Source organism: Amphritea atlantica (assembly GCA_024397875.1).
Taxonomy (GTDB): domain Bacteria; phylum Pseudomonadota; class Gammaproteobacteria; order Pseudomonadales; family Balneatricaceae; genus Amphritea; species Amphritea atlantica_B.
This window is the reverse complement of sequence record CP073344.1, coordinates 346029-403699: the sequence shown is the minus strand read 5'-3', so window position 1 is coordinate 403699 and position 57671 is coordinate 346029. Positions and strand designations below refer to the sequence as shown.

Genomic DNA, 57671 nt, shown 5'->3' with positions numbered 1-57671 from the left:
CTACCTGCTGAGTAATATCTGCGCGAATGCCCAGCATCCGCCCGGTTAACTGGTCTGTAACCTTAAAGGTGTTCAGCTCCAGATCTCGCCCTACGCCAACAAGCAGGGAATCCAGGTGCTCGATCAGAGGAGTCATCACCAACTCATAACCCCAGGTATCATACAGATCCAGCAGACGCCGCCGTGCCGCTTCCACCTTCTGTGCCCGAGGCGGCAGCACCTCTTTGACGCCGTCTGGTAACAACCAGCGTTCTGCCAATGACATGTAACTCTCCGAAATACAGTGGATCAGTTAAATATATAAAGCAGGATGACGCCAGTCATCATACTTACAAAACCTGTTATACGCAGCCCCCGGTTACTCACCAACGCCAGTTGATGAACCAGGTTACGCCAGCGCTGCGGATAGAGAAAAGGCAGAATTCCTTCCATCACCAGCATCAGACAAAAGCCGATCAGTAACGGGTGCCAGAGCTCAGAATTCATTACCCACCTCAACACAACGGCACAGCCGCCACATAAAAAAACCGGGTCAAAACCCGGTTGAGGAATTCTACCACGGAACAGGCTATTTAGTGCAGCCTATTCCGTGGATTTTTTATACAACAATCGGCGTATTGCGATCACTTACCTTTGGAATTTCCCAGATAACGGAAGAAATCACTGTCAGGCTTGAGCACCATAATATCGCCCTGCTGATTAAACGCTTCTTTATACGCATTCAGACTGCGATAAAAGGCATAAAACTCAGGATCTTTATTGTAAGCCTGGGCATAAATATTGGCTGCCATAGCATCGCCTTCACCACGAACCTCCTGAGCATCACGGTAGGCATTCGCCTCAATAACCGCTTTCTGACGATCGGCATCCGCCTGGATACCTTCGGCAAGCTCTTTACCACGAGAGCGCAGTTCACGGGCTTCCCGCTCACGCTCGGTACGCATCCGCTCGTATACAGAGGCGGATACTTCCTGCGGCAGATCGATCTTCTTGACCCGAATATCGACCATCTCAATACCCAGCTCTTCCTTGGTCTGAACACTCAACGCGTTCACCAGCTCAACCATCAGTTCGTCACGCTCACCGGAGACCACTTCGGTCAGGGTTCGCTCACCAAACTGATTTCGAAGGCCCGCATCAACGTTCGGGAACAGCAGCTCTGCCGCTTTATACTCATCACCCGAAGTCGCGGTGTAGTATTTCTGCGGATCGATTACACGCCACTTAATAAACGAGTCTACGATCAGTCGTTTCTTTTCAACAGTCAGGTATGACTGAGGCTGCGCATCCAGCGTCTGCACCCGACCATCGAATTTACGAACCTTGTTGATAACCGGCCAGCGAACATGCAAGCCTGGCTTGATATCCGGGTTAACGATCTCACCGAACTTCAGCAGCACCGCCCGGTCAGTCTCTTTGATGATATACAGGGAGTTATAGCCGACCACGAGAAGAAACAGCGCGATCATTAATCCCGTCATAGATTTACCTGACATTAGCGTACCTCCCGTGATGTCGATTGCTGACGCTGACGAAGCTGTTCGATAACCTGATTAGTCACATCCCGCAGATCAGAACTATTTAAACGGCTGGCGCTACTACCGGTTGCCGCCCGGGGCCGGTTCTCGGTGAGCTTATCCAGTGGCAGATACATCATATTGTTGCCACCCTCAACATCGACCAACACCTTAGCGTTGCCCGCATACACTGCTTCCATCGCATCAAGATAGAGACGCTCACGGGTCACTTCAGGGGCTTTCTGATATTCAGTCAGCAGTGAGACAAAACGTTTTGCGTCACCCTCTGCCTGAGCCACAACCCGCTCACGATAACCGTTCGCTTCTTCCTTCATCCGCTGAGCATTACCCCGCGCTTCTGGAACAATACCATTACGGTAAGACTCAGACTGGTTGATAGAGCGCTGCTCATCCTCACGGGCCTTGATTACGTCATCAAACGCATCCTGAACCTGAGAAGGTGCTTTCGCTTCTTTAATATTGATCTGAGTAATCCGCAAACCGGTCTGATAACCATCCATATAGCTCTGCAGTCGCTCCTTCACATCACTACCCAGAATCTCACGACCCGCAGTCAGAATAGAGTTCATCTCAGAGGAGCCAACGGTATGACGCAGGGCAGATTCAGAGGCGTGCTGCAGGCTGGACTTAGGATCTCGAACCTTAAGTACATACTTAACCGGATCAGAGATAACATACTGAACCGTCATGCTCACATCAACGATGTTCTCGTCCTCAGTCAGCATCAGCGAACGGTGTTCGTAGGCGCTTACCCGGGTGACATTTTCAGTGGTAACATTATCAATCATCGGCGGATTCCACTGCAGACCCGGCATCACGGTTTCGTGATATTTACCAAGACGCAGTACAACACCACGCTCCTGCTGATCCACGGTATAGAAACCCATTACCGCCCAGCCAACCAGCAACACGACGGCAACAACCATCAGTAAACCGGCCGAAGAGCCCGCTGACGGACCGGAGCCGGAACCACCGCCACCTTTACTGCCGCCGCCTTTGCCAAAGATACCGTTCAGCTTTTCCTGCAGTTTCTGCAAGGCTTCATCAAGATCAGGCGGTCCCTGATCCTTTTTACCACCGCCGCGACGATCACCACCGTTATTCCAGGGGTCCTGATTATTCCCGTTACCACCAGGCTCATTCCAAGCCATACTGTACTCCGTTATAGAACTGTTTAAAGCATTAAAAAAATTGTAAGCAGCATAACTTAACTATGCAACCACTCGGGTTTGTTTACATTAACGCCAAGGTAGCGTTCCGGTGCAATATTCATACGACTTAATAGCTGCAGCAGATCTTTTTTCTGGATACGAACTTCCAGATCGATAACGCCCTGATCATCCACCACCTCATTCAGAACAGCCCCCTGGGCATAAAGCTGGGCACGCAAGCCCCCCTCTTCCGGCCTCAGGCTCAGCTGCTCATGAAAAATATCTCCGACCAGCAACTCAGTAATCGCCTGAAACAGCAGATCGATACCTTCACCCGATACTGCAGACAACCAGACCCGCACAGGCTTACCTTCATCGTTACGGTCGATGCGGGCGTCAGCCCGCTCAAGCATATCGATCTTATTGTAGACTTCGAGGGTCAGCACCTCATCAGCACCGATCTCTTTCAACACGGAATGCACTTCATCCATATGCGACTGACGATCTTCATCGTAGGCATCGATAACATGCAGCAGCAGGTCAGCCTCCGTGGTCTCCTGCAGAGTAGCACGGAACGCTTCGACAAGCTTGTGAGGAAGATGGCGTATAAAGCCCACCGTATCCGCCAGAATCGCAGGGCCCACGTCAGCCAGATCGATCCGCCGCAGGGTCGGATCCAGTGTTGCAAACAACTGATCTGCAGCATACACCTCGGCATCTGTGATGCGGTTAAACAACGTTGATTTACCGGCGTTGGTATAACCGACCAATGAGATAGTCGGCACCTCTGAACGACTGCGGGCACGACGACCCTGTTCACGCTGTTTACGCACCTTCTCCAGTCGCTTGAGAATACTTTTGATCCGCGCCCGCAGCAGTCGACGGTCAGTTTCCAGCTGGGTTTCACCCGGACCACGCAAACCAATACCACCCTTCTGTCGCTCCAGGTGGGTCCAGCCGCGCACCAGGCGGGTCGACATATGCTCAAGCTGCGCCAGTTCGACCTGAAGTTTACCTTCATGGGTGCGGGCACGCTGGGCAAATATATCCAGGATAAGTCCGGTACGGTCGAGTACGCGGCATTCGATCTCAAGTTCAATATTGCGTTCCTGGCCGGGGCTTAAACTGTGATTAAAAATCACCAGTTCAGCTTCATGCAGGCGCACAAGATCCTTCAGCTCTTCTACCTTACCAGAGCCGATAAACGTTTTGGGGTTTGGGAGACTGCGAGAGCCGGTTAGAAAGGCAACCGGATCTGCACCAGCAGACAAAGCGAGCTCTTCGAGCTCTTTGGGACTTTCGCGGTCCACTTCATCTGCCATATCGATATGAACAAGAATGGCGCATTCGCCAGACTCAGGGCGCTCAAAGAACAATGAATACCTCAGTCAGTCGATTCATCACCCTGCGGTAGTTTTACCGGACGGGCTGGAACCACAGTAGAAATAGCATGCTTGTAAACCATCTGGCTGACCGTATTTTTCAGCAAAATAACAAACTGATCAAATGACTCGATCTGCCCTTGAAGTTTAATACCGTTTACAAGAAAAATCGAAACAGGTACGCGCTCTTTACGCAGTACGTTCAGATAAGGGTCTTGTAGTGATTGCCCTTTTGACATTGGAAGCTCCTTCCCATGAGTAAGTGGTGCACCGCTTTAGGGGTATAATTTTATCCCGCGATACATAATGCTGTCTCAAAAAAGCCGGACAGCCCAAAAATATTTTTTCAGTACTGCATTATATAATGATCCCATCCAACAATTTCAAGGCATTCTTGGTTAAATTAGGGTCTGCTGAATCAAAATTATTCAGATTGTCCCAACTACGCAGCCAGGTAACCTGTCGTTTGGCCAATTGTCGCGTAGCGATGACACTTTTTTCGATCATTGTCGGGTAATCCCAGCGCCCCTCAAAGTACTCCCACATCTGCCGGTAGCCGACACAGCGAACCGAGGGCATCTGCAGATTCAGATCCCCCCGCTCCCAGAGCGCCCGGACCTCTGCCTCAAATCCCTGTCCGAGCATAATATGAAAGCGCTTTTCAATCCGCTCATGCAGGGTTTTCCGCTCACCGGGCATGACGCAGAGCTGAGCGACATTATAGGGCAGTCGTTGTGACTCTTGCTCCTGCCACATCTCCGTCATTGACCGGCCGGTCAGTTCGTAAACCTCCAGTGCCCGCTGCATCCGCTGTGGATCATTGGGGTGAATCCGCTGTGCCGCGACAGGGTCAACCCGCTGCAAGCGCTGATGCAGGTACTCCCAGCCATGCTCGGCGGCCTCCTGCAACAGCCGCTCACGAATGGTCTGATCCGCCTGAGGCAGGGTCGCCAGCCCTTTCAGCAGCGCCTGATAATAGAGCATGGTTCCGCCCACCAGCAGCGGGATTCGGCCTGCGGCACTGATCTGAGCCATCTCACGCAGCGCATCGGCCCTGAAATCAGCCGCCGAATAACTCTCGGCCGGATCCAGAATATCCACCAGCCGGTGCGGATAGCGGGACAAAAACTCCGCATCAGGCGTGGCGGTGCCGATATTCATATCCCGGTAGATCATTGCCGAATCGACACTGATGATGTCACAGGGCAAATGATCACACAGGGCCATCGCCAGATCGGTTTTGCCCGAGGCGGTTGGCCCCATCAAGAAAATCGCGGGCGGTAATGTCGGATCACTCAAATTACTGTCCCCGCATAAACAGGCTATCGAGATCATGCATCGACATCTGCGTCCAGGTCGGACGTCCGTGGTTACACTGCCCGCTCCGCTCGGTACGCTCCATATCCCGCAACAATGCGTTCATTTCAGGAAGCGTCAGTTGCCGGTTGGCCCGCACCGAACCATGGCAAGCCATGGTCGCCAGCAACTCATTGGTATGCTGCTGAATTTTCTGGCTGGTGCCGAACTGCACCATATCGCCCAGCACATCGAGAATCAGCTTACTGATATCAGCACTGGCCAGCGTCACCGGAACTTGCCGCACCACCAGGGTTTCTTCTCCCATCCGGGCGATCTCAAAGCCCAGTTTCGAAAACACCTCAACATGTTCTTCTGCACAATCCGCTTCCATAGAACTGACCGCCATACTCACCGGCACCAGCAACGGCTGACTGCGCACCCCTTCCGCTTCATAAGCCAGCTTCATCCGTTCGTAAACGACCCGTTCGTGGGCTGCGTGCATATCGACCACCACCAGCCCGGCATCATTCTGCGCCAGCACAAAAACACCGTGCAGCTGCGCAATGGCGTACCCCAGCGGTGGACACTCTGTATCATCGGACTGAGCCATCGGCGCTGCTGTCAGAGGCCCCGAAATATCCTGCTGAGGATGCAGCGCGCCATAACCGGAGATCTGCTCGCGTATCTGACCCGCCGTAGGACGATCAGTCTGATAACTGCCAGCGGCGGCGAAACCGGAGCCTGATGAGCGCTCCGAATCCCGCTGCAACTGATGCAGCGGCATGCGACTCTGCTCAAAACTCTGTGGCGACAGCGACTGGCCCGGAACCGCACTTAACAAAGCACTCGCCGCCGCACCTGAGATAGCCGGCTCAGCGCCCTGCTCCGGTCGTATATCAGCGATGACCCGGTGAGTGGTACGGAAGATAAAATCATGCACCAGACGGGTCTCACGAAAGCGCACCTCATGCTTGGTAGGATGCACATTCACATCCACCAGCTTCGGATCCAGCTCCATATAAAGCACATAGGCAGGGTGACGCCCATGATAGAGCACATCCTGATAGGCCTGACGCAACGCATGGGCAACGACTTTATCGCGAATAATCCGGCCATTAACAAAGAAATACTGCAGATCAGCCTGGCTGCGGGAGAATGTTGGCAACGCCACCCAGCCCCACAAGCGGAGTCCGGACGCTTCCGCACTGACATCCACCTTCATAGAGTTTTCAATAAACGCCGGGGACAGCAGGGTAGAGATACGCCGTTCCTGCTCAGTTTCGCTGACAGCCGGGCGCAGTTGATGGATCACTTTCTGGTTATGGCGCAACGTAAAACCGACATCAAACCGGCTCAGCGCCAGCCGCTTGACCACCTCTTCCAGGTGTTTAAATTCAGTTTTTTCGGTTTTGAGAAACTTGCGACGCGCCGGAGTATTAAAAAACAGATCCCGCACTTCAACGGTTGAACCCTGGGGATGTGCCGCAGGCGAGACTTCGGCGGTCATATCCCGCCCCTCGGCCTGCACCTGCCAGCCAGCCTCCTGGCCGGCCGTACGTGAAGTCAGCGTCAGACGGGATACCGAACTGACCGAAGCCAGCGCCTCGCCACGAAACCCGAGACTTTGCACCGCTTCAAGATCATCCAGATTGAGTATTTTACTGGTCGCGTGACGACTCAGCGCCAGTGGCAGATCATCTTTCTCGATCCCCTGCCCGTCATCACGCAGGCGGATCAGTTTGACGCCACCCTGCTCGATATCCAGCTCAACCCGGCCAGCCCCCGCATCAAGACTATTTTCCAGTATCTCTTTAACAACAGAAGCGGGACGTTCAACAACTTCACCGGCGGCGATCTGGTTCGCCAGCCGGGGAGTCAGCAAGTGTATTCGGGACATATTACAGATTACAAATAGTTGATTAACTGGCCGGGATCTTCAATACTTGGCCAACCAGGATATGATCAGCACTGCGAAGCCCGTTTGCCTTGCGTAAAGCAGACAACGATACACCGTTCCTGCTGGCAATAACAGAGAGGGTATCCCCCCGCACCACCTTGTAGCTGAAGGGCACCCCCTTGCTTGTCCCCCCGCCCTCTTTCTGCCAGGCGAGCCAGGTCAGCGCCGGAGGTTTAGCCGAGAAATGGGCTTTAATTCCGGCAAAAATAGCCCGCGCCATCTTCTGCTGATAAGCCCTGGATTTCAGCTTGGCCGCCTCATCATGATTGGTAATAAAGCCGGTCTCAACCAGAATTGAGGGAATATCCGGAGACTTCAGCACCACGAACCCCGCCTGCTCAACCTGCTTTTTATGCATTTTGGCAAACATACTCATATTCTTATGAATACTACGGGCGATATCCCGGCTATCGCTGCGACTGGCCGTCATCGACATATCCAGCAACACCTTGGCCAGCACATCATCTTTATCTTCCAGGCTGACACTGCCGACACCGCCGATCAGATCAGCACTGTTTTCCTTCTGCGCCAGCCAGCGCCCCATTTCACTACTGGCTCCGCGGGGAGACAGCACCCAGACCGAAGCCCCCCGGGCCCGGTGATCCCGAAAGCCATCCGCATGAATCGAAACAAACATATCCGCATTCATCTTGCGGGCCCGCTCAGTCCGGCTGCGCAGGCTGATATAGTAGTCACCATCGCGGGTCAGTTTTGGCTGAAATCCCCGTTCCCTTTCCAGCAACGCATTGAGCTCCCGGGCAATCCCCAGAACGACGGTTTTCTCCTTTACCCGTCCCGGACCGACAGCACCCGGATCTTCTCCTCCGTGTCCGGCGTCGATAGCAATCACGATATCCCGCAATGTTGTCGGATCGTTCGCAGACGCTACCGCAGTTTTCTGTAGTGCCTCCGGCGCCACCTCACGATAGAGGTCGAGCACCAGACGGTGCCCATACTGATCATTGGGCTTCAGGGCAAAACTTTTAGGCCTGACATGCTCTTTGAGGTCCAGCACAAGGCGCAGATCTTTACCACCATTACGGGATCCGGAACGGATCAGTGACACCGGACTATTGGACAGATCAAGCCCTTCAAGGCTGGATAACAGCGTCGAATCCGACACATCCAGAACAATACGATCAGGCTTTTTCAGGGTAAACAGCTTATGCTGCACCGCCGCAGAAAGATCAAACACCATACGCGCATGGTCCGGAGCGATCCACACCCGCACGTTATGAACTTCAGCCGCATAGCTTACGGGGGCTCCCAGCCAGCAGCTCAGAAGCAATACTATCAATCCTGCCCGTCGTATCATTCTGTTTCTCATCGCACTGTTACAACCCAAGCCCTTAAAGTTCAGCCCCTTAAAAGCCTGCTCCATTACAATATACCTACCGACAGCGTCAGCTTATTATCAGCTTATCGGCCAGTTGCCGGCCTTTTTCAGTCTGAGCCTGCCAGTTTATCCGACGCCCCCGCTGCTCTACCGTGATATTCAGCAGTAAATCGGCCGGCGGCAGTACCCCCTCACCCCGTTCGGGCCACTCAATCAGGCAGATACTCTGATCCGTAAAATAGTCCCTGATCCCCAGATACTCGAGTTCCTCCGGATCTCCCAGCCGGTACAGATCAAAATGAAACACCGTCACCTCACCCAGCTCATAGGGTTCAACCAGTGTATAGGTAGGACTCTTAACCGAACCTTGATGACCAAACCCCTTCAGAACGCCCCGACTGAGAGTGGTTTTCCCCATACCCAGATCACCATTGAGAAAGATCACCTCTCCACCACTTGTCGCGTGGGCGATCTGCTGCCCAAACATCACCATCGCCGCTTCATCAGCAACGAACACACTGCAATCAGATTTCTGCGGCACTCTGCCCGTCCTTACAAACCATTAACCAATAACCGTAATTGTGCCAACAGATCGGTCGCTTGCATACCTCGGGCACCATAAAGTGTCGCACTGCGATCAGCCGCAGCGCCATGCAACCAGGCCCCCAGCCGGGTCGCATCCGCAGCAGACAACCCCTGAGCGATCAGTGCACCGATTACGCCACTCAGCACATCCCCCATGCCACCACTGGCCATCCCCGGATTTCCGGTAGGATTCAAATGTAGCGCGTCGCCATCAAAACTCAGGCTACCCGCGCCCTTCAGCAGCGCCACCCCGCCAAATGCAGTCTGCAGTTCGACAACTGCGGCGAACCGGTCCGCCTGCAGCTCAGCAACACTACAGCCGAGCAGTCGCGCGGCTTCTCCCGGATGCGGAGTGATCACCCAGCGTTCGCCATTGAGCCGACCAAACTCTCTGCGAAGCGTCAGCAGATTCAGTGCGTCAGCATCCAGTACCAGCGGTTTATTACAACCGATCGCCTTCATCAGTAGCTGTTCACCCCAGGCATTTTGCCCCAGCCCCGGCCCCACCACCAGTACATCCGCCCGTTCAATAAAGGGTTCAAGCTCGGTGCCGGACCTGACACCAACCGCCATCGCTTCCGGATAGCGGCTCAGCACTGCAGACAGATGCTCAGTCCGGGTCGCCACGGTCACCAATCCGGCGCCACAGCGTCCGGCCGCCTGGGCCGCCATAATCGCTGCGCCCCCCATGCCGGTGTCGCCGCCAATCACCAGCACATGCCCACAGTGACCTTTATGGGCGGTCTTATCACGGGGCGGCAACAGATGACTGACATCATCTGCGCCGGTAATAAACCCGGCGACATCCACCGATTCATAGACATCATCACTGACACGCAGACCATCAAACAGCAGTTCTCCGGTACACGCCGGTCCCTGATGGGTCAGCAAACCCCGCTTCACACCGATAAAGGTCACCGTCATATCGGCCTTTACAGCAACGCCCAGAACAGCACCGCTATCACTGCATAATCCCGATGGGATATCCAGCGCGACAACCGGCAACCCCGCCCGGTTTATCTGTTTAATCGCGGCCCGGAAAGGGTCACGCACCTCACCGGAAATCCCGGTACCCAACAAACCGTCAATAATAAGTTCGCCAGTAAACGGCTGCTCGCGGTAAAGCTGCCAGCTAACTGACTCGCGCTGTAACCATTCCCAGGCCTCCAGCGCCTCACCGGATAACCGTTCAGCAAAATCATCGCCCCCGACACAAAGGAGCTGTACCTGCATCCCCAGACGGTGCGCCAGCACAGCCACAACAAAGCCATCGCCACCGTTATTGCCACCACCACACAATAACGTCAGCTTTCGCACCTCGGGCCAGCGCTGCCGCAACCGGTCAAATGCCGCATGTCCGGCGCGCTGCATCAGTTTAAAACCGGGCACACCGGAATTTATCGCGGTGCGATCAAGAGCACGGGTCTGTTCCGCTGTGTATAATGATGCCGGCAAGTCAGAATGTGACATAACATATTCTCTGGAAGGCTTTTTCTAACTTTATTATATAGCGCCGATGACTCAATACGACCCTGAAATACTGCAAAGTCTGGCTGATCAGATCAAAACGCTCGCCTTAAGCCTGGGTTTTCAACAATGTGGAATCACCGGCACCGACCTGAGTGCTGAAGCTGAGCCCCTTAAAGACTGGCTTGATAAAGGTTATCAGGGAGAGATGAGCTATCTGGAAAATCACTTCGACAAACGCATCAACCCTGCCCTCCTGACTGAAGGTACACAACGTATTATCTGTGTCCGCATGAACTGCCTGCCCCCTGATACGAAAACCATCAGCGTGCTGAAGAACCCTGATCAGGCCTATATCTCCCGCTATACCATGGGGCGCGATTATCACAAGGTGATGCGCAAAAAACTGACACAACTGGGTAAACAGATTGAGGCGCTGATTGGTACCTTCGGATATCGCGCCTTTGTCGACAGCGCCCCGGTTCTGGAACGACCACTGGCCCGTAACAGCGGGCTGGGGTGGCAGGGCAAGCATACCCTGATCCTCAACCGGCAGGCGGGATCCTGGTTTTTGCTGGGTGAGCTGTTTGTTGATCTGCCGCTGCCGATCGATTCCCCCTATACAGAGGAGCACTGTGGCCAGTGCCAGGCCTGTATCGATATCTGTCCTACCCGGGCGATTGTCGCGCCTTACCAACTGGACGCCCGACGCTGCATATCCTACCTGACCATCGAACTGAAAGGCGCAATTCCCAGCGAATTCCGGCCACTAATCGGTAACCGGATCTTCGGCTGTGACGATTGTCAGCTGATCTGCCCCTGGAATCGCTTTGCCAGTCACAGCGATGAAGATGATTTCACTCCACGACATAATCTAGACAAGATCTCGCTACTGGAACTGCAACAGTGGGATGAGGAAACCTTTCTTAAACGTACCGAAGGATCTGCCATCAGACGCACCGGCTACAGCGGCTGGCAACGTAATATTGCCGTCGCTCTGGGTAACAGCCGTGGCGGAGAAAAAGTATTGGCTGCGTTACAGGCCATGATCGACGGGGACGATCCACTGGTGCGGGAGCACGCCCTCTGGGCGCTGCAGAATTTGCGCAGCCGGGCAGCCGACCACAGCCCGCCAATCCTGATCCATCCCCGCTCAGGCAAACTGCCGGACTGAAAAAACACCCAGTCTGAATTAACCGCGTCATGTTAACTACCGGGTTTAACTAAACAGCGCTTTAAGATCACAACTCTCCCGCTTCCCCAGCTCAGCACTGTGGGTTGAGAGCCAGCGTTCACCGGCCTGCTGACCGGACTCCATCAGCCCGGTCAGAAACTGCTTACTGTTGTCATACTTACTGGATCCGTCAAGCCCCTCGAGCAGAGGATCGCTTTCCAGCAGATGACACCGCATACCGTTCACCTTGCGCTCGGTCCAGCCCTGTCGCCAGCGCGAACCCGAACTGTACTTGCGGATATTGGTAACCGCCCGCATCTCCCGCATAAAGGTACTTTGAAATCCCAGCTCAGTGACCCGCGCCGCAATATGCTCGGCAGAAACCGGCAGATCATCCCGCTGCAATGACTGCAACAGAATAATCAGCACATCATCGGCAACACACTCATAGATCAATGGGAACACCGCAGGATTGCCCGAGAAACCGCCATCCCAGTAGTACGCACCATCGATCTCAATCGCTTTATGAATGTTAGGCAGACAGGCCGATGCCAGTAAATGAGGCAGATCCAGTTCACGTTCATTGAACAGTGTCAGCTTTCCCGTCGCCACCTCAGTCGCGGCGATAAACAGCTTAAACGGACAATTCTGTCGTAACTGTTCGAAGCACACCTCTCCTTTCAGTAACTCTTCGAGGGGATTGATATCCAGCAGATTAAGGTCATAAGGGGACAAATAGCGCATTGCATGCAGCCAGAAGCGGGTAACTGCTCCTTCAAGCTGCTCCGGCAGCCGGATGGATAAATCGCTGGACGCTACCGCCAGCCAGAATGATGCTAACTGCTCCCGGGCACCGCCACGGCCGCCTTTACGCCAGCCCTCAGCCAGCATAACTGCGTTCATCGCCCCGGCACTGGTACCGCTGATGCCGTCGAAGCTGATCCAGGGCTCGTCCAGCAAGCGATCCAGCACCCCCCAGGTAAATGCCCCGTGAGCACCACCACCCTGTAATGCAAGATTGATAGAAACTGGCTTCATAAACACCTCCCTGACTATTGTGCACTGCACAAAAGTAACACAAAGGAGATGACTTAAAGATGAATACTTTTCTTATTGAAGAGAAACTGATGAACAAATCATGATGAATCTATGACTTATAAACAGGGTTATGACGAGGTATATCAGGGAGTGGCTCACTGAACAGGTAGCCCTGTGAGTAATCTATCCCCAACGACTCAACAACTTGCTGCACCGCATCATTATGTACAAATTCGGCCACCGTTTTAATGCCGGCATTACGGGCAAAGAAGACAATTGCCCGGGTGATTTCATAACTCTTGTTATCCGTATCGATATTTTTGATATATTTTGCGTCGATTTTGACAAAATCGACCTGCAGCTCAAGGATACGTTCAAAATTGGAGTATTCAGTACCAAAGTCATCAATAGCCAGCTTATACCCCAGCGCTTTTAACCGGCTTAACTGAGCAATGTTATTTTTCTTCCCTGCGGCACTGATACCCTCAAGGATTTCCAGCACCACCTGTTCAGGTTCAACCCGGTACTCTGCCGTTTTCGCTGTCAGATACTCTTCCAGATACCCCATCAGCAGGTCATCTTCTGTGATGTTAACTGACAGGGTCAGTCCGGTTCCCGCAATCTCAGCCAGCCCTTTATCAATCACCAGACGACTAATGGTGGGAAACAGACCGGATAACTTCACCGCATTGAGGAAATGCCAGGGAGAATAGATTTTTCCACTATCCTCAAGACGCACCAACGCCTCATAGCTGACAATTTCACCGCTGCTATTATCACGCACCCCCTGAAAGAAAGGCTTCACACGCCCCTCGTTCAGGGCCTGATGCAACATAGCATTCCAGCTTATATACTCCCGGCGTAGCGCCTGATCAGGCTCATCCCGTTCCGCGTTATAGATATGGTAACGGTTTTTACCCTGCGCTTTGGCCTGACTCATCGCCTGAACCGCCTGTTCAAGCAGGTTTCTCTGTCCCGACGCGCCTCCTGCGGTAAAGGTGATACTGAACAGCTGATCATCGATCTTCAGCGAGTGGCCAAACAGATACTCCCTGAACTGTTCAATATGCGTCTGCAGATCCAGCGACGCCCGGTAATACAGCGCAAACTCATCCGCATTAATACGATACAGCTCAGCCCCCGGAAACTGCTGCCCCAGCAGTTCGGCCACTTTACAAAGAAACCGATCACCAAATGAGGGCCCGTAAGCCGTATTAATAAAGCGGAAGTTATCCAGATTGATCAGCAACAGAGATTGCATCGCAGTACAGTTTTTCAGTTGCAGCTTCAACTTAGACTGATTCGGAAGTGTTGTCAGACTGTCGTATTCGAGCGCGGTAATCAACTGCTTACGCTGCACCTCTAACGCCTGCTCCTGGGACTGTTTTGTCAGAACAATATTGACCATTGACGCACCCACATCCAGTAAACGGACATGAAACTCCGATGGAGAACGCTGCTCAAATGAGGAGAGCGCGAATGAGCCGATGACTTTTCCGTCATTATTGCGGACCGGCATCGACCAGCAAGCGCACAGATTAAAATCATGGGCCAGTTGCCTGAGATCCTGCCAGCGGGGATCAGTAAACGTATCCGAGACAAACACCGGCTCGTTACGCATGACCGCATTACCACAGGAACCGCTGCCCGGACCAACAGCTAGCCCCTGCAAAGCATCAATACCATTTTGCGGCACACTGGGAGCAACCAGAACGTTGAGCAGGCCACTCTGTTCATCCCGCAGCATAATTGAAGCAACGGACCCTGGTAACAACTGTTCTGCCATATGACACAAGGCATTCAGAGTGTCCAGAAACGCCCCGTTGCCAGCAACCTGAGCAAAAATAGTCTGCTGCAGACGAAGAATCTTATCCAGTTCCTCAACTGACATCGCCAGCTTTTCACCGGCGGGCGGCTGGTCGAATGAGTTTATGGTATCGATTTCATCAATCATCAGCAGTTTCCAGATTCAGTTCCCCGGTATGCATTTGGCAGAATAAAAATAGTAAGTCTTCTTCCGACGCAAAACGCCACCATACTGAGAGCATGACGCAAGCGTCAGCGTTTATCTATTAAAAAACGTGGTGCGATAGTGCTGTAGCTCATTGATTGAGTCTTTAATATCATCCATCGCCAGGTGACTGCCCTTTTTCACGACCCCATCCAGCACTTCAGGCGCCCAGCGCCGGGCCAACTCTTTGATAGTACTGACATCCAGATTACGGTAGTGGAACCACGCCTCCAGCTCCGGCATATACTTCACCAGAAAGCGGCGATCCTGGCCAATTGAGTTGCCACAGATCGGCGAAGCACCCTGGTCCACATACTCATTGATAAACCTAATCGTATCCAGCTCAGCCTGACGTTCACTGATCCGCGAATCCCGTACTTTCTGAGTCAGACCGGACTGGCCATGCTGCTTGGTACACCACTCATCCATACCGTCTAACAGTTTATCCGACTGATGCACGACCAGATTTGGCCCTTCAGCAAGAATATTCAGCTGCGAATCTGTTACGATAGTTGCGATCTCAATGATTCTGTCATGCTCCGGATCCAGGCCGGTCATCTCAAGATCGATCCAGATCAGGTTATTCTGCCGTGACATATTAGTATTCCTTAGTGCCAGTACTGTAAAATTATTGCTTAATAGAATACCTTAGCACGTTGTGAAAATTCACCCCTACACCAGAATTAGCTGATAAATGTCGAAACGAAAGCTTAACCGACGCCAGACCTGGCGCGTACAAAAGATTCAGGACGAGCGTGCCCAACGGGCAGCCCGCAAAGATTCAGATATCGACCAGCAACTGGAAGGCGGCGATCTGGGACCGGAACAGCACGGCCAGATCATCTCTCACTTTGGCCGGCAGGTTGACGTAGAAGCACAGGAAGGCGAAGCGGCCGGACAGATCTTTCGCTGCCATATGCGCACCAACCTGGATGCTCTGGTCACCGGTGACCGGGTTATCTGGCGTGCCGGTGCCGAATATGGCGTGGTCGTGGCGACCCTGCCACGCACTACCATTCTGCAACGTCCGAACAACCACGGCGAACTGAAACCGGTCGCGGCAAATATTGACCAGATCGTCATCACCATCGCCGTCGAACCGCTGGCCCATTACAACCTGATTGACCGCTACCTGGTGGCCGCCGAACTCAGTGGTATCGAACCGATCATCCTGCTCAACAAGACCGACCTGCTAAACGATGAAAATCGTCAGCGGGTGGAGTCGATGATCAACCTCTACCACTCCATCGGCTATCAGGTGATGCAGGTCTCATCAATGGATAAAGAGGGGCTGGCTCCCCTCCGGCAACAACTGAATAACCGCATCAGTGTTTTTGTGGGTCAGTCCGGAGTCGGGAAATCATCTCTGATTAACGCCCTGCTACCGGGCATAGACCTCAAAGTGGGCGCCTTGTCCGAGGCCACCCGCAAGGGCACCCACACCACCACGACCGCCCGGTTATTTCATTTCCCGGAAGGCGGCGACCTTATCGACTCCCCCGGAATCCGTGAATTTGCTCTGTGGCACATCAATGAAAACAACCTTCTCGATGGCTTCAGGGAGTTCGCCCCCTTTATCGGTTACTGTAAATTCAGAGACTGTAACCATGAAAAGGAGCCCGGCTGCGCAATCAAAGGTGCAATCGAAGAGGGCAAGATCAGTGAGCAGCGGGTTAACAGCTACAAACATATTCTGAACTCCCTGAACCAGGATTGACGGGCCTTAGGACGCATGACCGAACAACAGAACCCTCAGAATGCCGAACAGTGGTACCGATTCCTCAGCGAACAGCAACCACCGGTCAGGCTCAGCATTATCAAACGGCTGCAGAGTAAACTAAGCGAACAGAACTGTTCGGTTATGCATCTGAGCAAACTGATCAAAGGCGACCCCCTGCTCTGCTTTCATGTGGCTCTGGCTGCCGGCAGGCTGCATGATGAAAAACAGTCTGAAATCACCAGTATCGATCACGCCATCGGCTCGCTGGGGCTGCATAAACTGGAACACCTGATCAACAGCCTGCCCACCATCCGCCTGAATCCGGCCAGTACCGCTCAGAAAATGTACTTCCGCTCAGTTGCAAACAGTCATCATGCAGCGACTCAGGTACATCAGTGGTTAAAACAGTGCCGCGGTGGAATGTTTGCCGAAGAGAGCTATCTGGCAGCCCTGTTTTACAATATCGGTCACTGGATGCTGTGGTATTTTGCGCCACAGCAGATGAGCAAGATTCAGATTATGATCCGGGAAAAAAATGTCCCGCCTGAACTGGCGGAAACCCGGGTGCTGGGCTGCACCATCGACGGCATATCCAAACGACTGCTGAGCCGCTGGCCGGTTTCTTCACTGGCCAGAGTAACGCTGGAAAACAGCACCCCCCTGAACCGACAGTTGATTCTCCAGTTACACCAGCGTGCGCTCAGCGATCCCCGTCTGGATGGCGATCAGCTACGTCAGCTAAACCATCTGACTCAGCAAAAGTTTTTCCCGGTTAAACTGGGCAACTGGCTGGCGCTGGCAGCAAACTATGGCTGGGGCAAAGAAGCAACACTCCACCTGATCGATATAATAAATGATTACCTGCGGGCCGAGCTGAACCATACCTTCGCTTTCCTGCACAAGAACTGCGTGTTAGCTTCACGCAGCTATCATGTGCCCGGAACGCTCTCCCCCGCCGCTGAAATGCTGATGCTGGACGCAGATCTGTCGCCCACCTACAGGCTCACGGCGACTGACAGAAAACTGTTTGGTTTACCCCTCGACAAACCGGCACCGCAGGCTGGCAATAAAAGCACCTGCAACACATCAGAAGGCGATAACTCAGGCGCGCCCGTTAACACTGAAAAAACAGCGTCTGATAATACTTCAGCCACAGAACAACCGGCAGAGGAACAAAACAGTGAGGTCGCTGCCGCTGAAAACCAACCACCGGGTAAAGACCCGGCAGCACTCGCAGAGCCCGATGAGGCTTTCCTCAACGAAGATCTCTACCAACAGCATCTGCAGCGATTCAAAGCGCCGGGGGATGACTATACCCAGGCTGCACAGGTACTCAATGATCTGCTAAAAGGGCTGATTGACGGTCTGGGCATGAAGCACGCGGCACTGATTATCCTGCCACCCAAAAGTAACACCCTGAAAGTCATCAAAGCGATGGGCTTCGAGGATGGACACCCCCTGCCGCAGTCAATCCATACACTGGGCCCTAAAAACCTGTTCAGCCGGCTTAACGAAAAACAGGGTTGCCTGCTGGTCAATCAGATTAATCGTCAGCAAATCAGTATGATGCTGCCAGCCACGTTCAGCCGCCATATCAGTGACCAGGACTACCTGTTGATGTCACTGATTGCCTCTAATCGATCGGTGGTCATTATCTATGCCGACCGGGATGGCGAGCCCGAAGGGATACAGAGCTTTCACCATAAAAAATTCAAAGACCTGTGTAATACCGCCGGACGCTGTCTGGATCATGTCTATAAATTACGCGCCGGAGCCAAAAAATGAATCTGCCACTGGTTATCTCTGCCACCCAACTGGCAAATGCACTGCCAAATAATGATCTGTTGATTGTTGATCTCTCTTCAGCAGAAAACTACCTCAAAGGCCATATCCCCGGCGCTATTCATGCCGACCCGGCAAGACTGTTGTGCGGTCATGGCAGTGTGCCAAACAAAATGCCAGAACCGGCGCAGATAAGTGCCCTGCTGAGTGACATCGGTCTGACACCGGACAGACATATTGTGGTCTATGATGACCAGATGGGCCCCTGGGCCGGGCGTATGATCTGGACACTACACAGCATTGGTCATCAGCACTGCTCTTTCCTTAACGGGCACCTGCCGGCCTGGACCAGTGCCGGGCAAATACTTGAAACCACGGTCAATCAGGCCGACGCCAGCGCTTACCCGGTGACACTCAAACCCGGTTATCTGGCAGATATTGCCTACATTGAGGCTCATATTGCCGATGCCAGCCACATCGTTCTCGATGTCCGCTCTGCGGCAGAGTATTCTGGCGAAAAGGTTATTAATGCGAAACGGGGGGGACATATTCCCGGTGCGGTTAATTATGAGTGGACCCGTGCACTGGTCTCCCCGGAAAACCCGCAACTGCGTCCGGCTGAAGAGATAATGGCAGAACTGGCCGAGCTCGGGGTGACCCCGGATAAAACAGTGATCACTCACTGCCAGACCCACCGCCGCTCAGGCCTGAGCTATCTGTTCACAAAACACCTTGGGTTCGACAAGGTACGCTGCTACGATGGCTCCTGGTTTGAATGGGGCAACCGGAACGATACACCGATTGAATCCTGAGCCTTATTGAATGACCCGATCTGTCGGGGCTATTCTGTCGGGCTATATGACTAAACAACTTTTTTCAAAATTTTTGTTATAAGAGCTTTTTATACATACTTTTTTCGGATACCTGACTGTGAAAGACTCCCTGTTTATTCTGCTGCAACACCTGTTGCCTCAACACCTGCTGTCCCGGGCGGTCGGTTATCTGGCCGAAAGCCGCTGCAACTGGATCAGACGCCCCTTTATCAAGACATTTGCCAGACAGTACCGGGTTAATATGTCAGAAGCTCAGATCGAAGATCTGGATCAGTTTGAAAATTTCAACGCCTTTTTTACCCGCGCACTCAAACCGGGCATGCGTCCACTCGATACTGCTGCGGTCGTGTCACCTGCCGACGGCTCGATCAGTCAGATTGGCGCTATCGATTATGGCCGCATCCTGCAGGCAAAAGGCCGTGGTTACGGACTCAGTACACTGCTAGGTGGCCACGCCGATCTGGCGGAGCTGTTTCTCCACGGCCGTTTCGCCACCATCTATCTTTCACCCAGCGATTATCACCGGGTGCATATGCCGGTCACCGGCACCCTGCGGGAAAGCATCTACGTGCCGGGCGATCTCTATTCGGTTAATCAGACCACCGCCAAAGGCGTCGATAACCTGTTCGCCCGTAATGAGCGTCTGGTGGCAATATTTGATACAGAACTGGGGCCGATGGCGATGATACTGGTGGGCGCGATGATTGTGGCCGGTATTGAAACAGTCTGGGGGGGGCAGGTAGCCCCACCGCAGAAAAACAGCTGGCGCACGGATCACCGCAAACCGACAGAGCCGGTTATACTGCAACAGGGCGAAGAGATGGGTCGCTTTAAACTGGGTTCCACGGTTGTGCTGCTGTTTGGTAAAGAGGCGATCGAGTGGTCGGAATCCCTGAAGGCTGATGACACGGTTCGCCTTGGGCAGGCTATCAGCGACTCGTGAACGAGGCGCTGGCTAGTAGCTAGACAAAGCATAAAACTCAGGGATCTACTGATTAGTAGGTACTTACATACTTTTGATTTCAGGTTTTATTATGAGCTGGTTAGATACACTTAATACACTGGGTGTTCAGGTTGATGAGTCGGGTAATTGCCAGGTTTCTGCTGCCGTTACCCATACGCCTGCAACGATTACCCCGCTGACCCATCTGGGCCTGTTCGATGTAACCGGGCCTGATGCAGAGAAGTTTCTGCAAGGACAACTCTCCTGTGATGTGCAACTCGTCAGTGCAGGAAAAAGCCTGTTGGGTTCACACTGCAACATTAAGGGGGCAATGGTCAGCCTGAGTCGCATCATGCCGGTCGAAAGCGACTTCTGGCTGCGCACTGAACGGCCGATTCTCGCCACGGCGATGGCCAACCTTAAAAAATACATGATCTTCTCAAAGGCTGAGAGCCATGACCGTTCAGAAGAGATCATCGGACTAGGGTTCTGCGGCGAGCAGGCCGCCACTTTACTATCGGCTCAGGGCTTCAATATCCCGGCAGAAACCGGTGAATGCAGCGCTGGCCATGAGGGCGTACTGATCCGGGTCCCCGGCGACCGGTTTGAGCTGTGGCTACCTGTACAACAGGCAGAACCGCTGTTAAAGACACTGCTAACAACAGCATCACTGGCCGATACAAACAGCTGGAAACTGCAAGAGATCCGTAGCGGTCTCCCCTCACTGCAGCAAGAAACCCTCGAAACCTTTATTCCGCAGATGACCAACCTGCAAAGCTTCGACGGAGTCAGTTTCACCAAGGGCTGCTATACCGGCCAGGAAGTCGTGACCCGCCTGCAACACCGGGGTAAGCTCAACCGGCCGATGTACCGGCTGGCATTTACCGCGGCGAAGCCCCCCGTTCCCGGCACTGCGATCAATACAGCAGACCGGGCAGGCGTCGGCACGGTTGTCAGCGCAGCGATGGACTCAGAAAATGGGGGGGAACTGCTGGCGGTACTGCTTAAAACCAGTTTTGATGATGACAGTGCGATACTGACGCTGGACGACAACGATCAGCCACTGGTACGCCTGGATCTGCCCTATGAACTGGACCCGGAACTATTTGAGCGGCCACAGCGACTCTGACACAGAGCCCCTGACACAGCCCCTTACAGACAGCCAAAGCGCCTTAGCGGCGCCTTGCCTGGCCGGTCGCTGGTTAATCCCCGGCGTATTTCGCAAAGACTTCCGCACCGGTGAGGTTGTTGGTCACATTGGCGAAAGCATAATATTCCGGCTTCTCATCGATAAAAATCTGATGATCAAGGCTCATGCCGGACGATACCTCAAAGAATCCCACCGGAACAATATACTGATCGTTCTGCTTCAGGTGGTAAAACAGATGACTGCCGCACTGACGGCAAAAGCCACGCTCGGCCCAGTCGGATGACTGAAAGCGGGTAATATGCTCCGCACCGGTAATCTGCAGATCAGTGGCACAGTCAACGGACAACAACGGACCACCGCCCCAGGTTCTGCACATACTACAGTGACAGGCCCCCACCGAAGCGGACATAGATCCGGTTCGCAGCGTCACCGCGCCGCACAAGCAGCTCCCCTGAGTTGTTATTTGATCGCTCATCTTCGTTACCTCTCTGGCGCTATAATCAAATCACTTAGCAGCTGAGCAGTAAGGCGGTTATGGTTCGCTATTGAGCAACCTTCACTGGACGGTACAACACCGACTAGCTTCACAGAAGTAAGTTTCTGCATCACGATGCCGCCACAAATAGTTAAACCGGCCGGATAGCGCTATAGTTGCTCAACTAAAGTCATCTTTATCTACTTAATTGCTACCGCCCCATTTTTTCCGGCGATGGACCTGATTATACTACCCATACATTTTCATTCTGGAACCCGTACCATGCCAAAAGCTAGTGAAATAAAAAGAAACGCAGCAATCGACATTAATGGCGAAGCCTACATTATTCGCGATATCGAGCGCTCAGTCCCTCAGGGACGTGCTGGTGGCAGCCTCTATCGTATGCGCATGTACAATGTGTCAACCAATCACAAGATCGATGAAACCTTTAAGGATTCCGATATGCTGACACTGGCTGACCTGACCCGCCGTGCAGTGACATTCTCATACGCTGATGGCGATGAGTATGTCTTTATGGACAGCGAAGATTACACATCCTACAGCATGAACAAAGACGCTATCGAAGATGAGCTGATGTTTATCACCGAAGACCTGCAGGGTATGCACGTGGTCGTTGTTAATGATGTCCCGGTAGCGCTGGACCTGCCAGGTGTTGTAGAACTTGAGATCATCGAAACGGACCCCTCTATCAAGGGAGGCTCTGCAACCGCCCGGACCAAGCCTGCCAAGCTATCAACCGGCCTGGTTGTTCAGGTGCCGGAACATATCTCCAGCGGCGACCGGATCAAAGTCAACGTCGAAGAGCGTAAATTTACCGGCCGTGCATGATCGCAACATGAGCCATTAAAAAAACCGCCGATTCAGGCGGTTTTTTTGTCGTTTTCCTCGCAAATGGCTCTGCCGCGTCTGACAATCAGCACGTCGCGAAGCGACGCTCTGGCTACCTACAAGTACTAGTGACTTTCCAGTTTACGCCGGAGTCGAAGTCCGGGCCCGACCTGCTCTTCAGGCTGATCCGTCTGCAATATCACCAGCTCGCCATCGACAAAGTCCTGCTCCATCCCCAGCATAATGGCCGAACCATTATCCAGATGAAGCACTAACAGTGAGTCATAATTGAGCGATTCAGAGGGAATTTCCAGATCGGAGGCAACAATATCGATCAGTTCCCGCTGCTCATAGATATCAATCGACACCAGCCTGGCTGCCAGCGGCAGACTAATCCAGCTGCACTGATCCGGACGGGGCACAACCGCTTCCACCTCGTTGACCGCCAGACAGCCAACGGTAAAACCATCCTTAAACGGATGCCGTACAACACTGACCTCGATCCAGTGTTCATCATCCAGCCGGAACCGCAGCCAGCAGGCGCGGTTCATATCCTGCCCCAGACAGGTATGCAATCCCCCCGCCCAGATCTCATCGAGGCGCAGCTCAAACAGCTGAGCAAGACAGGCCTGTGCTTCACTGTCCAGATGGAATACTTTCAAGCGCACGGTTTCAGGCATAGGGAGTCTCCTTGCAGTCGACAGACCGGAAAGCTACGCTTTCCTTGCTAGACGCGGCTACGCCGCTTGCTAGTCGTTAGAAAAAGCGTAACACAATCAGCAGCTTACTGTATCCGTTTTTTAAGCGCCTGATCTTTCCAGCGGCTCTCGCGTTTTTTTTGCGACGGTCCTGCCCCTAGGAGCGGCTTCCAGCCGCGATCAATGTTGAAGTACTTCCATTCGCGGCTGGAAGCCGCTCCTACAGCCAAGCTCCTGAAAGCTCCTGATCTTTCTAGCTGTAGATTTCAGATACGTTGTTCACAAGTAACCGGCTTATAGGTGGTTGCTTGTTTAAACTACCATGTGGTCTGACAAGGTTATACCACTTCAGATAACAGGATAGTTTCGCATTTCGCTGAGCAGAATTGTTATACAGTTTACCGTAAGACCACTCCCGAATCAGCGTCTGTATAAAACGTTCCGCTTTACCGTTTGTCTGAGGGCGATAGGGGCGCGTATTCATGGGGCGTGCACCGATCGTTTTGACGGCATTTCTAAAGGCTCTGCTGGTGTAGCACTTACCATTATCCGTCAGCACCCGTTTTACCTTCACGTCCATTGCTTTCAGTATTTTGAGGGTGTTTTCAAAGAACCTGACAGCATCCTTAGCAGATTGCCTTGGGTGAACTTCTGCATGGCTCCATCGAGTATAATCATCGATACAGATATGCACGTATTCCCAGCCAGCACCTTTGGTCATCACTTTACGGACGCCTGTCTTGCGGTGGCCTGGCTGACTGAAACGTGCGACACGCTTGATATCGAAGTGAATTAGCCCTCCTGGCTCATCGTATTCATAACGACGGACTGGCTCTGTCTTTTTCAGCAGGTGACCACACATGCGATGGGCAACAACACAGACAGTCGACAGCGGCATCTTGAGTGTGGCAGCAATATCTGTTTGTGACCAGCCACCCAGGGCCAGCGCTTTTATCGCTTGCTCTTGCCAATAAAGCGTTCGCGATGCGATGCGTTTAGGTCGACTTTTGCGATCTCGAAGTCCATTGAGACCTTCTTGATGATAGCGCCTGATCCAGCGATAGATTAGGCTTTTAGATACCTCGAAAAAGCCAGCCAGTTCGGAGACAGACACATCTTCTTCAAGATGTTTTTTGACAATTAAAACTCGACTATGGAGGCTAGATTTTGCATTCTTGTGCATGGTTGTTCACTCCTCTGTTTAAAGGGCTATTGATTTCGCAACCAACAGCTTCCAATACAACCGAGTTGTGAACAACCTCTCTGAATTTCACATCTAGCCACTAGCAGGCGCGCAGCGCCGTTCTAGCAAGCGACGAAGTCGCGTCTAGCGACTTACCTCCTCCGGAAGCTGCCAATCAACCGGATTACGCCCATTCGCCGAGAGATAGTCATTCGCCTGACTAAAATGCTGGCAGCCAAAAAAGCCCCGATAAGCCGCCAGTGGCGAAGGGTGAGCAGATTTCAGCACCAGATGGCGCTGAGAATCGATCACCGAACCTTTCTTCTGGGCATAACTGCCCCACAGCAGGAATACAACGTGCTCGCACTGCTCATTCACGGTTGCGATGACCCGGTCGGTAAACTGCTCCCAGCCCTTTCCCTGATGGGAAGCAGCCTGAGAATCTTCTACGGTAAGTACAGCATTGAGCAGCAATACCCCCTGCCTTGCCCAGCTTTCGAGATAACCGTGATTCACCGGAGTTACCCCCAGGTCACTCTGCAGCTCTTTATAGATATTCACCAGAGAGGGAGGCGTTTTGATTCCGGGACGTACCGAAAAACAGAGGCCGTGGGCCTGATCCGGCTGATGGTAAGGGTCCTGACCGATGATCACGACTTTAACCTGGTCAAGTGGTGTTGCTTCCAGCGCATGAAACCAGTGATCTGAGGGGGGATAAATCGTCTTTCGGGCCGCCTTTTCATGCTGCAGAAACTGTTTCAGCTGCTGCATATAAGGGGCATCAAACTCAGCGTTTAACCAGTGTTGCCAGCTCGGAGCCCTATCCAGAGTCATCACACAGGTTTCATTCATTCAGTTATCTCCACAGTCGCGAATCTTCGCATCCTTCTGCCCCTGCCAAACTTCACGGGTCAGGGTTTTGCCATAGATAAAAGAGTAATAACGCACATTACCCGGGGCATGGGAGATCACTCCGGAAATCAGAATCACCAGAATATAGATCCAGGCCTGAGGCTGCGCAAACCAGTAGAGTCCGGCGGCCAGCAACGCCAGCTTAAACAGCACCAACTGACCCCGCAACTGATACAGCCAGATCGAATCTACATAGAGCTCTTTGGCCACCATCAGGACACCACTGCCAACACCAACAACCAGATAGGGAAACCACACCGACTGCGGCTGACTGAACAGGTAGGCACCGGCCAGCCCGGCAATACCCACCAGGTGCAGCGAGCGCAGAATAATGCTGATCCAGCGCTTACCGGGCAGCGGCCGTTTCTGTTGGGGTATTAACCAGCTCATAGGGACGATCCCAGCTCAGATTGATAGTAAAAATAAGCCTGAAATAAAAAAGGCTGCCAGATGGCAGCCCTTATACTGTAACCACTTATCCCCGGGGACGCATCGCCGGAAACAGAATCACGTCACGGATCGAGGCGGAATCGGTGAACAGCATCACCAGCCGGTCAATACCGATACCTTCACCGGCGGTCGGTGGCAGTCCATATTCCAGTGCATTGATGTAATCGGCATCGTAGTGCATCGCTTCATCATCACCGGCATCCTTTTCCGCGACCTGCGCCTGGAAACGCTCAGCCTGGTCTTCAGAGTCATTCAACTCGGAGAAACCATTCGCCAGTTCACGCCCGGCGACAAAGAACTCAAAACGATCGGTCACAAACGGGTTAGCATCACTGCGACGCGCCAGCGGCGACACCTCAGTTGGATACTCCGTAATAAAGGTTGGCTGCTGCAGGCGGTGTTCAACGGTCTTCTCGAAGATCTCAATCTGCACCTTGCCCAGACCCCAGCTGTCTTTCACATCGATATCCATGCGTTCAGCGATCTGACGGGCAGCATGGTCATCGGCCAGCGCTTCAGCGGTGATATCCGCGTTATAGTGCAGGATAGAATCGAATACGCTGAGGCGGGTAAACGGCTTCTCAAGATCGTATTCAAAGGTTTCCAGAACCTCACCGTCCTCGTTACGCACGGTGTTAACGATCGTCGTCGTACCCAGCACATTCTGCGCCACGGTGCGCAGCATATCCTCAGTCAGATCCATCAGATCGTTGTAATCGGCGTAGGCCTGATAAAACTCGATCATGGTGAACTCAGGATTATGACGGGTCGAGAGTCCTTCGTTACGGAAGTTACGGTTGATCTCGAATACCCGCTCAAAACCACCAACAACCAGACGTTTCAGGTACAGCTCCGGCGCGATCCGCAGGTACATATCGCGATCCAGCGCATTGTGATGAGTGATGAACGGACGGGCACTCGCACCACCCGGAATCACCTGCAGCATCGGTGTTTCAGCTTCAATAAAGCGTTTTTCAGTCAGGTAGTTGCGAATACCGGCAACGATCTTAGAGCGGGTTTCGAACACTTTACGGGAATGCTCATTAGTAATCAGATCCACGTAGCGTTGACGGTAACGGATCTCGGTATCCTGCAAGCCTTTATGCTTGTCCGGCAGTGGCCGCAGGTTCTTGGTCAGCAGTTCATACTCACCCAGATCAACATACAGATCGCCCTTGCCAGACTTATGCAGTATACCGGTTACGCCGATGATATCGCCCAGATCCAGCGACTTAGCAAAGGGACGCGCCTCTTTATTGACATAAAACTGAATCCGGCCAGACATATCCTGGATAACACCAAAAGCGCCCCGATTCAGCATCACACGTCCGGCAATGCTAACGGTAATCTGTGCTTCAGCTAACGCTTCCTTGGTTTTATCGCCATACTGGTCCTGCAGATCCTGAGCATAACTGTCACGGCGGAATTTATTTGGAAAAGCGTTACCCGCTTCACGCAGCGCGTTGAGTTTTTCACGACGCTCCGCAATGTGGCGGTTTTCATCTTGCTGCTGAATGTTATCAGACATGGTATGTGGAACCTTTAATGGTTAACTCTTTAATTCCAGAAATCGCTAAGTAGCAATTTCTTCATGTGTTCAAATTCTTTTAGCTACGATCGCAGTAGCGTAAACGCTGTGAAAGCGTTATGAGCGCAGGACTGACAAGGCAAAAACTGGCGAAACAGCGGAACCTACGACTGTAGGTAAGCTTGTTGAGCGAGTTTTTAACGCCGTCAGCACAAGTGCAATAGCTTTCGCAGTGTTTAAAACTTAAAGGCCAGCCTTCAGGCTTGCCTCAATAAACAGATCCAGATCGCCGTCCAGCACCTTATCGCAGTTACTACTCTGCACGCCGGTACGCAGATCTTTAATCCGCTGATCATCCAGTACGTAGGAGCGGATCTGACTGCCCCAGCCGATATCAGCTTTGTTGTCTTCCTGTTCCTGCGCGGCCTCGGAGCGTTTCAGCATCTCCATCTCGTACAGTTTTGCCCGCAGCTGTTTCATACAGGTATCTTTGTTCTGGTGCTGCGAGCGCTGACTCTGGCTCTGCACCACGATGCCGGACGGCCCGTGGGTAATACGCACCGCCGATTCTGTCCGGTTGACGTGCTGACCACCCGCACCAGAGGCGCGGTACACATCCACCCGCAGATCAGCAGGGTTAATATCGATCTCAACATTGTCATCGATCTCCGGCGAAACAAAGACAGAAGAGAACGAGGTATGACGGCGACCACCGGAGTCGAACGGTGATTTACGCACCAGACGGTGAACCCCGGTCTCGGTACGCAGCCAGCCAAAGGCATACGCCCCCTGAAAACTAATCGTGGCAGACTTAATACCCGCGACATCACCGGCTGAACATTCCAGCAGCTCGGTTTTGAAACCTTTGTCCTCACCCCAGCGCAGATACATCCGCAACATCATCTCCGCCCAGTCCTGCGCTTCAGTACCACCGGAACCGGCCTGAATATCCAGATAGGCGTTGTTGCCATCCGCCTCACCAGAGAACATACGGCGGAACTCCAGCTGATTGAGCAACTCTTCCAGCTTGGCAACTTCGCTGCGCACTTCCTCGACGGTATCTTCGTCATCCTCTTCAACTGCCATCTCCAGCAGCTCACGGGCATCGGTCACACCGGCGGTCAGATCATCGATAGTCTGTACCACACCTTCCAGCATGGCACGCTCTTTACCCAGCGCCTGCGCCCGCTCGGGCTCACTCCAGACAGCAGAATCTTCCAGTTCCCGATTGACCTCTTCCAGACGTTCCTGCTTCTCAGGGTATTCCAGATAGCCACGTAACACCTCGGTACGCTCGGTTATATCTTTCAGGCTGTTGATGATCGGATTGATTTCCATCGTAATCGCTTTACTCTCTCTATCTGCGCTGGCAGCGTTCTATCTGATTGGCACCGGGACTGGCTGAACTGGCCGGGTAAAAAAGCAGCACATTTTACCCGATTCCCCGGCAGCTGTGTATCCAAAGGACTGAAAAAACTCGACTTTGCCCCCCTTTATCAGCAAGAATTGGATCTGACAAAGGGAACTGTGGATAACCAACAACAAAATGCATCGCCTGCTGATCCTCTCCTGCACGTTTTTCTCGTTACTTCCGGCACCTTTGATGGCCGCAGAAGGAACGGTCAACTCCCATACCGATACGTTTATCGGCATCACCTGCGTCGCTATTTTTCTGATCAGTTACCTGTTTGTACTGGGGGAAGAATATTTTCATCTGCGCAAATCCAAACCGGTCATTGTCGCTGCCGGACTGATCTGGCTGCTAGTCGGTCTGGCCTATACGCTGGAAGGGGATAGCGAGACCGCGGCAATCGCATTCAGACATAATCTGCTTGAATATGCTGAGCTATTTTTCTTCCTGCTGGCGGCGATGTCCTTTATCACCTCGATGGAAGAACGGCAGGTGTTCGCAGCCCTGCGTTCCTGGCTGGTCTCCTGCAAGCTGAGCCTGATACAGATCTACTGGACTACCGGCGCACTGGCCTTCCTCCTCTCACCCATTGCCGATAACCTTTCAACCGCCCTGCTGATGGGCGCGGTAGTGATGGCGGTGGGTAAGCACACGGTTAAATTTGTTACCCTGGGGTGTATCAACGTCGTCGTGGCCGCCAATGCCGGCGGGGCATTCAGTCCATTCGGCGATATCACCACCCTGATGGTCTGGCAGAAAGGGATAATCGAATTCAGCGGATTTTTCAATCTGTTTATCCCCTCAGTGGTCAGCTGGCTGGTGCCGGCACTGCTCATGTCACTGGCAATCCAAAAAGGCTATCCAGTGCCGGAGCGGCGCCATCAGCAACGCCGGATGAAGCCCGGCGCACGGCGAATTATGGTGCTGTTTATACTCACCATTTTACTAGCGGTCACCAGTCACAGCTTTCTTCATCTGCCATCGGTACTGGGCATGATGACCGGGCTGGGCATATTAAAACTATACGGTTACTACCTCAGCCGCTTTGAAGCCCACATCCGGGATACCGGCCATATCCATAACCATCATATTGAAAACCTGACCGATATCAGCCAGATAAAGGGCGATCACACCGACGTGATCCGTCGCTTTCATATCTTCCAGGTGGTCGAACGCTCCTCCTGGGATACGCTGATGTTTTTCTATGGCATTGTGTTATCGGTGGGCGGACTGGCAGCACTGGGCTATCTGGGGTTACTGTCCGATCTGGTCTACAGCCATCTGGGACCCACGCTGGCAAACAGCCTGATCGGCGTCCTGTCATCGCTGATCGATAATATTCCGGTCATGTTTGCCGTACTCACCATGCAGCCGGATATGTCGACTAACCAATGGCTGCTGGTGACCCTGACCACCGGCATTGGCGGCTCGCTGCTATCCATAGGCTCTGCAGCAGGGATCGCGCTAATGGGTCAGGCTCAGGGGGTGTACACTTTTTATGCTCACCTGAAATGGAGCTGGGCAATCGCTCTGGGATATCTCCTGAGTATCGCCGCCCATCTGTGGCTTAATGGCATCTAAGTAAGCACAACGGCGTTAAATGCAGGCTGACTCAGATACCAAACGCGTCCATCACCTGCGGCACCCACTCAGCGATTCTGTCAGCCGTGAGTTCACTCTGACAATCCTCATCGAGCACCAGACCGACAAAATAATCCTGACTTTCATTCAGCGCTTTAGACGCTTCGAAGTTGTAACCATAGATCGGCCAGTAACCACACATCAACGCGCCCCGACTGACCAGTTTGTCATGCAAGGCCCCCATGGCATCAACGAACCACTCGCCATAACCAACCTGGTCTCCCAACCCGAACAGCGCACATTTGACACCGTTCAGATCCATTTCATCCAGCTCAGCCCAGACATCAGACCAGTCTTCCTGCAGCTCGCCATAATCCCAGGTGGGTATACCCAGAATCAGATAGCTATAACTGCCCAGTCCATCCAGCCCGGCAGTCGCCAGCTCATGCATATCAACCCGCTGAGGGCCAATATGCGTTGCGATCAGTTCGGCACAGCTCTCGGTATTACCGGTAGTTGAACCGTAAAAAAGTCCCACGTCCTTACTCATTGCATCTCACTTAATTCATCAGGCCTGGAACATTATCGTTTTGGAGCAAATGCATCGAAAGCATCTCCCGCCAATCGCTCAACCGACTCACGGGCCTCATGCAGGGCCTTCATATTCCGCTCGTTGGCCTGTTTAAGCGTCTCCTCCAGCTCGACCGCATACGCCTGTTGCGACTTGATCAACTCATCTGCAGAGGTACAGTTCTGCATCTGCCGCGTTTGTGCGACGGTCGCGTCAATACAGGCTTTAGTGCACTCCATCTGCTGACGCGTCAGTTCTTCCAGCATTCTGGTCTGGATATTGACCAACTCTTTGAATGGACCCATAGACTGACCCAGTACTTTAGACATATCTTGAAACATAACAATACCCTCGCTCGCCACCCGGCCGAGTGTTAAAAACCCCAAAACAACAGATAGATTAATTTGCTCTGTCTGATGAATAGTTTACGATGAACAACTGTCAGGCCACAAACAGGAGACCTCAAAATGCGACTATTGCATACCATGCTCAGGGTTACAGATCTGCAAAAATCGATCTCATTCTATACTGAGATACTGAATATGAAACTGTTACGTCGCAAAGATTATCCCGACGGCAAGTTTACCCTCGCCTTTCTCGGCTATGGCTCTGAGTCCGAAAATACCGTTCTGGAACTGACGCATAACTGGGATACCAGCAGCTATGATCTGGGTAACGCCTACGGTCATATCGCTATCGAAGTAGAAGATGTCTACGACGCCTGTGAAAAAATAAGATCCCTCGGTGGACAGGTCGTCAGGGAACCCGGCCCGATGATGCATGGTTCGACAATACTGGCATTTGTCCGTGACCCCGACGGCTATATGATCGAGCTGCTGAGCCATTAAACCAGCCGTAAAAGCCCCCAGCAGGCAGCGACAGCGGATGTTGCCCGGCCGAAGTCATGATTTTTCAATCTGATTCCTGTAGAATGCGCGCAATATTAGACCCTGCTAATTAAGCACTTCACTGATCTGCGCCAACAGTGCCTGCCAAAAAGATCCGTTTTGTCCCTATCAACTTCGGAAAGCTGGCCGGTATAATAGGCGCCAATTTTTTACCTTTAACCATACGGGCGTAATTCGATGAGTAAGAAACTACTACTGGCCGTCACCGGGCTGCTACTGACTCTCAACACAGCCTCCGCATATGCCGCCAGTCTGGCAAAAGGCCTGAAAGCCTTTGAAGCCAAGGACTACACCACGGCCATGAATGAGCTGAAGCCACTAATCAATGACAACGATCTGGATGCGATGAATCTCGTCGGTCAGATGTACGAATTTGGTCTGGGCGTTGATGCCGATGAGAAAGCCGCGGTAAAGCTGTATAACCGCTGTAGCGCTCAGGGCCACCTGGAGTGTGTAAACAGTCTGCGTGCCTATAAAAATAAAGGCTATAAAGTTGAACTGAAAACCGTTGAACCGGCTGCGGAATCCGGCGATGCCATTGCCCAAAACCGCCTCGGTGAAATGTATGAGTTCGGTTACGGGGTAAAACGCGATGCATCACAGGCGTTCAACTGGTATTCCCTGGCCGCGGATCAGGGACTGGTCGTGGCTCAGCATAACCTGGGCCGGGCATATAACTTCGGTACGGGTGTTCAGCAGGACTTCTCAATGGCCGAAAAATGGTACCGCAAAGCGGCAGAACAGGGCCATATGGATGCGATGTTCTTCCTCGGTGCTCTGTACTCCAACAACCATGGTGCCGAAGAAGATCAGCAAACTAACATTATCGCATATGCCTGGCTGCAGAACGCCCTGGAACTTGGCAACCAGACCGCGACTGCAATCCAATCCCGGATCGTGATGAAACTCTCTGATGCTGAATTAGAGCAGGCCAAAGCACTGGCAGCCGAGTACAAAGACAAGTTTGTCGTGCCGTTCAAGTAACGTCACCTATTGCACACAAAAACCGGGCTCTGCGCTCGGTTTTTTTTATACCTCAGCCTTAACAACGGGGCTTATTTTGATGGTATAGTCTGCCGCAGTTATAGGGTCGTGGCTTGCATTATCGAGAAGACAAGCCTGGCCGGTAGTGAACAACAGCAAGAGACAGTAACAAAGAAGATGAGCATACCTTTCCCGGAACAAGAAGGTGAACTGCGCCAGCCCAGTCTGATGCGCCGTTTTGCAGCGATGATCTACGATGGTTTTCTGGTAGTCGCCATCTGGATGTGCGCCGGTTTTGCCGCCGTCGGACTGAACCATGGTGAAGCGGTCAGCGGTCCGGTGTTTCAGACACTACTGTTTCTGCTGACCTTCGCCTTCTTCGCCTACTTCTGGGTGCGGCTGGGGCAGACACTGGGAATGCAGGCTTGGAAACTGCGGGTTCAGACCCTGGATGGCCATCATATCAGCCTGCGCCAGGCACTGATCCGCTTTATGACTGCCATCGTCTCATTCGCCTGTTTCGGTCTGGGATTTTTCTGGATGCTGTTCTCAGCCAACAAAGCCACCTGGCACGACAGCTTCTCAGATACGCAGATTGTTCTGCTGCCGAAGAATTGAATATAAAGTAGCTAGAACGTCGCTGCGCGACTCGCTAGACGCTCCTTCGTCGCTTGCCAGGAGCTAGAAAAAGATAAAATCCACACCGTGCTATAGCGCTTTATCTTTATCTTTTTCTGGCAAGCAACGCAGTTGCGTCTAACCACTAGCAAGTCACGCAGTGACGTCCAGCCACTCTCGCGCTTTTGCGACTAACCTGCCTCGTAAGAGCGGCTTCCAGCCGCAAATGGAAACACTCCGATACTGATCGCGGCGGGAAGCCGCTCCTACAAGAGCAGACAAAAAGCTGACAACCACACGCCTGAAAGCGCTTAATCTTTATCTTTTTCTGGCAAGCGAAGCGTTCTAACCACTAGCAAGTCACGCAGTGACGTCTAGCCACTCCCGCGTTTTTTACGACGGCACTCCCCTGTAGGAGCGGCTTCCAGCCGCGAATGAAAAGACTCCGACACTGATCGCGGCGGGAAGCCGCTCCTACAAGAGCATACAAAAAGCTGACAACCACGCCCCTGAAAGCGCTTTATTTTTTACCTTTTCTAGCAAGCAACGCAGTTGCGTCTAACCACTAGCAAGTCACGCAGTAACGTCTAGCCCCTCTCGCGTTTTTATGCGAAGGCACTCCCCTGTAGGAGCGGCTTCCAGCCGCGAATGGAAAGACTCCGATACTGATCGCGGCTGGAAGCCGCTCCTACAAAAGCAAACAAAAAGCTGACAACCACGCCCCTGAAAGCGCTTAATCTTTATCTTTTTCTGGCAAGCGAAGCGTTCTAGCCACTAGCAAGTCACGCAGTGACGTCTAGCCACTCTCGCGCTTTTTATGCGACGGCACTCCCCTGTAGGAGCGGCTTCCAGCCGCGAATGGAAAGACTCCGATACTGATCGCGGCGGGAAGCCGCTCCTACAAAAGCAAACAAAAAGCTGACAACCACGCGCCTTAAAGCGCTTTATCTTTATCTAGCAAGCGAAGCGCTCTAGCCACTAGCAAGTCACGCAGTGACGTCTAGCCACTCCCGCGTTTTTATGCGACGGCACTCCCACGTAGGAGCGGCTTCCAGCCGCGAATGGAAAGACTCTGATATTGATCGCGGCTGGAAGCCGCTCCTACAAGAGCAAACAAAAAGCTGACAACCACGCGCCTGAAAGCGCTTAATCTTTATCTTTTTCTGGCAAGCGAAGCGTTCTAACCACTAGCAAGTCACGCAGTGACGTCTAGCCACTCCCGCGTTTTTTACGACGGTACTCCCACGTAGGAGCGGCTTCCAGCCGCGAATGGAAAGACTCCGATATTGATCGCGGCTGGAAGCCGCTCCTACAAAAGCAAACAAATAAAGCTGACAACCACGCGCCTGAAAGCGCTTTATCTTTATCTTTTTCTGGCAAGCGAAGCGCTCTAGCCACTAGCAAGTCACGCAGTGACGTCTAGCCACTCTCGCGCTTTTTGCGAGCTACCCTGCGCGTTTAATCAACCATCCGCCTAACGCCATGCAGATCATGATCGGCACCAAAGCGGCCCACACCGGATCAATACTGTAGAGGCTGCTCATCGGCGCGAGGATATCCTGGCTGATTTTGAAGACCATACCCACCACCACCCCGGTGATGATTCGCTGCCCGGTAGAGACGCTGCGCAGCGAGCCGAAGATAAAGGATACGGCGACCAGCACCAGACCAATAATCGCCAGAGGCTGAAAGACTTTGCGCCAGAAACTTTGCATATAGCGATCATTATCCAGCTCCTGATCATCGAGATACTGACTGTATTGATACAATTCGCTGGTCGACATCTCTTTCGGTTTAACCATCAGCACCTTCAGACGCTGAGGGTTCAGCTCTATCTGCCACTCTTTGGTTTCATAGCGCTGCGTCTGCGTCTGGTTGTCGAGAAAACGGGTCTCAACAACATCCCGCAATTCCCAGACACCGTTCTGATAACGTCCCGATGTCGCATAGCTGCTATACGAGAGACTGCTGTCGGGCGCAAGGCCAAAACGAGTCACTCCCTGTATCGCACCGTCGGGGGTCACCACATTGATATGGATATACTCACCGTTCTCACGATGCCAGACCCCGGTGCGGGCCGAGATAGTGCCTTGGTTCAGATGCTGTGCCCGGATACTCTCAGACAGCGCCCCGGCATAAGGCGCGATATACTCACCCAGAAACAGCGCCAGAACGGCGAGTACAATAATCGGCTTTAATACCATCCGCACCAGCCGCCACACCGACACCCCGGCAGCCCGCATCACCGTCAGTTCACTCCCGCTGGCCAACGCTCCGAGGCCTAACAGGCACCCGACCAGACACCCCAGTGGTAAATATTCATAGAACGCGGCGGGCACATTCAGGGCTGAATAGGCCAGCGCAATAATCAGCGTATAACCTTCATTCAGATCAGACATCTCGTCGATCATCTGGAACAGAAAGTCCAGACCGACCACCACCAGCATCACCACCATGATGCTGAGAAAAACCTGCTTACCGATATAGCGGTCCAGCTTAAGCAGCATGATCAGCCCTCCGCCGGCCCAACAACTTTTTCCAGGAACCATCAACATATAACAAGCCCATCGCCAGGGCGAAGAACAACAGATGCACCAGCCACAGCAGTATCACCTTGCCACCGTCACTCTCAATATATTTACGTACATTGGTGAGCAACATCAGATAGGCCATATAAAGCAGAATCGAAGGTATCAGCTTGGCATAACGCCCCTGACGGGGGTTGGTTTTGCTCAACGGCACCGCCAGCAGCGCAACAATCAGCGTCAGCATCGGCAGTGATAAGCGCCAGTGTAGCTGAGCCCGCTCGGCGGCACTGCCATCAATCAGCGCTGTTGTTGGCAGAGAGTAGAGTTCGTTTACCTGCTGTATCGGTTGCTGGTCAGGCAAACGGATACCATATTCCTGAAAGCGAATCTGACGATAGTCGGCTTCGCCGGGATTACCCTCATAGCGATAGCCGTTATCCAGCACCAGATAGCGTATCCCGGTTTCCGGGTTGGTATAACTGCGACCGTTCTCAGCCACCACCATCACCGCCTGTTCCCGGTTTTCCAGCTTGATCTTCTCCGAGATAAACACACCACTCATGGTGCCACTGAGACTATCCAGATTTTCAATATAGGTAACCCGGTTACCTCTGGGCATCGTCTGGAAACGCCCCTCGGTGATCACATCAAACTCACCGATATTGCGCTGTTGCTGCAGCATAATCTCGGTCTGATTGGCACCCACCGGTGACAAATACAGACTCATCAACGACACCAGCAGTGCGGTGAACACGGCCGGCCCCAGCGTATAGACCGTCAGTCGGCGCTGACTCATACCGGTTGCCTGCAGCACCACCATCTCACTTTCAAGATAGAGGCGACCGTAGGCCAGCAGAATGCCCAGAAACAGCCCCAGCGGTAAAATCAGCTCAAGAAAGCCGGGCATTCGAAACAGAAGGTAGTAGAATACCGCTTCCATCGGTATCTCACCGGCCGCAGCGATACTCAGATAACTGATAAAACGACCACTCATAATGATCAGCAGCAGCACCAAAGTAACTGCGGCCATGCTGATCAGCACCTCTTTGGCCAGGTAGCGAAAGATAATCAAACTGCCATATCCTGTGTAATTGCAGGTAAAGAATTCTCTCTGATACCGAAAACGGGGTTTTGTTTCTGCGGCATTAGGATAAAATCCGGGTATCAATTAAAAAAAACCGGCCAACAGATACAGGTTGTGCCGGAGCGTCATTATCTTATAAACCAAGCACGATGTCTTGTGTGGAGAAAGCATGGAATTTGAAATCGTTACCGGTTCAGTAGAATCCCTGGAAACTGACTGTCTGATCGTCGGCGTCGCCCCTGATGGCGAGTTTGCCCCCTCTGCTGATCTGGTCAATAAAGCATCGGCTGGCTACCTCAAAGAAGTGGTTGGCGATCTTCAGGGAAAAGCGGGTGAAACCCTGCTGCTGCACAAGATTCCGGGCATCAGTGCCAAGCGGGTGTTACTGGTGGGTCTGGGCAAAGCCGATGAGCGCAGCGACCGCAATCAGCTGAAAATCATTAAGAGCATCATGGACAGCCTGAAAGCCGTGCGCTGCAAAACCGCAGTCATCGCGCTGGATGCACTGGAAAGCGCCGATAAAGATCTCTACCGTCAACTGCGCCACAACACCGAATGGGCCAGCGCAGAGCTGTACCAGTATGACGCAACCAAGAGCAAAAAAGCGGATCCGGTCAGCCTGGAAAGCATCGCCTTCCTGCTGAGTCAGGATGATGCCGAGCTGGGTGAGTTTTCCATTAGCGACGGTTCTGCTATCGCCAACGGTATTGATACCGCCCGCGAACTGGGCAACCTGCCGGGCAATGTCTGCACCCCATCCTATCTGGCAGAAAAAGCGCTGGCGCTGGCTGAGGCGTGTGAAGATCTGAGCACCACCATTCTCAATGAAGATGAGATGGAAAAACTGGGCATGCATTCCCTGCTATCGGTTGGCAAAGGCAGCTCCGAGGCGTCTAAACTGATCGTGATGGAATATAAAGGCGGCGAACCTGACCAGCAGCCTCACGTACTGGTCGGTAAAGGGATCACCTTCGATACCGGCGGCATCAGCCTGAAGCCCGGCGCCAAGATGGATGAAATGAAGTTTGATATGTGTGGCGCCGCCAGCGTTATGGGCACCATGGAAGCACTCACTCAGTTGGGGCTGGATCTGAATGTGGTGGGCATTATCGCCGCCGCAGAGAACATGCCTGCCGGCAATGCCTCCAAGCCAGGCGATATCGTCACCACCATGTCAGGCCAGACGGTAGAAATTCTGAATACCGATGCCGAGGGCCGACTGGTACTGTGCGATGCGCTGACCTATGCCGAGCGTTTCGAACCGGAAACCGTGGTGGATATCGCCACCCTGACCGGTGCCTGCATCGTCGCGCTGGGCAACCATGCAACCGGCCTGCTATCCAACGATGACCTACTGGCCGACGATCTGCTCGCGGCGGGTGAATTCGCCGCCGACAAGGCATGGCGTCTGCCGTTATGGGATGAATACCAGGAACTGCTGGACAGCAACTTTGCCGATATGGGCAATATCGGCGGGCCTGCTGGCGGCACGATCACTGCCGCTTGCTTCCTGTCACGCTTTACCAAGAAGTATCGCTGGGCACACCTGGATATCGCCGGCGTCGCCTGGAACAGTAACGGTAAGTCCAAAGGGGCCACCGGCCGCTGCGTACCACTGCTGTGCCAGCACCTGATTGCGCAGGTGGATGATCTGACCGACGACGAGTAAATCCTAATCACACAGGGCACTGAGTCAGGTAGATGAATGTGTCAGAGCAAGGCATATTTTTTCGATAAAACGCAGCTTACATGTAGTAAGTGAGAATTTTAAGAAAAAATATAACGCCGCGCTGGCGCATTCAGACCCTGACCGGAATTAAAAAACATGAGCCAAGCTGATTTCTATGTTCTACCCGATGCAGACCCGGAAAGCCGCACCGCTTTCCTCTGCCGACTGGCGGATAAAGTGCTGGGGCATGGCCTCAACGCCTACATCCACGTCGCCAGTGCCGGCGAGGCAGAACGCCTGGATCAGCTGTTGTGGGATTATCGCGCCGACGCCTTCATCCCCCACGGCCTGCTCAACAACAAACCCGACGCACCGGTACAGATTGGCTGGGGCGATCAGCTTCCCACCCACCGGGATGTCTATATCAACCTGGCACTGGACGCTTCAGAGGAAACCCTGAAGTTCGACCGCATCCTCGAAATCGTTATCCAGCAAGCGGATATCCTCGCTGCCACCCGCAAAAACTACGCACTCTACAAAGCACACGGCATTACCCCGAAAATGCATGATATGCGTAAGAGCAGTAGCTAGACGTCACTGCGTGACTTGTTAGACGCGCCTGCGTCGCTTGCTAGGTGCTCGCAAAAAACGCGAGAGTGGCTAGAACGGAAACGTTGTTTCCTGCTAGTCGCTAGAAAAAGCAAGAACACTCACTGCGGTTTTAAACCTAGTATGTAGGAGCTGCATCTTGCAGCGATTAAAAAACAGTAGCTAGACGTCGCTTCGCAACTTGTTAGACGCGCCTGCGTCGCTTGCTAGTCGCTAGAAAAAGCAACAGCACTCTACGGATTTGAATCTATATGTAGGAGCTGCATCTTGCAGCGATTAAAAAACAGTAGCTAGACGTCACTTCGCAACTTGTTAGACGCGCCTGCGTCGCTTGCTAGTCGCTAGAAAAAGCAAGAACACTCACTGTGGTTTTAAACCTAGTATGTAGGAGCTGCATCCTGCAGCGATTAAAAAGTCGTGGCTAGACGTCGCTTCGCAGCTTACCAGACGCGCCTGCGTCGCTTGCTAGTCGCTAGAAAAAAGAACGCTCACTGCGGTTTTAAACCTAGTATGTAGGAGCTGCATCCTGCAGCGATTAAAAAACAGTAGCTAGACGTCGCTTCGTGACTTGCCAGACGCGGCTTCGTCGCTGGCTAGGTGCCCGCAAAAAACGCGAGAGCAGCTAGAACGGAAACTTCGTTTCCTGCTAATCGTTAGAAAAAGATAAAACCCACACTAGGCCAAACCATCAGACGTTTTTAATCTTCGCTTTTCCTAGCAAGCGACGCAGTCGCGTCTAGCCACTAGCAAGTGCGAAGCACGTCTAGCTTCTGCGCGTCATAACGACTTGCTAGTCGTTAGAAAAAGCAACAGCGCTCAGGGCTCCGTTGATTGAATCAGTGCCGCCAGCATCTTTTGAATCTCATCCAGCTCCTGACGCCAGTCACTGCCTGTCTGCGTGTGGATATAGCCTATTCGCTGACCGATAAACACCTGTGTTTTCAGCTCAGCCAGCGAACCCTTGGCATAATAAAGAAACTGGCGCTTTTCCTTTACTGAACCGCGCTCAAACCCCTCGGCTATATTACTCGGAATAGACAAACCACTGCGGGTGATCTGATCCCTGAAACCAAAATCCCGGCAGCGACTCAGCACAGTATAAATTTCACAACTCAAACGGCAGGCACGCTTCCATACGTCCAGATCTTCATAACTCATAACAATTCCTTTTGTCTGTCATTTAGCCATGAAAGTGTAGTTCAACCAGCCCCTAGGCGATAATTAGTAATTCATCACTTCGAAGGGGAAAGTGGCTAGACGTCACTGCGTGACTTGCTAGACGCTCCTTCGTCGCTTGCCAGGAGCTAGAAAAAGCATTTTAGTCCGCTAGAATCAATATTCTTCTCTTGATCTTAGCTTTTCCTAGCAAGCGACGCAGTCACGTCTAACTCCTAGCAGGAAACGAAGTTTCCGTTCTAGCTACTTAAGCCCCCCGGCGCTATAATATCCGACTATTTTTTTGCACTAATTCAAGCCTTGAGAGCACGGTCATTTAATGGATACCACTTACCAGCCGCACGAGATCGAGAAATCCTGGTACAAAACCTGGGAAGAGAAAGGTTACTTTGCCCCCTCCGGTGAAGGCGATGCCTACAGCATTATGATCCCGCCGCCGAACGTCACCGGCAGCCTGCATATGGGTCATGCTTTCCAGCACACCATCATGGATGCTCTGATCCGCTATCAGCGGATGAAGGGTAAGAACACCCTGTGGCAGGTCGGTACCGACCATGCTGGTATCGCCACGCAGATGGTGGTCGAGCGCAAGCTGGCCGCCGAAGAGCAGAAAACCCGTCACGATCTCGGCCGCGATGCCTTTATCGAAAAGATCTGGGAGTGGAAAGGCGAATCCGGTGGCATGATCACCAACCAGATGCGCCGCCTGGGCGACTCGGTTGACTGGCCGACGGAACGTTTCACCATGGACTCCGGTTTTTACAACGCCGTGCAGGAAGTGTTTATCCGTCTGTATGACGAAGGCCTGATCTACCGCGGCAAGCGTCTGGTCAACTGGGACCCTAAGCTGCACACGGCGATCTCCGATCTGGAAGTGGAAAACCGCGAAGTCAAAGGCAAGATGTGGTATCTGCGCTATCCGCTGGCCGACGGTGTTAAAACCGCCGCCGGTGAAGACTATCTGGTGGTCGGTACCACCCGTCCGGAAACCATGCTGGGTGATACCGGCGTGGCGGTTAACCCGGACGATGAGCGTTATAAAGACCTGATCGGCAAGGAGATTATCCTGCCGCTGGTTAACCGTCGCATTCCCATTGTCGGCGATGAACATGCCGATATGGAAAAAGGGACCGGCTGTGTGAAAATCACCCCGGCCCACGACTTCAACGATAATGAAGTCGGCAAACGCTGCAACCTGCCGATGATCAACATCCTCACCCTCAACGGTGATATCCGTGACGCGGCAGAGACCTTCAACACCGATGGCAGCGAAAACCACACGATCGACAAGACCCTGCCGGAAAAATATCACGGCATGGAGCGCTTCGCCGCCCGCCGTGAGATCGTCGCCGATATGGAAGCCGCCGGTCTATTGGTGAAGATCGAAGAAAACGCCATGACCATCCCCTACGGTGACCGGGGCGGCGTGGTCATCGAGCCGATGCTGACCGATCAGTGGTTTGCCGATGCCAAGACCCTCTCTGGCCCCGCCATTGAAGCGGTTGAGAACGGCGATATCAAGTTCGTGCCTAAGCAGTACGAAAACATGTTCTTCGCCTGGATGCGTGACATTCAGGACTGGTGTATCTCCCGTCAGCTGTGGTGGGGCCACCGGATTCCGGCGTTCTACGACAATGAAGGCAACGTTTACGTGGCCAAAGATGCCGATGCCGCCCGGGAAAAATACGGTCTGGACCTGCAAACCGAGCTGCGTCAGGACGATGACGTACTGGACACCTGGTTCAGCTCTGGCCTGTGGACCTTCGGCACCCTGGGCTGGCCGGAAAACACCGAACGCCTGCAGACGTTCCACCCCACCGACGTGCTGGTGACCGGTTTCGATATCATCTTCTTCTGGGTTGCCCGGATGATGATGATGACTATGCACCTGATCAAAGATGATGAGGGCAAACCACAGGTACCATTCAAAACCGTTTATGTCACCGGTCTGATCCGTGACGAGAACGGCGACAAGATGTCCAAGTCCAAGGGTAACGTGCTCGATCCGCTGGATATGATCGACGGTATCAGCCTGCCGGATCTGCTGGAAAAACGTACCGGCAACATGATGCAGCCGCAACTGGCCGAGAAAATAGCCAAGCGGACCGAAAAGCAGTTCCCGGAAGGGATTGCCTCACACGGTACCGACGCAATGCGTTTCACCCTGGCGGCACTGGCCTCCACCGGCCGTGACATCAACTGGGATGTGAAGCGTCTGGAGGGTTACCGCAACTTCTGTAACAAACTCTGGAACGCTGCCCGTTATGTGCAGATGAACACCGAGGGCGAAGACTGCGGTCAGCTCTCAGCAGAGAGCGAAATTGAACTGTCTCTGGCCGACCGCTGGATCGCCAGCGAGCTGCAGAAAGTTGAAGCGCAGGTCACTAAGCATCTGGACGAATACCGTTTCGACCTCGCCTCTCAGGCCCTGTATGACTTCATCTGGAACGAGTACTGCGGCTGGTATCTGGAGCTGTCCAAACCGGTATTGTGGGACGAGAACGCTTCTGCCGCCGCCAAGCGCGGCACCCGCCGCACTCTGGTACGGGTGCTGGAAGTGATTCTTCGTCTGACCCACCCGATCATGCCCTACATCACCGAAGAGATCTGGCAGTCCATTAAAGACCTCGCCGGTGTCGAGGGTGAGACCATCATGCTGCAACCCTACCCTGTTGCCAATGAAACCCGCCATGATGCCGCCGCCGAAGCCGATATTAACTGGCTCAAGGGTGTCATCACCGGAGTACGTAACATCCGTGGCGAGATGGGCATCTCACCCGCCAAAGGGCTGGATATCCTGATCAAAAACGGCAGCGCCGACGATAAAACCCGTCTCGAAGCCAACCAGGCATTCCTCGCCAAACTCGCCTCGCTGGCTTCCGTCACCTGGCTCAATCCGGGCGATGAAGAGCCAATGTCCGCGGTACAGCTGGTTGGCGATATGCAGGTACTGGTGCCGATGGCCGGCCTGATCGACAAAGACGCTGAACTGGCCCGTCTGAAGAAAGAGATGGACAAGCTGGAGAAAGAAGCCGGACGTCTGGCAGGCAAACTGAGCAACGACAAATTTGTGGCTAATGCGCCGGAGGCGGTTGTTGCTAAAGAGCGCGCTAAGCTTGAAGAGTTCCGGGCATCGCTGGGGCAATTGAGTGAGCAGTACTCGAAGATAGAGGCGCTTTAGCAACAGTGGCTAGAACGTCGCTTCGCTCCTCGCTAGACGTGGCTCCGCCGCTTGCTAGTAGCTAGAAAAATCAAAAAGCCCGGCAGTGATGCTGGGCTTTTTTCGTTATGGGCAACGGCAATAGGTATCAAAACTGTAGGAGCTGTGCCCTCACAGCGATTGAATGCCCTTTGGGTACCTAACAGTAATTGCTCAAACGATTCAAGCAAAGTTTCTTCTCTGTGAACTCAGTGATCTCTGTGGTGATAACTTTTAAGTTTTACCGCAGTACCCAAAGGCATGCTAAGAACACAGAGAGCACCGAGAATGACAGGAACAAGCTGGATTCATACGAATAATGAATCAGTCTTGTTTATCCTTTGGATAATAACTCTGCAACCTTGATCTCGAAAAGCAAATATGACTCTGCACTATCGCATTAAAATTGAAGTTATCTTATCTTCCCCTCGAATATAAAGAGGATTAGATAGTTTCATTTTCGAGATTACACTCTCCGGTGAATTGCCATCGACTCTTGTTGCCAACTCAAGCTCATGCTTCCACTTATTACAGCCTTCTTTGTCTTCTATTTGGCAATAATAAGTCATTATAAAAAAGGAGGAATATTTGAAACCTCTTTCAAATGATTTTTTATAGAATACTATGCTTTCTTCCAGGTCTTTTGAGTTATTTGCTGTCATCATTATAGAGAACGCCTCCCAAAAGTAGCCTACCCTATCATCTGGATCTATAGTCTTTATAATGTGTTTTGCTTCAACCCATTTTTTCTCATTGTCATTAGTTAAATAACTCATAACAAGCTCTCTTCCGGCATCCTCATTGCCCTTTTCATAGGATTTTAAAAAGAATATATTAGCTTTCATGTTATCCACTTTCTTAAGACATATACCAGCAAAGTAAAGAGTAACTGCAAAAGCTTTATCATCTGAAGCTCTTTTTATATAGTTATCACAGCGACTGGCCTCTACATGGATAGAAAAAAACATCAAACAAAAAGTAACAAAAAATTTCATTTCCGCAAGCGCCTATCTACATCATTTTTTTAGCCAATTAGGGACTGAAGAATGCCTACAACCTACATGAGCAACACATGCAGTATTCATTAGACTATCAACCGACTTTAGCCGGTTTTACTGCTTCATTTTCGAATCGTTCAAAAGCGGGTTTTATTATCTTACTGGCTATATAGAAATTACTGGCTTTCCAGACCGAGTGGATAGCCAGTAGTAGCATAACTGGAGCTTCGATGGCCAAAAGTAACGTTCCTTCTTTGTCCATTCCCCATGCAGCAACGACTAGGACAATAGCAACAACACAAAAGACAGCGAGTACTGCGCTGAATACCATATTCCAGTAGTAGTTAAAGACTTCAAAACGACCATATTTTATAACCAGTTTTTCATCTTCAATCTGGATATATTCACTGACTCGTTTAATACCAAAGAGCGTGATGTCACCTTTGGTTGTTTCCAGAAACTGCCTGATTTTTGAGCGTATATAATGGTCGGAGGTGATACCAGTTGCGCGGTAAAAGTAGGTACGATTCAGGCTTTCATGGATAACAAAACGGACATCTTCTGAAAGGCCTTCGATCTCCAACGCCCCCTTCAGGTCGTTATTCTTTCGCTCTTTAATCTCGAGAACCAGCTTATAGATTAACCGAAACAGGGGAACGAAAAGCAGTGTACCGACTATAACGGTCTCTTGGAGATTGCCTTCAGATAGATTACGTACAAAACCCTCGATCAAATCCATCATGACCAAGCGCCTTTAATTCTAAATAGATGAGGTACGGGCTCTTTCGGGCAACCAGCGACGAGCCACGAACAACGGCTCTTAAACAAAGCATCCATGTTACATCCATTTCAATGAGACGCGTTGCGCCTCCGGTCCCCGGGTCTGCATGATTGCTGTCGCAATCTGGTAACGAACTAATAGGTTGTTACCTGAATGTACTCCCAGACAGCACTCCGCTCAAGCCCAAAGACAACAAAACCACTCCCCGCCCCCCAAAACGGGCACGACTGCCGTTTCTTCGAACAACGCGCAAGTCACGCAGCAACGTTCAGACTTCGGCTGTTTCTAGCAAGCGACGCAGTCGCGTCTAACCACTAGCAGGAAACGCAGTTTCCGTTCTAGCAACTCTCGCGTTCTTTGCGAGCCCTGGCAAGCGACGCAGTCGCGTCTAACCACTAGCAGGAAACGCAGTTTCCGTTCTAGCCACTCTCATGCTGTGTGCGAGCACACGCTGTTTCTGTAGTGGCATTCGTAACAGGCGCCTGTCTCGAGTGGGCTACAAACCATAAACGAATATCACGTATCACGTCATACCCGCATGTATGGTCGACAACAGCCCCCCTCACGACCTTTGCTCCAAAATGCTTTTCGACTAAATAGGTCTTATCCGGAGCATTAACGCTTGCATACTGACCGGTTAGATCAGCCTTAGCGATCTTCAGTGAGGTATCCAGTAGCGAAGAGATGAGACTGGATAACAGCTGTTTATCTCCGTTCGCTAAACGCTCGCTTTGTTGGGTACTGAGTTTCGGGCTGAACACCTGAATGAGATTCTGATAGGTCGGCTCATCACCTTCAGAACTACCTTCAGCGTCAACCCAGACAATGGTGTTTAGAGAAATCTGATCCATTGCACGGGAAGCAAAGAAGATGGGTTTGATATTAACGTCTGTCGCAGCAGCGCCGGCTTCAACCGGGCTAATCAGCCCGGAATCCGTTTGCTCGAGCAAGGCTAACAGATCGATTCCCTCTGCTAAGCTGATCAGCGTGGCTATGTCACCGTTGGCTGCTTCCTGAGCGGCCGCGAGTTTTTTGTTTCTTTGTGAGTTTATAAGTGATGCATGCGTTCCAATTTGAGCCAGAAGCCCGGCAAGACCGGCACCTCCCTGATACATCATTGGAGATGACGAGCTCGTATTATCTTTAGAATAAATTCCACGTATATCGACTAATGAACCTTCTGCCAGAACGAATTTAAGATCTTTTCCAGCATAATACTCAGATCTGGTATTTACGTGGGTCGTATAATCATCCCGATAGGGTGCGCTAACGCACCCTGCCAACGTGATGAATATTAACGCCGCTATTAACGCTCGCATTCCCGATTCTCACCCTTTTTCAGAATGATTTAGCAATTTTTGCCTTAACGTTTTCTACCGCCTGGTAATAAGCAGTGGTCACATTTGGGTAGCTTGGTGGCTCATCCCATGGGCCCCCTGGCTGTACTCTTTCGTTAATACTCAAATACTGAAGATATGCGTTGGTATTAAGATCTACAGAATAGAGCAGACCTGCAAGGTGACCTTTAGGGTCGCCATTTGGGACGTAATCACTAAAGCTGCGGTAGGCTCCGTGGCTCCATAGTTGAACCACCACAAGTACATCAATATCTAGCTCACTTTTAACGTCCCTTAAGTCTTTATCTGCAAATCCCAGTTGGTCATCGAAATCTTTAAAATCGTCCAGAGGGGTAGAAAGCTGAACCAGCTTCACATTTGCAAAACGGGATGAGTATTGAGAGTGAACCAGGTCTTTAATCGCGTCCAGTTCATCAGTCGAGATAGTGCTTTCAAGATGCGAATCTAACCCACTGGTTAATGCAGAAGCGAATGCGTAGCATAAAAGGCAGTTTGCGCCCCAAATGTGAGTCGTCGCCTTATCTTCAGGGGCTTCATAGTAAATACCTATTTTAATGTCATCTCGAGACAAAACATCGGTATTTAAAGAGACCTCAGGTTGTGGGGGTGACATGGCACAACCCGATAGAAACAAGATAGAAAAAATTCCAACTACATACTTGATTTTATTACGAAAACTTTTCATTTTCTTTCCTTGAAAGTTTACTGGAAAATATTTAATTATTAATTCATTTTTCATGAGAGATTTATCACCTGACCACCCTCTATGGCCTTAGCCAGCATCACCTATAGCACTTCAGTTTTACAGGCCCACTGAGCGGGTACCTGAAGTGTCTAAGGGTTTTTCTGAAACGGCATTTAATGCTTTCTGCCACTGGCTGCGGCTGAGTTGCGGGTCTTGCACATTGATTTCAGCGGGATGACAAACAAAGTCCCCGATCATATCCATCATGACCAGGTGCCTTTAAAACTAAATAGATAAGGTGCAGACGCTTTCGAGCGACGAACTACGAGCCACGAACAACAGCGATTAAAAGAGGTATCCATATTACATCCATTTCAGTAAGACGCTGTGCGTCTCATTCCCCGGGTCTTCATGACCAACTGCATGATTACTGTCGCAATCTGGTAACGAACTGATACGTTACTTCCCGAATGTACCCCGTGGCAGCCTTCGACTCAACCCCTGTCATGAAGAAAATCCACAAAAACTATGGTCTTTTACTTCTACTGGCATCGAACGGCTGACAAGTCCCGTAGCAACACCCGAGCTTAAGCCATTGAATCCAAAGGATATGCCAGTACACCTCCCACAAAAACAACAAAGCACGGGCTGATTATTGAAGCATATCCGGGCAACCTCTCTGAATTTCACATCTAGCAAACGACGCAGTCGCATCTAGCAACTCTCGCGCCTGTCGCAAGCGCGGACGTTCCCCATCGCGACGGGACGTCGCTCCTACAAATACAACCCATATCCGATTAAACCCCGCAGGCTTTTGCTTTTCCTGACTTCAGACAAGTCACATAGTGACCTTCGGACCTCGGCTCTTATCTAGCACTCGCCACTCGCAGGGAACGCAGTTTCCGTTCTAGCCACTCTCGCGTTATTTTCGAGCCCTAGCTACTCTGCTCAGTAGTCTTTTGGGTGTTTGGTTTCCGTATACAGATGACATAGGTATTCGATACGGTATCGTGCCAGCCACGGCCGGTTTTACCGAGAAATGAAAACGGTTCGAATGGAACTATCCGGAGAAAGGTTCTGCCCAGAATCTGGGCGAAACTTGGTGGAAGTCCTTTCTCGTTCACTATCCGGGTGCCTGTGATCAGTTTACCAATAGTGATACCGAAGACTCCTTCAAAAACCAGGTAGTACAGTATGAGAACAAATATCCCAAACAGGTAATCAGGTATCGACTCAATATAAGCCATACCGGCATCACCAAAAAGCAACATTCCAACGATTCCAATTAAGAAACCTAAGACGAGCTGGAACAGGATAATATCAATCAGGTAATTTAAAAATCGCCGCATTTTGCTGGCGGCAACGGGGACGCTTTCTTCTGCTGCGACTGTCAGCTCTGACTGAGGTGCCGTATAGGGGTTTTGTACTTCTTCCATAATACATCCTTGTAAAATATATACTTTTGAACAATGTACACTTGACGAAATAGATCCTCAACCCAATAGCTTAATCACTTCCCCAAAAGCCATAGGCTTTCGCTGTTGTTTTGTTTTCCCGGACATCGGGCCTCAGACAAGTCACGCAGTGACGTCTAGCCACTCTCTCCCATTGCTTTATAAAGGCACTCAATTCAAAATAACCTTCTAAATTAATTCAGATATTCATAGTTGGCCGATGCCCTCCATCCAGTTCACATCTCAACATGCCACCCCTGATGCCCTGCTACTGATGTTTCACGGTGTCGGTGCCAGCCCTGAATCACTGCAGCCATTGGCTGAATATATTAACCACGCTTACCCTGATCTGGAGATTCGCATTCCTGCCGGATTTGCCCCTTCGACTATCTCGCCACGGGGGTTTCAGTGGTTTGATGTGATCGGCGTAACCGAAGAGAACCGGCCAGCACGCGTGCAGCAGGTCATGCCGGCATTTGATCAGCTGATCCGGCAACAGGCAGAGTCGGCTGGCGTGCCACTGGAGAAGGTGGTGTTACTGGGCTTTTCGCAGGGCACGATTATGTCGCTGGAGTGGCTGAAACAGAGTCATGATGCGGTCGCCGGTATTATCGCTATCGCCGGACGTTTTGCAGAACTGCCGCAAACAGCCCCGGGCTGCACGACTCCGGTCTGCCTGATTCATGGTGAGACCGATCAGGTCATCGACTCCGACTATGCGCAACAGAACCAGCAGCGTTTATCCGAACTCGGGATACCTTGTGAACTGAACCTGCTACCAGACACCCCGCACAGCATCACCCCAACGATGTACCCGCTGATTACCGACTTCATTCAAAAGGTTATCTAACGACCCCTGTATTACTTTTCCTGACATCCGGCTTCTGCTCTTTCTGGCAAGTGACGTTTCCCATCGCGACGGGACGTCGCTCCTACAAAAGCAACAGCGCACAGCTGATAACCGGAGCCTTCCCGAGCTACTGCTCTTCCCTGGCAAGCGACGCAGTTGCGTCTAGCCACCAGCAGGAAGCACAGCTTCCGTTCTGGCCACTATCCAGCCTCTTGCGAGCCCGGATGATTTGCCATCGCGACGGGACGTCGCTCCCACAAAAGCAACAGTGCACAGCAGATAACCGGAGCATTCCCGGCCCTCCGCTCTTTCTGGCAAGCGACGCAGTCGCGTCTAACCACTAGCAAGTCACGCAGTGACGTCTAGCCACTCTCGCGCTTTCTGCGAGTTATCCGGACCGTTTTATATTTTTCCGTTTCAGGATTCCCCCCCTGTGGCTTTTAGCCTACACTGAGATTTATGAAGCACGCAGTAAGCATCTCCTCATCCAGTTCAAAGCTGCTCCCGTATCAACGGTGGTTAGTAGTATTGCTTTTGCTGCTTCTGGTCGCGCTGCAACCCCGCATACTCCCCTTTGAGCTGCTGACTAAACAGCTATTCTCTATTATCGAAAGCAATGTTTCAGAGCAGTTACTTTCTGATTCTATTGACGGTGGTGATGACCAGCCCTGCAATATAACCCTTTATCTCACGGCCAGTCTGGCCCTGAAACCTTTCGACTTTGAAGTAAACCATACTGATCAGTCGTGCCCTTCCAGTCTACGCTGGAGAACCCCATCAACCCGGGCGCCGCCCGCTTTTAGCTAATATCCCTCATTTTTTATATACCTGATGACAGGTCTTTTTCTAAGACAGGATTATGCTATGAATAACTATAACGAACTGAAAACTATCCTACTGGATGCCTCCGATCATATCGCCCGTCCAGGGGAGTTACACGAATACACGCTCAAAACACCGGCCATCGAAGTAGTGACCGACTTTGAGAAGGTTCAGCCACTGATGATGGAGCAGGATGTCTCCATCGATGAAGCCCGCCAGATGATGCGCAAGGTCCATGTGCGTTCGGTACTGGTGATCGATAAGGATGAAAACTTTCGCGGCCTGCTGACCATTGCCGATCTTGAAAGCCGCGCGGCAATGAGTATTGCAACCTCCGCCGGCCTCAAACGTCACGATATCTCGATCAGAGAGGTGATGACGCCCCGTGACAAATTGCACGCCATTCCCCTCTCTGAGATCACCCATGCCAGCATTGGTGACCTGTTGCGCACATTACAACATGCCGGCACTCCGCATATGCTGGTCGTCGATCCGCAGAATCACGAAATCCGTGGGGTAATCTCCGCCAGTGATATCGCCCGCCGCCTGAAGGTGCCGGTAGAAATTTCCAAACGGGCATCCAATTTCCGGGAAGTGGTCGATGTGCTGTTTTCCGGCAAGGATACTTGATAAAAGCAGGGGCCAGATCGTCGCTACGTGACTTGCCAGACGCGGCTTCGCCGCTTGCTAGTGGCTAGATAGAAAAAACATAAAGCAGGAAGAAACACCCGGTGCGGTAAACCGGAACAATAGAGAAGACACAGAAGACTCGGTTTGAAGGGGCTATTGTTCGGGGTGATGTCCGGGCAGTAGTATAACGGGTCGGGATCTGCACTTAAGTGAATGACTCGTTTATCAAAGCCCGGTCTCCGGGCTTTTTATTCGACACAGTACTGTCATGCCTATTTCAATGGCAGGTAGATATCGGTCAGCAGATCACACTCATCGACTTCATGGATAAAGTTCAGATACTGGAAAAAGCAGGGATAGTCCCGCAGCTCTTCGCCGCTACCGGGCAACCAGTTACGGTATAGATAATAGATACACTCATCAATTTTATCGTGACTGCCGCGGTGATGAATCACGGCGCAACGCCCCCCCGGAATCACTCCGGACTTCACGCCATAAGCATTCGCCGGAACCTCCCCGTCAAACGAGCCACACACATCGAAACGGAACGCTTCCGGCACGCAGGTATTTGGGTCATTGTAGGGAACACCAAAGGTTTTACTGGTGTTAACCGGAGACAGACCGGTCGCTTTACGCCAGGCGACAAACCGCCCCACCGTTTCCAGCACCTGCTCACGGGGACCTTTATGTTCAACCCGTGCAACCGGTGTTTCGACAAAATTTACAATCTCAACATTCATTTTCAGCACGCCTCCTGCAGGCATATCAAACTGGAATTTAGAGTGCCATTCGGGCCACTCAGGTGATGCCCTGAAGCTGCGGGGAGATTGTCCAAAGGTTCGCTTAAATGCCCGGGAAAATGCTTCCGGGCTGTCAAACCCTGCTTCATACGCGATATCGATGATCCGCAATTCCTGTTCAAACACTAACCGGAATGAGGCCCGTTTTAAGCGCATCAGCTGAATAAACCGAACCACGCTGACGCCGGTAAACGCAGAAAACAGTCGATGAAAGTGATACTTCGACAATGCCGCGACACCGCTCAGTTGCTCTATCGACAGCTCTGCATCCAGATTCTGATTGATATAATCACAGACCAGCGTCATTCGCGGATATTGCTTTACAGCGCTTTGTGCATTCATCGCCTCTCCTTCGGGATAACTTCTTCGAGACAGCTTCTTCGAGACAGCTGCTTCAGTGCAGAAGTATATTCGCATTCAGGAGGCGATGGATCTTGATCGGGGTTGCTGTATTAAAAAAAACGGGGCTTGGCCGGTGCTTCAACAACGTAAAAAGCCCGGCAACGATGCCGGGCTTTGTTAGTCTTACGCTGATCCCGATTAAGCCTCAGCTGTTGTCAGTTTTGCTCCCAGCTGTCCTGACGCGAACCCGAACAAAGTCCCTACGATAATTGAAACCGATATCAGCAACAGTGGGTTACTCAGGTTAGCCGCCAGCAACACGTCATTACTGAGGGTGCCCGACGTCTGTAACAGATACGCAAAGGTCGGCGCATAGCCAAAGACACTCGCGGGAATGGTTGCCAATGCCGGAATATTGGCCGCCAGACACAGAATCAGTACCGTTGCAGCAACCACGATGCCTGCCCACAATGGCAATCCCAGCGACTCGGCCATCGGCAGATTAATAATAATGAGTGCTGCCGCCCACGCCAGAAAAACACCAAAAATACCGCAGACAATCGTATTCTTCATCGCATCCGCCGTGCCACCGACAGCGAAGAAAGCGCCCCAGGCCACAAACACCGCCCAGATAAGAAAAATACCATTCAGAGGACCGATCGCCAGATACGTGGCTAATCCACCCAGAAGGCTAATACTGATCGATAAAGCCGTAAGATTCTTCATTAAACACTCCAGATTATTTTAATTTTCAGAGTTACACCGCTGATTAATATCCACGATGTAATGAGTTGGAGGCTTAATCCTAGCCCTCTGATGAGATATTAAAATTGCACTAGAGGCTCAAAAAACAAGACTTTAATGTTAGTCACGGGGATCATAGTACAGCGTGTAAACCTGAGGTTTTTTGTCCCATCACAAAGTATAAGAGCCGTGGCTAGACGTCGCTGCGTGACTTGCTAGTGGTTAGACGCGACTGCGTTCTTTGCGAGCCCGCCCTAGCCACTCTCGCCCTTTGTGCGAGCCACTCCCTGCGGCCAGCTGCAAACAACCCTGTTCCGACCACGGTGTTTCGCCTCATATAACATCTTGTCGGCGGTGGCGAAAAGAGATATATGATCAAGCTTCTCGGTGGGCACCATAGAGGCAACGCCAGCGCTGATGGTTAACACGGTTCCAACATTCGAAGCGGGATGGGCGATAGAGAGTTCGAAAATCTCCCGGCGGCAACGTTCAGCAATATCAAGGGTGGCTTTGCGGCTGGTATCCGGCAATAACAGGGCAAACTCCTCTCCGCCATAGCGGGCGATAAGGTCTGTCGAACGGGTGACCACTTTCTGCAGGGCTTCAGCGACCCTTTGCAGACTTTCATCACCGCGAAGATGGCCAAAATGGTCGTTATACTCCTTAAACATATCGATATCGATAACGATCAGCGAAAGGGGTGAACCGTTGCGCATCGCATGCCCCCACTCCCGCGCCAGCGTCTGATCATAAAGACGCCAGTTGGCAACACCGGTGAGGGCATCCTGAAAAGAGAGCTCTTCCAGCCTTTTGTTAACCCGTTGCAACTCATCTTCCATCGCCTTGCGCTTGGATAGATCGAAGATAAATCCAATCAGCGATGTGGTAATCCCCTCTTCCTGAATAACATGGATAACATCCCGTACCCAGACGTACTCGCCATTCGCAGTCAGTGCCCGGTAATCGATTTCGTGATCAAAGCCTTTATCGCTTAAGGTGATACAATTGCTGGCTGACAGTTCCCGCTCATCCTCATGGATGCGGTCTATCCAGTCCTGCGCTGTCGCCCAGCTCTCCTGAGACCAGCCCAACAACTGCTCAATCTGCGGGCCAATATACTCAAACGCCTTGGTTTCCCAATTCATCTTCCATGGGATTGCCTGAGTCGATTCAAGTAGCGTTTTGTATATGCCTTCCTCAACTTCATCGATCACGTTATCACGCTCCTTGAAACCTCAGAAAACAGGTCAGTCCAACTCCGAAAAACAATTAATATAAAGTGATTGCTAAAGCAGTCAGCACTCAATATAGCTCACTCAGGCCAATCAGGTACGACCCCCAGCGCCATATTCAGACTATTTTTGTTATAGAGCAGTACGGTATCAGCGCCGGCCAGCGCTGAATCGGCAACGGTCAGACCGTATTCACCCACCAGCGTGCCATCACCATGAATCGTGCCTGAAGGGGTAATAAGAGCATAGCCAAAGGGGATTCTGAACGCCGTGAAGTGATACGCGCCCTCCGCCTGTTTGCCAATCACGATATAACCGCCACAGGTCTCAAAAAGCGGAATATGTACATGAGGAAAATCATGGGTTTCAACAAAAATACCGCCACCGCCATATTTCTGCATGAGGAAGTCTTTCTTATAATCTTTGCCATAATCGTAGCGCATCATCGCCGTCTGATATTTGGCCGATGAGATCGAAAAATGCTCGCCGGTCCCGACCAGTGAAAGACCATAATACTTAACGTTTGCCCGGGTCGCTGTCACCGTTGGAATCTCAAAACCATCGGGAACCAGCAGTGTCCCCATACAACCAAAACTGTTGGCGCTACCACCATATACAACCTCAATACCCGCTTCCAGCGCTTCCTGGGCGGTATACCAACGTGCATTCACTACCACATGAGGTGTGTCCGGTGACATGGGCGCGATTGTCTGTGGTGAGGCAATATCCATCACCCAGTTGGTGACACCCTTTTCAACAAAGGCGATCTCCCCCTCGGTGCTCATAACAACCTTACTGGTATCCGGTTCGCCATCTTTCACCGCATAGCGTGTTAGCTCTACGCTTTGCACGATGGTTTCTTCCAGCAGACTTTTATCCTGTTGACTCATATATAATCATCTCTCTATCGGGCGCATCCGCTAAAACAAACCTGCACTAAAAAAACCATCCTCAATGGTCACCGCAATGACAATCCTATTGTTGCTTCAGACGGGTTTAACCTGCAGCCTGATTTGTTTCACCATCGGTTGTTTTAATTGGCCAGCTACAGGCAAAGCGGTTGCGTCCGTTACGTTTCGCCTGATACAACATCCGGTCAGCGGTTGAAAACAGCTCTGTAGAATCATCGCCCGGTTGCGGTTCCAGACTGGCAACTCCGGCGCTGATGGTCAGCAACGGCCCGGTACTCGACGCCGGATGCGGCAAGGCAAGTTCAAGAATACAGCGACGGCAACGTTCGGCAATATCACGGGCGGCCTCCCTGGCGGTATCGGGCAGCAACAAGACAAACTCTTCTCCACCATAACGGGCAAAGAAGTCGGTTGAGCGTACCGCAACACTCTGTAACGCTTCTGCCACCTGTCTAAGGCATTCATCTCCCTGAATATGTCCACACTGGTCGTTGTAGTCTTTAAAGTGATCGATATCGATAACGATCAGGGAGAGGGAGCTACCGGAGCGCAGTGCCCGTGCCCACTCGCTTGCCAGTGTCTGGTCATAGAGGCGACGATTGGGAACCCCGGTCAGACCATCCAGATAGGAGAGCGCTTCCAGCTTTTTATTCGCTCGCTGCAACTCCTCCTCCAGCGCCTTGCGCTCGGAGATATCAAACATAAAACCGACCAGCTCAGTCGTCACATCATTTTTGCGAATCACATGGACGACATCACGCACCCAGACATAACGACCATCAGCGGTCAGCGCCCGGTAATCGGCTTCATGATCGGTGCCTTTTTCGCACAGGTTGATACAGTATTGCGCCGTCTGATCCCGCTCATCCATATGAATACGATCGATCCAGTCCTGAGCTGACACCCAACTGTCCTGACTCCAACCCAACAGCTGCTCAATCTGTGGGCCGATATACTCAAACGCTTTGGTCTCCCAGTTTATCTTCCAGGGGATAGCATTGGTCGACTCAAGCAACGTCTTATATACATCATCTTCTTGATTGATCACGTCTTCTGACTCCATGAAACGTCTGCATCCAAGGGGCGACTAGGCGACCCCGATTGAGACATGAAACGTTAAGTACAACGAATTTAATCTCTCGAATATAGCGCACTTCTACCAGAAAAAGGCTATTCAGTCGCCAAAGTGAGGGCTGAATAAATATTAACCGACTATTATTTCAATGCGACGTCCTAACATCCGCCGGGCATTCAAACGTGCTCTGCGCCAGAGTTGAGTCAACAAACAGCAACAATACTTCTGCTGCTGCTCTATTCAACGCAGCTATGCTATGCTCCGCGTCCATTCAAATTAAAAACTCCCCCTTGACGGAGCACAACAGTGGACTACGATTTCACCCACGATATATACGGTGCATTCCGGGCTGAATTTTCCATGGGCCATGAGGCACTGGGCTATTGGCTGACCTATGAGTTGAGAAGCCGTCAGACGGTGATCTCTGAGCTGCTGACTATCATCTCAGAACTGCAAAACCGTCAGCGGATGGACTATCTGATGGAAGGATCGGAATACAACCTGCTGCTTAGCCGGGATGAAGCCGTCGTGCGGGCCCACGCCCTTGATTCTGAATTTGAAGAGGAACAACCGGACGATAATCTGGTGTTTTATGATCAGGAGTCAACCGCGAGCTGTGGCCTGGATGACTTTATCGAAATTCTTGAAGGCTGGCAGCAGTTTACTTCCACGCTGTAAGCGCTATGACGGTTTTGGTTAACTATCATTTACTGTTTTAAAGTATTATGTCTCACGGCTTAGCACTCGCGAAAAACGGCTTATAGGGCTATTCTCAAGGCTTAGTTTTCGCGTACAGACTTATCGGCATGTAACACGAACAGCCCATTCTGGTCACTTTTCAACCAGAACAGTCTTGTTTTATCAAAAAAAGGGCCTGAATATATAAGCGTCCAATAAAAATAACACAAGAAACTATATACATTTAAGAGGGATCTGAATGTTGTCATTTTTTCACAGATTGATTTTAGCTGTTTTGCTGACAACCCTGAGCGGCCTCGCCGCTGCCGACGGTAATCAGGTAGAGCTTTATACGGTTAATTTCCCCCCCTATACGATTATTGACCCGCAAAACAATATTCGCGGGATTGATGTTGAGGTGGTCACTGCGGCGCTCGCCGCCGTAGGTATCGAAGCCATAATCGCCGAAGCCCCCTGGAAACGCATCCTCAAAAACATTGAGCACGGCAGAG

General features: G+C 51.9%; 55 protein-coding genes and 1 pseudogene (2 of these 56 cut by a window edge). 19 read left to right on the top strand and 37 right to left on the bottom strand.

Translation table 11 applies throughout. The annotated features are described in order from the left end of the window. From KDX31_01690 to KDX31_01640, 11 genes are all read right to left on the bottom strand, one after another. Positions 1-265, bottom strand: the start of a protein-coding gene (locus tag KDX31_01690; GenBank protein ID UTW03777.1) for an ATP phosphoribosyltransferase regulatory subunit. The gene continues 920 nt to the left of window position 1, outside the view; the window shows 265 of its 1185 coding nt (coding positions 1-265); it begins with the start codon at positions 263-265; its stop codon lies beyond the left edge, outside the window. 23 nt (positions 266-288) lie between these two features. Next, positions 289-486, bottom strand: a complete 198-nt coding sequence (locus KDX31_01685) for a DUF2065 domain-containing protein (GenBank protein ID UTW03776.1) — start codon at positions 484-486, stop codon at positions 289-291. A gap of 137 nt (positions 487-623) precedes the next feature. After that, positions 624-1496 (bottom strand): protease modulator HflC, encoded by an 873-nt coding sequence (gene hflC, locus KDX31_01680; GenBank protein ID UTW03775.1) that lies wholly within the window; start codon positions 1494-1496, stop codon positions 624-626. After that, on the bottom strand, positions 1496-2689 hold the full coding sequence (gene hflK, locus KDX31_01675; GenBank protein ID UTW03774.1) for an FtsH protease activity modulator HflK: 1194 nt from the start codon (positions 2687-2689) through the stop codon (positions 1496-1498). The genes hflC and hflK overlap by 1 nt, the downstream gene beginning before the upstream one ends. Before the next feature lie 56 nt (positions 2690-2745). Then, positions 2746-4065 carry a GTPase HflX gene (hflX, locus tag KDX31_01670; GenBank protein ID UTW03773.1) on the bottom strand — a complete coding sequence of 440 codons (1320 nt, stop codon included), beginning with the start codon at positions 4063-4065 and terminating at the stop codon, positions 2746-2748. 8 nt (positions 4066-4073) lie between these two features. Next, the gene (gene hfq, locus KDX31_01665) at positions 4074-4310 is read right to left on the bottom strand and encodes an RNA chaperone Hfq (protein UTW03772.1); all 237 of its coding nucleotides are present in this window, start codon (positions 4308-4310) and stop codon (positions 4074-4076) included. 118 nt (positions 4311-4428) lie between these two features. After that, positions 4429-5406 carry a tRNA (adenosine(37)-N6)-dimethylallyltransferase MiaA gene (miaA, locus tag KDX31_01660; GenBank protein UTW03771.1) on the bottom strand — a complete coding sequence of 326 codons (978 nt, stop codon included), beginning with the start codon at positions 5404-5406 and terminating at the stop codon, positions 4429-4431. After that, the gene (gene mutL, locus KDX31_01655; protein ID UTW03770.1) at positions 5372-7267 is read right to left on the bottom strand and encodes a DNA mismatch repair endonuclease MutL; all 1896 of its coding nucleotides are present in this window, start codon (positions 7265-7267) and stop codon (positions 5372-5374) included. The genes miaA and mutL overlap by 35 nt, the downstream gene beginning before the upstream one ends. A gap of 22 nt (positions 7268-7289) precedes the next feature. Further along, positions 7290-8654, bottom strand: a complete 1365-nt coding sequence (locus KDX31_01650) for an N-acetylmuramoyl-L-alanine amidase (protein UTW05258.1) — start codon at positions 8652-8654, stop codon at positions 7290-7292. Positions 8655-8730: 76 nt separating this feature from the next. Then, entirely contained in the window at positions 8731-9204 is a 474-nt protein-coding gene (gene tsaE / locus KDX31_01645; protein UTW03769.1) for a tRNA (adenosine(37)-N6)-threonylcarbamoyltransferase complex ATPase subunit type 1 TsaE, read from the bottom strand. 11 nt (positions 9205-9215) lie between these two features. Continuing rightward, the gene (locus KDX31_01640; GenBank protein UTW03768.1) at positions 9216-10718 is read right to left on the bottom strand and encodes an NAD(P)H-hydrate dehydratase; all 1503 of its coding nucleotides are present in this window, start codon (positions 10716-10718) and stop codon (positions 9216-9218) included. Between the two features lie 46 nt (positions 10719-10764). Here KDX31_01640 and queG point away from each other — a divergent pair, with 46 nt between their 5' ends. Further along, positions 10765-11889, top strand: a complete 1125-nt coding sequence (gene queG, locus KDX31_01635; GenBank protein UTW03767.1) for a tRNA epoxyqueuosine(34) reductase QueG — start codon at positions 10765-10767, stop codon at positions 11887-11889. Between the two features lie 45 nt (positions 11890-11934). Here queG and KDX31_01630 read toward each other — a convergent pair whose 3' ends face one another. From KDX31_01630 to orn, 3 genes are all read right to left on the bottom strand, one after another. Next, positions 11935-12927: a patatin-like phospholipase family protein gene (locus tag KDX31_01630; protein ID UTW03766.1), complete on the bottom strand. Its 993-nt coding sequence runs from the start codon at positions 12925-12927 to the stop codon at positions 11935-11937. Positions 12928-13036: 109 nt separating this feature from the next. Beyond that, entirely contained in the window at positions 13037-14881 is a 1845-nt protein-coding gene (locus KDX31_01625) for an EAL domain-containing protein (GenBank protein ID UTW03765.1), read from the bottom strand. 111 nt (positions 14882-14992) lie between these two features. Then, positions 14993-15535 (bottom strand): oligoribonuclease, encoded by a 543-nt coding sequence (orn, locus tag KDX31_01620; protein UTW03764.1) that lies wholly within the window; start codon positions 15533-15535, stop codon positions 14993-14995. Between the two features lie 97 nt (positions 15536-15632). Here orn and rsgA point away from each other — a divergent pair, with 97 nt between their 5' ends. The 5 genes from rsgA (at position 15633) to KDX31_01595 (ending at position 21345) form a co-directional block, all read left to right on the top strand. Beyond that, a complete protein-coding gene (rsgA, locus tag KDX31_01615; protein ID UTW03763.1) occupies positions 15633-16655 on the top strand; it encodes a small ribosomal subunit biogenesis GTPase RsgA in 1023 nt (340 codons plus the stop codon). A gap of 15 nt (positions 16656-16670) precedes the next feature. Then, a complete protein-coding gene (locus KDX31_01610) occupies positions 16671-18443 on the top strand; it encodes an HDOD domain-containing protein (protein UTW03762.1) in 1773 nt (590 codons plus the stop codon). Further along, entirely contained in the window at positions 18440-19252 is an 813-nt protein-coding gene (locus KDX31_01605) for a sulfurtransferase (GenBank protein UTW03761.1), read from the top strand. Before KDX31_01610 ends, KDX31_01605 begins: the two co-directional genes overlap by 4 nt. A 118-nt stretch (positions 19253-19370) precedes the next feature. Next, a complete protein-coding gene (psd, locus tag KDX31_01600; protein ID UTW03760.1) occupies positions 19371-20216 on the top strand; it encodes a phosphatidylserine decarboxylase in 846 nt (281 codons plus the stop codon). A gap of 88 nt (positions 20217-20304) precedes the next feature. Next, a complete protein-coding gene (locus KDX31_01595) occupies positions 20305-21345 on the top strand; it encodes a folate-binding protein YgfZ (protein ID UTW05257.1) in 1041 nt (346 codons plus the stop codon). 73 nt (positions 21346-21418) lie between these two features. Here the strand turns inward: KDX31_01595 and KDX31_01590 are convergent, their stop codons facing one another. Beyond that, positions 21419-21841, bottom strand: a complete 423-nt coding sequence (locus KDX31_01590; protein UTW03759.1) for a GFA family protein — start codon at positions 21839-21841, stop codon at positions 21419-21421. Positions 21842-22123: 282 nt separating this feature from the next. Between KDX31_01590 and yeiP the strand changes: the two genes are divergently transcribed. Then, positions 22124-22690: an elongation factor P-like protein YeiP gene (gene yeiP / locus KDX31_01585; GenBank protein UTW03758.1), complete on the top strand. Its 567-nt coding sequence runs from the start codon at positions 22124-22126 to the stop codon at positions 22688-22690. 125 nt (positions 22691-22815) lie between these two features. On the opposite strand, the gene KDX31_01580 is transcribed toward yeiP, so the two are convergent. From KDX31_01580 to prfB, 6 genes are all read right to left on the bottom strand, one after another. Continuing rightward, a complete protein-coding gene (locus KDX31_01580) occupies positions 22816-23370 on the bottom strand; it encodes a hypothetical protein (protein UTW03757.1) in 555 nt (184 codons plus the stop codon). A gap of 271 nt (positions 23371-23641) precedes the next feature. Further along, entirely contained in the window at positions 23642-24571 is a 930-nt protein-coding gene (locus KDX31_01575; protein UTW03756.1) for an IS481 family transposase, read from the bottom strand. 144 nt (positions 24572-24715) lie between these two features. Then, a complete protein-coding gene (gene ung / locus KDX31_01570) occupies positions 24716-25405 on the bottom strand; it encodes a uracil-DNA glycosylase (protein ID UTW05256.1) in 690 nt (229 codons plus the stop codon). A gap of 18 nt (positions 25406-25423) precedes the next feature. Further along, on the bottom strand, positions 25424-25873 hold the full coding sequence (locus KDX31_01565; protein UTW03755.1) for a hypothetical protein: 450 nt from the start codon (positions 25871-25873) through the stop codon (positions 25424-25426). Positions 25874-25958: 85 nt separating this feature from the next. Continuing rightward, complete coding sequence (lysS, locus tag KDX31_01560; protein UTW03754.1) at positions 25959-27461, bottom strand: lysine--tRNA ligase; 1503 nt, start codon at positions 27459-27461, stop codon at positions 25959-25961. A 243-nt stretch (positions 27462-27704) separates the two neighbouring features. Then, positions 27705-28799, bottom strand: coding sequence for a peptide chain release factor 2 (gene prfB, locus KDX31_01555; GenBank protein UTW03753.1), 1095 nt, complete (start codon positions 28797-28799; stop codon positions 27705-27707). A gap of 208 nt (positions 28800-29007) precedes the next feature. Here prfB and nhaD point away from each other — a divergent pair, with 208 nt between their 5' ends. Then, positions 29008-30453 (top strand): sodium:proton antiporter NhaD, encoded by a 1446-nt coding sequence (gene nhaD / locus KDX31_01550; protein ID UTW03752.1) that lies wholly within the window; start codon positions 29008-29010, stop codon positions 30451-30453. A 31-nt stretch (positions 30454-30484) separates the two neighbouring features. Here nhaD and fldB read toward each other — a convergent pair whose 3' ends face one another. Together fldB and KDX31_01540 are read right to left on the bottom strand one after the other, a co-directional pair. After that, a complete protein-coding gene (fldB, locus tag KDX31_01545) occupies positions 30485-31003 on the bottom strand; it encodes a flavodoxin FldB (GenBank protein UTW03751.1) in 519 nt (172 codons plus the stop codon). Positions 31004-31035: 32 nt separating this feature from the next. Continuing rightward, positions 31036-31365 carry a phasin family protein gene (locus KDX31_01540; GenBank protein ID UTW03750.1) on the bottom strand — a complete coding sequence of 110 codons (330 nt, stop codon included), beginning with the start codon at positions 31363-31365 and terminating at the stop codon, positions 31036-31038. Positions 31366-31491: 126 nt separating this feature from the next. On the opposite strand from KDX31_01540, the gene gloA reads away from it, so the two are divergent. From gloA to KDX31_01525, 3 genes are all read left to right on the top strand, one after another. After that, positions 31492-31872 carry a lactoylglutathione lyase gene (gene gloA / locus KDX31_01535; protein UTW03749.1) on the top strand — a complete coding sequence of 127 codons (381 nt, stop codon included), beginning with the start codon at positions 31492-31494 and terminating at the stop codon, positions 31870-31872. 237 nt (positions 31873-32109) lie between these two features. Next, a complete protein-coding gene (locus KDX31_01530; GenBank protein ID UTW03748.1) occupies positions 32110-32916 on the top strand; it encodes a sel1 repeat family protein in 807 nt (268 codons plus the stop codon). A 177-nt stretch (positions 32917-33093) separates the two neighbouring features. Further along, complete coding sequence (locus KDX31_01525; protein UTW03747.1) at positions 33094-33534, top strand: RDD family protein; 441 nt, start codon at positions 33094-33096, stop codon at positions 33532-33534. A gap of 1445 nt (positions 33535-34979) precedes the next feature. On the opposite strand, the gene lptG is transcribed toward KDX31_01525, so the two are convergent. Beyond that, positions 34980-36038, bottom strand: a complete 1059-nt coding sequence (gene lptG / locus KDX31_01520) for an LPS export ABC transporter permease LptG (protein UTW05255.1) — start codon at positions 36036-36038, stop codon at positions 34980-34982. Continuing rightward, complete coding sequence (gene lptF, locus KDX31_01515) at positions 36031-37134, bottom strand: LPS export ABC transporter permease LptF (protein ID UTW03746.1); 1104 nt, start codon at positions 37132-37134, stop codon at positions 36031-36033. Before lptF ends, lptG begins: the two co-directional genes overlap by 8 nt. A gap of 181 nt (positions 37135-37315) precedes the next feature. Here lptF and KDX31_01510 point away from each other — a divergent pair, with 181 nt between their 5' ends. After that, positions 37316-38815: a leucyl aminopeptidase gene (locus KDX31_01510; protein UTW03745.1), complete on the top strand. Its 1500-nt coding sequence runs from the start codon at positions 37316-37318 to the stop codon at positions 38813-38815. A 156-nt stretch (positions 38816-38971) separates the two neighbouring features. Beyond that, the gene (locus KDX31_01505) at positions 38972-39406 is read left to right on the top strand and encodes a DNA polymerase III subunit chi (protein ID UTW03744.1); all 435 of its coding nucleotides are present in this window, start codon (positions 38972-38974) and stop codon (positions 39404-39406) included. An 834-nt stretch (positions 39407-40240) separates the two neighbouring features. Here KDX31_01505 and KDX31_01500 read toward each other — a convergent pair. Next, on the bottom strand, positions 40241-40582 hold the full coding sequence (locus KDX31_01500; GenBank protein ID UTW03743.1) for a four helix bundle protein: 342 nt from the start codon (positions 40580-40582) through the stop codon (positions 40241-40243). 337 nt (positions 40583-40919) lie between these two features. Between KDX31_01500 and KDX31_01495 the strand changes: the two genes are divergently transcribed. After that, on the top strand, positions 40920-43781 hold the full coding sequence (locus KDX31_01495) for a valine--tRNA ligase (protein UTW03742.1): 2862 nt from the start codon (positions 40920-40922) through the stop codon (positions 43779-43781). A 410-nt stretch (positions 43782-44191) separates the two neighbouring features. Here KDX31_01495 and KDX31_01490 read toward each other — a convergent pair whose 3' ends face one another. The 6 genes from KDX31_01490 to KDX31_01465 form a co-directional block, all read right to left on the bottom strand. Beyond that, complete coding sequence (locus KDX31_01490; GenBank protein UTW03741.1) at positions 44192-44794, bottom strand: hypothetical protein; 603 nt, start codon at positions 44792-44794, stop codon at positions 44192-44194. Between the two features lie 97 nt (positions 44795-44891). Beyond that, entirely contained in the window at positions 44892-45539 is a 648-nt protein-coding gene (locus KDX31_01485) for a hypothetical protein (GenBank protein UTW03740.1), read from the bottom strand. A gap of 458 nt (positions 45540-45997) precedes the next feature. After that, a complete protein-coding gene (locus KDX31_01480) occupies positions 45998-46897 on the bottom strand; it encodes a hypothetical protein (GenBank protein UTW03739.1) in 900 nt (299 codons plus the stop codon). Between the two features lie 19 nt (positions 46898-46916). Further along, positions 46917-47675: a hypothetical protein gene (locus KDX31_01475; GenBank protein ID UTW03738.1), complete on the bottom strand. Its 759-nt coding sequence runs from the start codon at positions 47673-47675 to the stop codon at positions 46917-46919. Positions 47676-47738: 63 nt separating this feature from the next. After that, entirely contained in the window at positions 47739-47888 is a 150-nt protein-coding gene (locus tag KDX31_01470; GenBank protein UTW03737.1) for a hypothetical protein, read from the bottom strand. 668 nt (positions 47889-48556) lie between these two features. Then, positions 48557-49057 carry an RDD family protein gene (locus KDX31_01465; protein ID UTW03736.1) on the bottom strand — a complete coding sequence of 167 codons (501 nt, stop codon included), beginning with the start codon at positions 49055-49057 and terminating at the stop codon, positions 48557-48559. Positions 49058-49295: 238 nt separating this feature from the next. Here KDX31_01465 and KDX31_01460 point away from each other — a divergent pair, with 238 nt between their 5' ends. From KDX31_01460 to KDX31_01450, 3 genes are all read left to right on the top strand, one after another. Then, positions 49296-49925, top strand: coding sequence for a dienelactone hydrolase family protein (locus KDX31_01460; protein ID UTW03735.1), 630 nt, complete (start codon positions 49296-49298; stop codon positions 49923-49925). 528 nt (positions 49926-50453) lie between these two features. Next, positions 50454-50732 (top strand): hypothetical protein, encoded by a 279-nt coding sequence (locus KDX31_01455; protein UTW03734.1) that lies wholly within the window; start codon positions 50454-50456, stop codon positions 50730-50732. Positions 50733-50789: 57 nt separating this feature from the next. Beyond that, positions 50790-51377 carry a CBS domain-containing protein gene (locus KDX31_01450; protein ID UTW03733.1) on the top strand — a complete coding sequence of 196 codons (588 nt, stop codon included), beginning with the start codon at positions 50790-50792 and terminating at the stop codon, positions 51375-51377. Positions 51378-51649: 272 nt separating this feature from the next. Here KDX31_01450 and KDX31_01445 read toward each other — a convergent pair whose 3' ends face one another. From KDX31_01445 to KDX31_01425, 5 genes and pseudogenes are all read right to left on the bottom strand, one after another. Further along, positions 51650-52519, bottom strand: coding sequence for an AraC family transcriptional regulator (locus KDX31_01445; protein ID UTW03732.1), 870 nt, complete (start codon positions 52517-52519; stop codon positions 51650-51652). 198 nt (positions 52520-52717) lie between these two features. Further along, the gene (locus tag KDX31_01440) at positions 52718-53245 is read right to left on the bottom strand and encodes a DUF1097 domain-containing protein (GenBank protein UTW03731.1); all 528 of its coding nucleotides are present in this window, start codon (positions 53243-53245) and stop codon (positions 52718-52720) included. Positions 53246-53517: 272 nt separating this feature from the next. Beyond that, positions 53518-54465, bottom strand: a pseudogene (locus KDX31_01435) (sensor domain-containing diguanylate cyclase). 110 nt (positions 54466-54575) lie between these two features. After that, positions 54576-55385, bottom strand: coding sequence for a hypothetical protein (locus tag KDX31_01430; GenBank protein ID UTW03730.1), 810 nt, complete (start codon positions 55383-55385; stop codon positions 54576-54578). A 106-nt stretch (positions 55386-55491) separates the two neighbouring features. Further along, positions 55492-56469 (bottom strand): sensor domain-containing diguanylate cyclase, encoded by a 978-nt coding sequence (locus KDX31_01425; GenBank protein ID UTW03729.1) that lies wholly within the window; start codon positions 56467-56469, stop codon positions 55492-55494. Positions 56470-56787: 318 nt separating this feature from the next. Between KDX31_01425 and KDX31_01420 the strand changes: the two genes are divergently transcribed. Together KDX31_01420 and KDX31_01415 are read left to right on the top strand one after the other, a co-directional pair. After that, on the top strand, positions 56788-57159 hold the full coding sequence (locus KDX31_01420) for a YacL family protein (GenBank protein UTW03728.1): 372 nt from the start codon (positions 56788-56790) through the stop codon (positions 57157-57159). Between the two features lie 259 nt (positions 57160-57418). Next, positions 57419-57671, top strand: the 5' end (the start) of a protein-coding gene (locus KDX31_01415; protein ID UTW03727.1) for a transporter substrate-binding domain-containing protein. The gene runs 494 nt beyond the window's last position; the window shows 253 of its 747 coding nt (coding positions 1-253); the start codon lies at positions 57419-57421; its stop codon lies beyond the right edge, outside the window.

What these genes read in the sequence shown, in the direction of transcription:
- miaA (UTW03771.1), bottom strand. Translation starts at nt 5,406, where the DNA reads ATGATCTCGATAGCCTGTTTATGCGGGGACAGTAATTTGAGTGATCCG.
- KDX31_01525 (UTW03747.1), top strand. Translation starts at nt 33,094, where the DNA reads ATGAGCATACCTTTCCCGGAACAAGAAGGTGAACTGCGCCAGCCCAGT.
- KDX31_01445 (UTW03732.1), bottom strand. Translation starts at nt 52,519, where the DNA reads ATGAATGCACAAAGCGCTGTAAAGCAATATCCGCGAATGACGCTGGTC.
- rsgA (UTW03763.1), top strand. Translation starts at nt 15,633, where the DNA reads ATGTCGAAACGAAAGCTTAACCGACGCCAGACCTGGCGCGTACAAAAG.
- KDX31_01450 (UTW03733.1), top strand. Translation starts at nt 50,790, where the DNA reads ATGAATAACTATAACGAACTGAAAACTATCCTACTGGATGCCTCCGAT.
- KDX31_01475 (UTW03738.1), bottom strand. Translation starts at nt 47,675, where the DNA reads ATGAAAAATGAATTAATAATTAAATATTTTCCAGTAAACTTTCAAGGA.
- KDX31_01460 (UTW03735.1), top strand. Translation starts at nt 49,296, where the DNA reads ATGCCCTCCATCCAGTTCACATCTCAACATGCCACCCCTGATGCCCTG.
- KDX31_01440 (UTW03731.1), bottom strand. Translation starts at nt 53,245, where the DNA reads ATGAAGAATCTTACGGCTTTATCGATCAGTATTAGCCTTCTGGGTGGA.
- yeiP (UTW03758.1), top strand. Translation starts at nt 22,124, where the DNA reads ATGCCAAAAGCTAGTGAAATAAAAAGAAACGCAGCAATCGACATTAAT.
- KDX31_01625 (UTW03765.1), bottom strand. Translation starts at nt 14,881, where the DNA reads ATGATTGATGAAATCGATACCATAAACTCATTCGACCAGCCGCCCGCC.
- KDX31_01565 (UTW03755.1), bottom strand. Translation starts at nt 25,873, where the DNA reads ATGAGCTGGTTAATACCCCAACAGAAACGGCCGCTGCCCGGTAAGCGC.
- KDX31_01580 (UTW03757.1), bottom strand. Translation starts at nt 23,370, where the DNA reads ATGCCTGAAACCGTGCGCTTGAAAGTATTCCATCTGGACAGTGAAGCA.
- KDX31_01650 (UTW05258.1), bottom strand. Translation starts at nt 8,654, where the DNA reads ATGAGAAACAGAATGATACGACGGGCAGGATTGATAGTATTGCTTCTG.
- KDX31_01575 (UTW03756.1), bottom strand. Translation starts at nt 24,571, where the DNA reads ATGCACAAGAATGCAAAATCTAGCCTCCATAGTCGAGTTTTAATTGTC.
- KDX31_01510 (UTW03745.1), top strand. Translation starts at nt 37,316, where the DNA reads ATGGAATTTGAAATCGTTACCGGTTCAGTAGAATCCCTGGAAACTGAC.
- KDX31_01590 (UTW03759.1), bottom strand. Translation starts at nt 21,841, where the DNA reads ATGAGCGATCAAATAACAACTCAGGGGAGCTGCTTGTGCGGCGCGGTG.
- nhaD (UTW03752.1), top strand. Translation starts at nt 29,008, where the DNA reads ATGCATCGCCTGCTGATCCTCTCCTGCACGTTTTTCTCGTTACTTCCG.
- KDX31_01465 (UTW03736.1), bottom strand. Translation starts at nt 49,057, where the DNA reads ATGGAAGAAGTACAAAACCCCTATACGGCACCTCAGTCAGAGCTGACA.
- KDX31_01430 (UTW03730.1), bottom strand. Translation starts at nt 55,385, where the DNA reads ATGAGTCAACAGGATAAAAGTCTGCTGGAAGAAACCATCGTGCAAAGC.
- gloA (UTW03749.1), top strand. Translation starts at nt 31,492, where the DNA reads ATGCGACTATTGCATACCATGCTCAGGGTTACAGATCTGCAAAAATCG.
- KDX31_01605 (UTW03761.1), top strand. Translation starts at nt 18,440, where the DNA reads ATGAATCTGCCACTGGTTATCTCTGCCACCCAACTGGCAAATGCACTG.
- KDX31_01425 (UTW03729.1), bottom strand. Translation starts at nt 56,469, where the DNA reads ATGGAGTCAGAAGACGTGATCAATCAAGAAGATGATGTATATAAGACG.
- prfB (UTW03753.1), bottom strand. Translation starts at nt 28,799, where the DNA reads ATGGAAATCAATCCGATCATCAACAGCCTGAAAGATATAACCGAGCGT.
- KDX31_01540 (UTW03750.1), bottom strand. Translation starts at nt 31,365, where the DNA reads ATGTTTCAAGATATGTCTAAAGTACTGGGTCAGTCTATGGGTCCATTC.
- KDX31_01640 (UTW03768.1), bottom strand. Translation starts at nt 10,718, where the DNA reads ATGTCACATTCTGACTTGCCGGCATCATTATACACAGCGGAACAGACC.
- KDX31_01495 (UTW03742.1), top strand. Translation starts at nt 40,920, where the DNA reads ATGGATACCACTTACCAGCCGCACGAGATCGAGAAATCCTGGTACAAA.
- KDX31_01505 (UTW03744.1), top strand. Translation starts at nt 38,972, where the DNA reads ATGAGCCAAGCTGATTTCTATGTTCTACCCGATGCAGACCCGGAAAGC.
- KDX31_01685 (UTW03776.1), bottom strand. Translation starts at nt 486, where the DNA reads ATGAATTCTGAGCTCTGGCACCCGTTACTGATCGGCTTTTGTCTGATG.
- hflC (UTW03775.1), bottom strand. Translation starts at nt 1,496, where the DNA reads ATGTCAGGTAAATCTATGACGGGATTAATGATCGCGCTGTTTCTTCTC.
- ung (UTW05256.1), bottom strand. Translation starts at nt 25,405, where the DNA reads ATGACTCTGGATAGGGCTCCGAGCTGGCAACACTGGTTAAACGCTGAG.
- lysS (UTW03754.1), bottom strand. Translation starts at nt 27,461, where the DNA reads ATGTCTGATAACATTCAGCAGCAAGATGAAAACCGCCACATTGCGGAG.
- KDX31_01490 (UTW03741.1), bottom strand. Translation starts at nt 44,794, where the DNA reads ATGAAATTTTTTGTTACTTTTTGTTTGATGTTTTTTTCTATCCATGTA.
- KDX31_01530 (UTW03748.1), top strand. Translation starts at nt 32,110, where the DNA reads ATGAGTAAGAAACTACTACTGGCCGTCACCGGGCTGCTACTGACTCTC.
- hflK (UTW03774.1), bottom strand. Translation starts at nt 2,689, where the DNA reads ATGGCTTGGAATGAGCCTGGTGGTAACGGGAATAATCAGGACCCCTGG.
- fldB (UTW03751.1), bottom strand. Translation starts at nt 31,003, where the DNA reads ATGAGTAAGGACGTGGGACTTTTTTACGGTTCAACTACCGGTAATACC.
- queG (UTW03767.1), top strand. Translation starts at nt 10,765, where the DNA reads ATGACTCAATACGACCCTGAAATACTGCAAAGTCTGGCTGATCAGATC.
- KDX31_01500 (UTW03743.1), bottom strand. Translation starts at nt 40,582, where the DNA reads ATGAGTTATGAAGATCTGGACGTATGGAAGCGTGCCTGCCGTTTGAGT.
- KDX31_01480 (UTW03739.1), bottom strand. Translation starts at nt 46,897, where the DNA reads ATGCGAGCGTTAATAGCGGCGTTAATATTCATCACGTTGGCAGGGTGC.
- KDX31_01630 (UTW03766.1), bottom strand. Translation starts at nt 12,927, where the DNA reads ATGAAGCCAGTTTCTATCAATCTTGCATTACAGGGTGGTGGTGCTCAC.
- orn (UTW03764.1), bottom strand. Translation starts at nt 15,535, where the DNA reads ATGTCACGGCAGAATAACCTGATCTGGATCGATCTTGAGATGACCGGC.
- KDX31_01470 (UTW03737.1), bottom strand. Translation starts at nt 47,888, where the DNA reads ATGATGGATATGATCGGGGACTTTGTTTGTCATCCCGCTGAAATCAAT.
- KDX31_01610 (UTW03762.1), top strand. Translation starts at nt 16,671, where the DNA reads ATGACCGAACAACAGAACCCTCAGAATGCCGAACAGTGGTACCGATTC.
- KDX31_01485 (UTW03740.1), bottom strand. Translation starts at nt 45,539, where the DNA reads ATGATGGATTTGATCGAGGGTTTTGTACGTAATCTATCTGAAGGCAAT.
- hfq (UTW03772.1), bottom strand. Translation starts at nt 4,310, where the DNA reads ATGTCAAAAGGGCAATCACTACAAGACCCTTATCTGAACGTACTGCGT.
- mutL (UTW03770.1), bottom strand. Translation starts at nt 7,267, where the DNA reads ATGTCCCGAATACACTTGCTGACTCCCCGGCTGGCGAACCAGATCGCC.